This is a genomic window from Gillisia sp. JM1 (genome assembly GCF_000424645.1).
GTDB lineage: Bacteria > Bacteroidota > Bacteroidia > Flavobacteriales > Flavobacteriaceae > Gillisia.
The window spans coordinates 865,072-922,742 of record NZ_KE384219.1 but is presented as its reverse complement, the minus strand read 5'-3'; the positions used below and the strand labels follow the sequence as shown (position 1 = coordinate 922,742).

General features: G+C 35.9%; 62 protein-coding genes and 1 pseudogene (2 of these 63 only partly in view). 46 read left to right on the top strand and 17 right to left on the bottom strand.

The window, feature by feature from the left end:
* On the top strand, positions 1-658 hold the 3' portion of the coding sequence (locus tag H033_RS21105; RefSeq protein ID WP_051228093.1) for a hypothetical protein. Its footprint begins 191 nt before the window's first position; only the last 658 of its 849 coding nucleotides appear in the window; its start codon lies beyond the left edge, outside the window; the stop codon is at positions 656-658.
* Here H033_RS21105 and H033_RS0118635 read toward each other — a convergent pair.
* Entirely contained in the window at positions 655-1,929 is a 1,275-nt protein-coding gene (locus H033_RS0118635; protein WP_026839649.1) for a replication-associated recombination protein A, read from the bottom strand. The genes H033_RS21105 and H033_RS0118635 overlap by 4 nt on opposite strands.
* Before the next feature lie 150 nt (positions 1,930-2,079).
* Between H033_RS0118635 and H033_RS0118630 the strand changes: the two genes are divergently transcribed.
* Positions 2,080-2,826 carry a rhomboid family intramembrane serine protease gene (locus H033_RS0118630; RefSeq protein ID WP_026839648.1) on the top strand — a complete coding sequence of 249 codons (747 nt, stop codon included), beginning with the start codon at positions 2,080-2,082 and terminating at the stop codon, positions 2,824-2,826.
* 399 nt (positions 2,827-3,225) lie between these two features.
* On the opposite strand, the gene rlmB is transcribed toward H033_RS0118630, so the two are convergent.
* From rlmB to H033_RS0118575, 9 genes and pseudogenes are all read right to left on the bottom strand, one after another.
* Positions 3,226-3,963 carry a 23S rRNA (guanosine(2251)-2'-O)-methyltransferase RlmB gene (gene rlmB / locus H033_RS0118620; protein WP_026839647.1) on the bottom strand — a complete coding sequence of 246 codons (738 nt, stop codon included), beginning with the start codon at positions 3,961-3,963 and terminating at the stop codon, positions 3,226-3,228.
* Positions 3,964-4,326: 363 nt separating this feature from the next.
* Positions 4,327-5,697, bottom strand: coding sequence for a RagB/SusD family nutrient uptake outer membrane protein (locus tag H033_RS0118615; RefSeq protein ID WP_026839646.1), 1,371 nt, complete (start codon positions 5,695-5,697; stop codon positions 4,327-4,329).
* Between the two features lie 10 nt (positions 5,698-5,707).
* Positions 5,708-8,716: a SusC/RagA family TonB-linked outer membrane protein gene (locus H033_RS0118610; RefSeq protein WP_026839645.1), complete on the bottom strand. Its 3,009-nt coding sequence runs from the start codon at positions 8,714-8,716 to the stop codon at positions 5,708-5,710.
* 250 nt (positions 8,717-8,966) lie between these two features.
* Positions 8,967-10,343 (bottom strand): SusD/RagB family nutrient-binding outer membrane lipoprotein, encoded by a 1,377-nt coding sequence (locus H033_RS0118605; RefSeq protein ID WP_026839644.1) that lies wholly within the window; start codon positions 10,341-10,343, stop codon positions 8,967-8,969.
* 12 nt (positions 10,344-10,355) lie between these two features.
* The gene (locus H033_RS0118600; protein WP_026839643.1) at positions 10,356-13,535 is read right to left on the bottom strand and encodes a SusC/RagA family TonB-linked outer membrane protein; all 3,180 of its coding nucleotides are present in this window, start codon (positions 13,533-13,535) and stop codon (positions 10,356-10,358) included.
* Positions 13,536-13,792: 257 nt separating this feature from the next.
* On the bottom strand, positions 13,793-14,422 hold the full coding sequence (locus H033_RS20700) for a SusD/RagB family nutrient-binding outer membrane lipoprotein (protein WP_155827874.1): 630 nt from the start codon (positions 14,420-14,422) through the stop codon (positions 13,793-13,795).
* Between the two features lie 131 nt (positions 14,423-14,553).
* A pseudogene (locus H033_RS20695) lies at positions 14,554-15,283 on the bottom strand (TrmH family RNA methyltransferase).
* 89 nt (positions 15,284-15,372) lie between these two features.
* Positions 15,373-16,833: a SusD/RagB family nutrient-binding outer membrane lipoprotein gene (locus tag H033_RS20690; protein ID WP_051228086.1), complete on the bottom strand. Its 1,461-nt coding sequence runs from the start codon at positions 16,831-16,833 to the stop codon at positions 15,373-15,375.
* Between the two features lie 12 nt (positions 16,834-16,845).
* Positions 16,846-20,100, bottom strand: a complete 3,255-nt coding sequence (locus H033_RS0118575) for a SusC/RagA family TonB-linked outer membrane protein (RefSeq protein ID WP_026839642.1) — start codon at positions 20,098-20,100, stop codon at positions 16,846-16,848.
* A 620-nt stretch (positions 20,101-20,720) separates the two neighbouring features.
* On the opposite strand from H033_RS0118575, the gene rpsL reads away from it, so the two are divergent.
* The 38 genes from rpsL (at position 20,721) to ctlX (ending at position 44,844) form a co-directional block, all read left to right on the top strand.
* Complete coding sequence (gene rpsL, locus H033_RS0118570; RefSeq protein ID WP_010230128.1) at positions 20,721-21,095, top strand: 30S ribosomal protein S12; 375 nt, start codon at positions 20,721-20,723, stop codon at positions 21,093-21,095.
* Positions 21,096-21,118: 23 nt separating this feature from the next.
* The gene (gene rpsG, locus H033_RS0118565; protein ID WP_026839641.1) at positions 21,119-21,595 is read left to right on the top strand and encodes a 30S ribosomal protein S7; all 477 of its coding nucleotides are present in this window, start codon (positions 21,119-21,121) and stop codon (positions 21,593-21,595) included.
* 4 nt (positions 21,596-21,599) lie between these two features.
* On the top strand, positions 21,600-23,708 hold the full coding sequence (gene fusA, locus H033_RS0118560; RefSeq protein ID WP_026839640.1) for an elongation factor G: 2,109 nt from the start codon (positions 21,600-21,602) through the stop codon (positions 23,706-23,708).
* Positions 23,709-23,718: 10 nt separating this feature from the next.
* The gene (rpsJ, locus tag H033_RS0118555) at positions 23,719-24,024 is read left to right on the top strand and encodes a 30S ribosomal protein S10 (protein ID WP_010230113.1); all 306 of its coding nucleotides are present in this window, start codon (positions 23,719-23,721) and stop codon (positions 24,022-24,024) included.
* A gap of 208 nt (positions 24,025-24,232) precedes the next feature.
* Entirely contained in the window at positions 24,233-24,844 is a 612-nt protein-coding gene (rplC, locus tag H033_RS0118550) for a 50S ribosomal protein L3 (RefSeq protein WP_026839639.1), read from the top strand.
* Complete coding sequence (gene rplD / locus H033_RS0118545) at positions 24,844-25,473, top strand: 50S ribosomal protein L4 (RefSeq protein ID WP_026839638.1); 630 nt, start codon at positions 24,844-24,846, stop codon at positions 25,471-25,473. Before rplC ends, rplD begins: the two co-directional genes overlap by 1 nt.
* Positions 25,474-25,478: 5 nt before the next feature.
* Complete coding sequence (rplW, locus tag H033_RS0118540) at positions 25,479-25,769, top strand: 50S ribosomal protein L23 (RefSeq protein WP_010230108.1); 291 nt, start codon at positions 25,479-25,481, stop codon at positions 25,767-25,769.
* A gap of 9 nt (positions 25,770-25,778) precedes the next feature.
* The gene (gene rplB / locus H033_RS0118535; protein ID WP_026839637.1) at positions 25,779-26,606 is read left to right on the top strand and encodes a 50S ribosomal protein L2; all 828 of its coding nucleotides are present in this window, start codon (positions 25,779-25,781) and stop codon (positions 26,604-26,606) included.
* Between the two features lie 6 nt (positions 26,607-26,612).
* A complete protein-coding gene (gene rpsS, locus H033_RS0118530; RefSeq protein WP_026839636.1) occupies positions 26,613-26,891 on the top strand; it encodes a 30S ribosomal protein S19 in 279 nt (92 codons plus the stop codon).
* 8 nt (positions 26,892-26,899) lie between these two features.
* Positions 26,900-27,307, top strand: coding sequence for a 50S ribosomal protein L22 (gene rplV, locus H033_RS0118525; RefSeq protein WP_026839635.1), 408 nt, complete (start codon positions 26,900-26,902; stop codon positions 27,305-27,307).
* A gap of 4 nt (positions 27,308-27,311) precedes the next feature.
* Positions 27,312-28,037, top strand: a complete 726-nt coding sequence (gene rpsC / locus H033_RS0118520) for a 30S ribosomal protein S3 (RefSeq protein ID WP_026839634.1) — start codon at positions 27,312-27,314, stop codon at positions 28,035-28,037.
* Positions 28,038-28,055: 18 nt separating this feature from the next.
* Positions 28,056-28,475: a 50S ribosomal protein L16 gene (gene rplP / locus H033_RS0118515; RefSeq protein ID WP_026839633.1), complete on the top strand. Its 420-nt coding sequence runs from the start codon at positions 28,056-28,058 to the stop codon at positions 28,473-28,475.
* Positions 28,476-28,487: 12 nt separating this feature from the next.
* The gene (gene rpmC / locus H033_RS0118510) at positions 28,488-28,682 is read left to right on the top strand and encodes a 50S ribosomal protein L29 (protein ID WP_026839632.1); all 195 of its coding nucleotides are present in this window, start codon (positions 28,488-28,490) and stop codon (positions 28,680-28,682) included.
* 18 nt (positions 28,683-28,700) lie between these two features.
* Positions 28,701-28,958, top strand: coding sequence for a 30S ribosomal protein S17 (gene rpsQ / locus H033_RS0118505; protein ID WP_010230090.1), 258 nt, complete (start codon positions 28,701-28,703; stop codon positions 28,956-28,958).
* A gap of 1 nt (position 28,959) precedes the next feature.
* Positions 28,960-29,328: a 50S ribosomal protein L14 gene (gene rplN, locus H033_RS0118500; RefSeq protein WP_010230087.1), complete on the top strand. Its 369-nt coding sequence runs from the start codon at positions 28,960-28,962 to the stop codon at positions 29,326-29,328.
* Between the two features lie 12 nt (positions 29,329-29,340).
* A complete protein-coding gene (gene rplX / locus H033_RS0118495) occupies positions 29,341-29,652 on the top strand; it encodes a 50S ribosomal protein L24 (RefSeq protein ID WP_026839631.1) in 312 nt (103 codons plus the stop codon).
* 2 nt (positions 29,653-29,654) lie between these two features.
* On the top strand, positions 29,655-30,206 hold the full coding sequence (rplE, locus tag H033_RS0118490) for a 50S ribosomal protein L5 (RefSeq protein WP_026839630.1): 552 nt from the start codon (positions 29,655-29,657) through the stop codon (positions 30,204-30,206).
* A gap of 3 nt (positions 30,207-30,209) precedes the next feature.
* Positions 30,210-30,479, top strand: a complete 270-nt coding sequence (gene rpsN, locus H033_RS0118485) for a 30S ribosomal protein S14 (RefSeq protein ID WP_026839629.1) — start codon at positions 30,210-30,212, stop codon at positions 30,477-30,479.
* Between the two features lie 71 nt (positions 30,480-30,550).
* Complete coding sequence (gene rpsH / locus H033_RS0118480; RefSeq protein WP_026839628.1) at positions 30,551-30,949, top strand: 30S ribosomal protein S8; 399 nt, start codon at positions 30,551-30,553, stop codon at positions 30,947-30,949.
* 18 nt (positions 30,950-30,967) lie between these two features.
* A complete protein-coding gene (gene rplF, locus H033_RS0118475; protein ID WP_026839627.1) occupies positions 30,968-31,510 on the top strand; it encodes a 50S ribosomal protein L6 in 543 nt (180 codons plus the stop codon).
* Positions 31,511-31,522: 12 nt separating this feature from the next.
* Entirely contained in the window at positions 31,523-31,879 is a 357-nt protein-coding gene (gene rplR / locus H033_RS0118470) for a 50S ribosomal protein L18 (RefSeq protein WP_026839626.1), read from the top strand.
* A 6-nt stretch (positions 31,880-31,885) separates the two neighbouring features.
* On the top strand, positions 31,886-32,410 hold the full coding sequence (gene rpsE, locus H033_RS0118465) for a 30S ribosomal protein S5 (RefSeq protein ID WP_026839625.1): 525 nt from the start codon (positions 31,886-31,888) through the stop codon (positions 32,408-32,410).
* Positions 32,411-32,422: 12 nt separating this feature from the next.
* Complete coding sequence (gene rpmD / locus H033_RS0118460; RefSeq protein WP_026839624.1) at positions 32,423-32,605, top strand: 50S ribosomal protein L30; 183 nt, start codon at positions 32,423-32,425, stop codon at positions 32,603-32,605.
* A 9-nt stretch (positions 32,606-32,614) separates the two neighbouring features.
* Positions 32,615-33,067, top strand: coding sequence for a 50S ribosomal protein L15 (gene rplO, locus H033_RS0118455; RefSeq protein WP_026839623.1), 453 nt, complete (start codon positions 32,615-32,617; stop codon positions 33,065-33,067).
* 10 nt (positions 33,068-33,077) lie between these two features.
* Positions 33,078-34,415, top strand: coding sequence for a preprotein translocase subunit SecY (gene secY, locus H033_RS0118450; RefSeq protein ID WP_026839622.1), 1,338 nt, complete (start codon positions 33,078-33,080; stop codon positions 34,413-34,415).
* Between the two features lie 2 nt (positions 34,416-34,417).
* Positions 34,418-34,633 carry a translation initiation factor IF-1 gene (gene infA / locus H033_RS0118445; RefSeq protein WP_006988529.1) on the top strand — a complete coding sequence of 72 codons (216 nt, stop codon included), beginning with the start codon at positions 34,418-34,420 and terminating at the stop codon, positions 34,631-34,633.
* A gap of 5 nt (positions 34,634-34,638) precedes the next feature.
* A complete protein-coding gene (ykgO, locus tag H033_RS21485; RefSeq protein WP_009779203.1) occupies positions 34,639-34,755 on the top strand; it encodes a type B 50S ribosomal protein L36 in 117 nt (38 codons plus the stop codon).
* 3 nt (positions 34,756-34,758) lie between these two features.
* Positions 34,759-35,133 carry a 30S ribosomal protein S13 gene (gene rpsM / locus H033_RS0118440; RefSeq protein ID WP_026839621.1) on the top strand — a complete coding sequence of 125 codons (375 nt, stop codon included), beginning with the start codon at positions 34,759-34,761 and terminating at the stop codon, positions 35,131-35,133.
* Between the two features lie 8 nt (positions 35,134-35,141).
* Positions 35,142-35,534, top strand: coding sequence for a 30S ribosomal protein S11 (rpsK, locus tag H033_RS0118435; protein WP_026839620.1), 393 nt, complete (start codon positions 35,142-35,144; stop codon positions 35,532-35,534).
* Between the two features lie 91 nt (positions 35,535-35,625).
* Positions 35,626-36,231 (top strand): 30S ribosomal protein S4, encoded by a 606-nt coding sequence (gene rpsD, locus H033_RS0118430; RefSeq protein WP_026839619.1) that lies wholly within the window; start codon positions 35,626-35,628, stop codon positions 36,229-36,231.
* Positions 36,232-36,251: 20 nt separating this feature from the next.
* Entirely contained in the window at positions 36,252-37,244 is a 993-nt protein-coding gene (locus tag H033_RS0118425; protein ID WP_010230049.1) for a DNA-directed RNA polymerase subunit alpha, read from the top strand.
* 42 nt (positions 37,245-37,286) lie between these two features.
* Positions 37,287-37,787, top strand: coding sequence for a 50S ribosomal protein L17 (gene rplQ / locus H033_RS0118420; RefSeq protein WP_026839618.1), 501 nt, complete (start codon positions 37,287-37,289; stop codon positions 37,785-37,787).
* 159 nt (positions 37,788-37,946) lie between these two features.
* The gene (gene carA, locus H033_RS0118410; RefSeq protein WP_026839617.1) at positions 37,947-39,059 is read left to right on the top strand and encodes a glutamine-hydrolyzing carbamoyl-phosphate synthase small subunit; all 1,113 of its coding nucleotides are present in this window, start codon (positions 37,947-37,949) and stop codon (positions 39,057-39,059) included.
* 308 nt (positions 39,060-39,367) lie between these two features.
* Entirely contained in the window at positions 39,368-39,907 is a 540-nt protein-coding gene (locus tag H033_RS21100) for a hypothetical protein (protein WP_026839616.1), read from the top strand.
* A 247-nt stretch (positions 39,908-40,154) separates the two neighbouring features.
* A complete protein-coding gene (gene eno, locus H033_RS0118400; RefSeq protein WP_026839615.1) occupies positions 40,155-41,441 on the top strand; it encodes a phosphopyruvate hydratase in 1,287 nt (428 codons plus the stop codon).
* Between the two features lie 188 nt (positions 41,442-41,629).
* A complete protein-coding gene (locus tag H033_RS0118395; RefSeq protein WP_026839614.1) occupies positions 41,630-42,913 on the top strand; it encodes a citrate synthase in 1,284 nt (427 codons plus the stop codon).
* A 76-nt stretch (positions 42,914-42,989) separates the two neighbouring features.
* On the top strand, positions 42,990-43,904 hold the full coding sequence (locus H033_RS0118390) for a dimethylarginine dimethylaminohydrolase family protein (RefSeq protein WP_026839613.1): 915 nt from the start codon (positions 42,990-42,992) through the stop codon (positions 43,902-43,904).
* A gap of 7 nt (positions 43,905-43,911) precedes the next feature.
* Complete coding sequence (gene ctlX, locus H033_RS0118385) at positions 43,912-44,844, top strand: citrulline utilization hydrolase CtlX (protein ID WP_026839612.1); 933 nt, start codon at positions 43,912-43,914, stop codon at positions 44,842-44,844.
* A 272-nt stretch (positions 44,845-45,116) separates the two neighbouring features.
* Here the strand turns inward: ctlX and H033_RS0118380 are convergent, their stop codons facing one another.
* Positions 45,117-46,607 carry a BCCT family transporter gene (locus H033_RS0118380; protein WP_026839611.1) on the bottom strand — a complete coding sequence of 497 codons (1,491 nt, stop codon included), beginning with the start codon at positions 46,605-46,607 and terminating at the stop codon, positions 45,117-45,119.
* A gap of 20 nt (positions 46,608-46,627) precedes the next feature.
* Positions 46,628-48,052 carry an SDR family oxidoreductase gene (locus tag H033_RS0118375; RefSeq protein WP_026839610.1) on the bottom strand — a complete coding sequence of 475 codons (1,425 nt, stop codon included), beginning with the start codon at positions 48,050-48,052 and terminating at the stop codon, positions 46,628-46,630.
* A 72-nt stretch (positions 48,053-48,124) separates the two neighbouring features.
* Here H033_RS0118375 and H033_RS0118370 point away from each other — a divergent pair, with 72 nt between their 5' ends.
* Positions 48,125-48,328 (top strand): hypothetical protein, encoded by a 204-nt coding sequence (locus H033_RS0118370; RefSeq protein ID WP_026839609.1) that lies wholly within the window; start codon positions 48,125-48,127, stop codon positions 48,326-48,328.
* A gap of 4 nt (positions 48,329-48,332) precedes the next feature.
* Here H033_RS0118370 and H033_RS0118365 read toward each other — a convergent pair whose 3' ends face one another.
* Both H033_RS0118365 and H033_RS0118360 read right to left on the bottom strand, forming a co-directional pair.
* Positions 48,333-48,962, bottom strand: coding sequence for a MarC family protein (locus tag H033_RS0118365; protein WP_026839608.1), 630 nt, complete (start codon positions 48,960-48,962; stop codon positions 48,333-48,335).
* 106 nt (positions 48,963-49,068) lie between these two features.
* A complete protein-coding gene (locus H033_RS0118360; RefSeq protein WP_026839607.1) occupies positions 49,069-49,497 on the bottom strand; it encodes a hypothetical protein in 429 nt (142 codons plus the stop codon).
* Positions 49,498-49,610: 113 nt separating this feature from the next.
* Between H033_RS0118360 and argS the strand changes: the two genes are divergently transcribed.
* The gene (argS, locus tag H033_RS0118355) at positions 49,611-51,392 is read left to right on the top strand and encodes an arginine--tRNA ligase (protein ID WP_026839606.1); all 1,782 of its coding nucleotides are present in this window, start codon (positions 49,611-49,613) and stop codon (positions 51,390-51,392) included.
* Positions 51,393-51,473: 81 nt separating this feature from the next.
* Here the strand turns inward: argS and H033_RS0118350 are convergent, their stop codons facing one another.
* Positions 51,474-52,214, bottom strand: a complete 741-nt coding sequence (locus H033_RS0118350; protein ID WP_026839605.1) for a bacteriorhodopsin-like — start codon at positions 52,212-52,214, stop codon at positions 51,474-51,476.
* A 98-nt stretch (positions 52,215-52,312) separates the two neighbouring features.
* Between H033_RS0118350 and H033_RS0118345 the strand changes: the two genes are divergently transcribed.
* The 4 genes from H033_RS0118345 to H033_RS0118330 all read left to right on the top strand — a co-directional run bounded on the left by H033_RS0118345 (position 52,313) and on the right by H033_RS0118330 (position 56,144).
* Positions 52,313-53,200: a Brp/Blh family beta-carotene 15,15'-dioxygenase gene (locus H033_RS0118345; RefSeq protein ID WP_081661902.1), complete on the top strand. Its 888-nt coding sequence runs from the start codon at positions 52,313-52,315 to the stop codon at positions 53,198-53,200.
* Positions 53,201-53,473: 273 nt separating this feature from the next.
* Positions 53,474-54,802 (top strand): signal recognition particle protein, encoded by a 1,329-nt coding sequence (gene ffh / locus H033_RS0118340; RefSeq protein ID WP_026839603.1) that lies wholly within the window; start codon positions 53,474-53,476, stop codon positions 54,800-54,802.
* Between the two features lie 45 nt (positions 54,803-54,847).
* Entirely contained in the window at positions 54,848-55,222 is a 375-nt protein-coding gene (locus H033_RS0118335) for a four helix bundle protein (RefSeq protein ID WP_026839602.1), read from the top strand.
* A gap of 40 nt (positions 55,223-55,262) precedes the next feature.
* The gene (locus H033_RS0118330; RefSeq protein ID WP_026839601.1) at positions 55,263-56,144 is read left to right on the top strand and encodes a bifunctional 5,10-methylenetetrahydrofolate dehydrogenase/5,10-methenyltetrahydrofolate cyclohydrolase; all 882 of its coding nucleotides are present in this window, start codon (positions 55,263-55,265) and stop codon (positions 56,142-56,144) included.
* 155 nt (positions 56,145-56,299) lie between these two features.
* Here H033_RS0118330 and H033_RS0118325 read toward each other — a convergent pair whose 3' ends face one another.
* Positions 56,300-56,707, bottom strand: coding sequence for a YkvA family protein (locus tag H033_RS0118325; protein WP_026839600.1), 408 nt, complete (start codon positions 56,705-56,707; stop codon positions 56,300-56,302).
* A gap of 10 nt (positions 56,708-56,717) precedes the next feature.
* Positions 56,718-57,671, bottom strand: partial view of an AI-2E family transporter gene (locus H033_RS0118320; protein ID WP_026839599.1) — the 3' portion only. The gene runs 66 nt beyond the window's last position; the window shows 954 of its 1,020 coding nt (coding positions 67-1,020); its start codon lies off the right edge, out of view; its stop codon occupies positions 56,718-56,720.

The following is a 57,671-nucleotide window of genomic DNA, read 5'->3' as shown; positions in this document are numbered from 1 at the left end:
AAACGAAGAAGTGCCTTCGGATTTTTCTAGACAAGATTGCAATATATTGTATGTAGATGTAATTGAGAATAGTGGTTTGTTTAAAACTAGTCTTCAAATTTCTTTAAAAGACTGTAAGAATAAGCAAATTTTCCTTTCCGAAGAAGGTAGTAGTAGAGAAAAGGAGTATAAAAAGGCCTATCAAGAAGCGCTTCGAGATGCTTTTTCTTCATTTGAGACTGTTAATTATAGTTACAATAAAAATTCAGTAACAGAAGAATCTAGAGCTGCTAGGAAGCAGAGAAAAGAGAACGAGAAACCTGTACAAGAAAACACTAAGCCGAAGCCAGAAGTAATACTAACTGCTATTCCTCAAGTTTCTAAAGAAGCCTCAACATTAGAGAAATCTGCATCTGCTAATAAGAATGAAAAAGTATATGTTTCAGGAAATGTTGAATATTATATTCTGAATACCGATTTTGGATATCAATTATTTCAAAGTCAAATGGAAGAAGCATTTGCTAAAATGGTAAAAACTGGGAGTGAAAATCATTTTATTTATTACACGATCCAAGGCCAGGGCATTGCATATTTTGATAAGGATGGAAATTTGAATGTGGAGATTTTAAATGCTCTGGATAATTCCACTTCTATTAAAACTTATAATATTAAGAATTAGTAATCGTACTTATTTTTCCAACGTTTCTTTAAGAATTCTCGTTGAGCATCTTCCCTTTGATTTTTTCCAGGTTTGTAGAACATAGTGTTTTTAATCTCCTCTGGAAGAAATTCTTCTTCAGCAAAGTTATTTTCATAATTGTGAGCATATTTATAATTGTCTCCATAACCTAGATCTTTCATCAATTTGGTTGGAGCATTTCTTATGGGCAATGGAACCGATAAATTTCCTGTTTCTTTCACAATGCCTTGTGCAGCATTAATTGCAGCATAAGACGCATTGCTTTTTGGGGAAGTTGCCAGGTATATTGCACACTGGCTTAATATTATGCGAGATTCTGGAAACCCAATAGTTGTGACTGCTTGAAAAGTGTTATTTGCCATTATCAATGCTGTAGGGTTTGCATTTCCAATGTCTTCACTTGCAGCTATAAGTAATCGTCTTGCAATGAACTTCACGTCTTCTCCGCCTTCTATCATTCTGGCTAGCCAATAAACAGCTCCATTTGGATCGCTTCCTCGTATAGATTTTATAAATGCTGAAACAATGTCGTAATGCTGCTCTCCCGTCTTGTCATAGAGCACAGTGTTTTGCTGAACCTTCTCAAGAACTAGCTCGTTAGTGATCTCTATTGATTCCTCTACGGAATTCACCAATAGTTCAAAAATGTTCAATAATTTTCTTGCGTCACCTCCGCTTAATCTTAGTAAAGCTTCAGTTTCAGTAAGAGTTATATTCTTCTTTTTTATTTCAGAATCTTCTTTAATCGCCCGATGCAATAAAGCAATAAGATCGTCTTTTTCAAAAGCTTTTAAAACATAGACCTGGCATCTAGAAAGCAGGGCAGAGATCACCTCAAAACTTGGGTTTTCTGTAGTAGCACCAATTAAAGTAACCCATCCTTTCTCTACCGCTCCCAGTAAAGAATCTTGCTGAGATTTACTAAATCTGTGGATCTCATCTATAAATAAGATTGGATTTTTGGTAGTGAAAAGACCTTCTCCTTTTTTTGCGCGATCTATTACGTCCCGAATATCTTTTACACCGCTATTAATAGCGCTTAAGGTATAAAAGGGTCTATTGCTCTCTGTTGCTATTATGTTGGCCAAGGTGGTTTTACCAACGCCAGGAGGACCCCATAATATAAGAGAAGGAATCATTCCTTGTTTTAACTGTTGCGTAAGCGCTCCATTTTTTCCTATTAAATGTTGCTGACTCAAATAATCGCTAAGTTTTTTGGGTCTTAATCGTTCTGCAAGAGGTTCATTCATTTCACAAAGGTAGGAAATCAGGAATGACTGATTCTCATATTTAAGATACTGTTGACAAAATGGCAATACACATAATTGTGCATAGCTTTTGCTATTGAATAGAGTTCCAAAGCTTAGCTATTCATAATAAAATTATAAATTAGACCTATGTTGAAACAAAGAGAGCCATTTACTTTTTCGACAGGAGTCATAGCCTATCCAATCTTGTTTGTATTAATTTTATGGTTGGTGTTTTGGTTTGAGATCCGGTTTGGATTCGATTTTAATTATTTCGGTATTCAGCCAAGAACGGTAAAGGGTCTAAGGGGTATTCTTTTTTCACCCTTTATTCATTCAGATATTAAACACCTTTTTCATAATACCATTCCTCTTTTTATTTTAACAATGGCACTGTTCTTTTTCTACAGAACCATTAGCTGGAAAGTGTTATTGGTAGGACTGTTCTTAACCGGATTTTTCACATGGCTTATAGGTAGGCCAGCCAACCATATAGGAGCAAGTGGAGTTATCTATTTATTAGCCTCTTTTTTATTCTTTAAAGGAATATTTTCAAAATACTATAGATTAATCGCGCTTTCTTTAATTGTGGTTTTTCTTTATGGCGGAATGTTATGGTTTATAGTTCCTGTAGACCCAAAGATCTCATGGGAAGGGCATTTGTCCGGATTAGTTGTAGGACTGCTTCTAGCCTTCGTATTCAAGCAAAATATAGAAATAAAGCCGAAATATGAGTGGGAGAAAGAAGATTATGATCCTCAAAGTGATCTTTTTATGAGCCATTTTGATGAAAACGGAAATTTCATAGAAAGCTTGCCGGAGCCAGAAATTTCTGAGGAGGACATACCTGAAAATAAAACAGTTTATAGATATTTTTTTAAGAAATCTAAGGAGGAGTAAGCTTTACATACTTGCATCTTATTGACAAGCACATGACTTTTTTAACGCAACCCCAATATGGCAGTTTCTTTTTTTTATTCTTAGAGAGAAACAGATTGAAAAATCTGCAAGAAATTATGCTGATTTAGAGAATGATTTAGAAGTTGTTTTGTTAGATTTGTTATAATAGTGATTGCAGGCACGGATTACAAATCCGCGCTCTCGAGTTTAGAGAATGATCTAGAAGTTGTTTTGTTAGATTTGTTATGATAGTGATTGCAGGCACTGTTGTTAGCACGGATTGTAAATCCGCGCTATTGGATAGATTCGTTTTGATAGTAGTTGCAGGCACGGATTACAAATCCGCGCTCTCGAGTACGACCTATAATTATGTTTTTAAAGAAAATAAAGAAGATTAGTTTAAGAGCGTTGTCTAACTATTTCATACAAAAACGCACCACAAGCTACAGAAACATTTAAAGAACCGATTGTTCCAAACATTGGTAATCTAGCTTTATCGTTTACAATCTTTAAAACAGAAGGGTTAATTCCTCTTCCTTCACTACCCAGTACTAGAGCTGTAGGCTTGTTTAATTCGGTTTCGTAAATAGATTGATCGCTTTTCTCTGTTGCGGCCACTACATTCACTCCAGATCCTTGTAAATAGTAAATAGCATCTTTAATATGATTGACTTTACATATAGGAATATTAAAAACAGCTCCGGCTGAAGTCTTTACAGTATCAGCATTTACTGGTGCTCCTCCCTTATCTTGGATGATGATCGCGTGAACACCACAACATTCTGCAGTTCTAATAATCGCTCCAAAGTTTCTAGCATCGGTAATCTGATCTAAAAGCAAGAATAGGGGAGTGGCATTAGTATCTTCTAATACTCGTTGCACAACTTCCTCCATATCTGGAAATTCTATAGGAGATATTTTGGCTACAACCCCTTGGTGGTTTCCTTGGGTAAGTTTTTGAAGTTTTTCTACAGGAACATAAGAAATATTAAATCCTTTTTTACCAATTAAAGATAACAGCTCTTGGAATAGCGTATTATTAAGTCCTTTCTGAATATAGATCTTATCTATATTCTTTTCACTTTGAATCGCCTCCATCACCGTTCTAATCCCAAAAATTGTAGTAGTATCTTCCATAGCCGCAAAGGTAGTACAAAATGAAAACTTATAACCCAGGCTCATTAAAAAAAAGCCACCCCAAATTTCTCAGGGGTGGCTGTTATTTTTTTTTTGTATATCCGTTTAGAGTCCAGTGAGCAAATTATCCCATCTGAAATGGTCGCGTCACCCTGAACTTGTTTCAGGGTCTTATACCACATATTTGAGATGCTGAAACAAGTTCAGCATGACGGTAACAACCTGTAATTAATTAATAAAAAACTATTTACTGGAACAAAAGCGGACATACAGAAATTTTTTAACTGTGAAATTATTTTCACGGTCTTTTATAAATATTATTTCTATAATACCTACTGGCTTTTTTGAAGGTATCTTTTTACTTTAGTTAGTATATCCCGGATTTTGCTCCAAATTAGGATTTGCATCTATTTCTCTTTGTGGAATTGGCAATACCAAACTATTGGCATTAAAAGCCAAACCATCTATAGATTGTTTTAAGCGTTTTGCGTCGTGTAATGCAAATCCTTCAAATGCTAATTCTCTTTTTCGTTCCTCAAGAATTTCTTCTAAACTAACCGATGAAAGAGTAGGGGCATTGGCTCTAGTGCGAAGCGTGTTAATATCCTCTAAGGGTGTAGCACCTAAAGAGCTGCCCAATCTAGAATTTGCCTCTGCACGTATCAAATACATTTCTGCCAATCTTATGAATGAAATATTGGCAAATTGATTTTGCCATTTGGTGCTAAGTAAGGTACCATTTCCCTCGTAAAAGAAAATACCTCTGTCATCTTCATCATCATTAAAAACTGCGAAATAAAGTTCTTCTATTGTTACATCTCCGGTAAGAGATCTTCCACCAAAGGCTCTGGTGGCCCAATATGTATTCATGTCATTAACACCATCCTGCGTTGTAATTTGCCAAGCAAATATATCTTCCGTAGAATTCCCATCGTTATTAAAAGCACTGGTAAAATCTCCTGTAAAGGAATATGGGCTTTCTTCAATTACCGTATTAACAGATTCTAATGCTCCCTGATAATCGCCCTGTTGAAGGTAAACTCTTGCTAATAAGGCTTCAGCAGCAAATTTGTTAGCATAAAAAGTTCCATTGGGATTTGTGGCAGGTAATTTAGCAATTGCATCTTTTAAATCCTGAATTACAAAATCATAACCTTCTTCCACAGTGTTCCTGGTAGGAAATTCTATTTGTGAGGCGTCGCTCACTCCTGTGGTAACAAGAGGCACTCCTAACTGAGAATTTCCACCTTCTGCTTTATATGGTAAGGCGAAGAAGCGGAGTAAATCAAAATAAACTACAGCTCTTAAAAATTTTGCTTCTCCCTCAACTCGAGCAGCATCTTCTTCCTCTTCAAATTTATCTAGATTTTCTAAAATTAAATTTGTTTGGTTAGAAACTGCATAAGAGAAAATCCAGTAATCTTCCACAAAACCATTTCCTGTGGTAATTTCTTTTCTATTGAATTCGGCAGGACCCTGAAAAGTGCCTCGCCAAGCTAATTCTCCTGTATTTGCAATTAATTCTGAAGCTAAATTATAGTCCCCTGAAAAAATATTGTTTTCGCCTGCAAGATCATAGGCTCCTACCAATAGATTTTGAATATTATTTGCAGATCCCAATGCCGCTTCAGGAGTGAGATCTTGTTCCGGTTCCAAGTCTAGATTATCATTACAGCCAGTAAAAATAAAGGCCATTAGGATTATCATAAGGTTATATATTCTTATTGATTTCATAATGTTTATTTTAAAATTCAAAGTTTACTCCTACGGTCATAGTTTTTGCAGGCGGAGCAGAATAAAATGCATTCCCTACATTTATGTTGCTGTCTGCCTGAACATCATAGGTAGATTCCGGGTCATACTCATCATAATCTGTAAAAGTTAATAGGTTTACAGCCGTGAAATAGATTCGTAAACGGTCTATATTAATTTTATTCGTAAAACTAGCTGGTAGACTATATCCCAAGGAAATATTTCTAAGCCTAATAAAATCTGCTTCCTGTAAATATCGGGAAGAACTTTGAGTTCCATTAGCACCAAATAATCTTGCCTGTGGTACATCTGTGATATCTCCTGGTTGTTGCCATCTATCCAATTGATCTAAAGATTGGTTATCAAAAAAGTCGGCACTGGCAGATTGAAATCTTCCTCCAGCATTATAAATAGATGCTCCCCATTGTCCTTGAAAGGTAAAAGAGAAATCTACATTCTTATAATATAAATTATTTGTAAAACCTGCAATTATATCTGGAAAAGGACTCCCTAAAACAACTCTCGTAGCATCATTAAAATTGTTTGTTAAACCTTTGTCTCTGGAGCCATCATCGTTAAGCGTGTTTCGTACAAATAAAGCATCTCCATTTTCAGGATCTGCCCCGGCAAATTCTACCATAAATAAAGAACCTAGAACTTCTCCTTCACGAACAATGTTTTGTCCGGAAATAATATCTCCTCCAGGCAGGTTGGTAACTTCGTTGTCGTTATATGCAATATTAAAAGATGATGACCAGTTGAAATCTTCACTTACAATATTTTTTGTATCGATTACCAATTCTACACCTGTATTTTGAATTTCTCCCACATTTCTGGTGATATTAGTAAAACCTGAAGTGGAGGGGATAGGTTCATTTAATAGTAGATCATCTGTAGTTTTATTGTAATAATCTAAACTCCCCGAAATACGATTGTTTAAGAGTCCAAAATCTAGACCAATATCATATTGAATGGTGTTTTCCCATTTCAGGCTTGGATCTCCCAATTGACTAGGATTAAGTGCGGGTCTTCCGTTGTAAGAAGCACCTCCAAATAAACTTCTGGAAGCAAAATTACCAATATCTGCATTTCCTGTGACACCCCAGCTGGCTCTTATTTTAAGCAGAGAAAGAGTTTCATTATCCTTTAAGAAATCTTCTTCTGAAACAATCCATCCACCAGAAACTGCCGGGAAAAATCCGTATTGTTCATCTACACCAAATCTTGAACTACCGTCATACCGAACGCTTCCTTTTAAAAGGTATTTATCCAGAATAGTTAAACCAGTTCTTGCGAAATAGGATACAAAGGTAAATGCAGTTCTACTGGAACCTCCACCTACAATTTCTGCTGCACTGTTCACAGTTCTTAAATCATCTGATGGAAATCCCTGTCCTTGGACAAATTGAGCCTTTCTTCTGTCGTCTTCAAATGACATCCCTACTGTGGCCTCCAGGTTTGTGTTTCCTCCAAGTAATGTATAATAGTTAAAATAATTATTGATTACATATTTCTCATTTTGTACACTTTGCGCCTGAGCAAATCCTCCTACCGATTCGGATTCTGTTAAACGCCCTGAAAAAGTTTCAGCGGTTTGTACATTTAAATCGTATCCAAGTTCCGATCTAAAACTAAGACTTGGAATTATTTGATACTCAGCAAAAACATTTGCAATAGCTCTCCAAATACTGGTTTTGTTTTCAGCATTCACTTCTTGATTTAAAAAATTATAATATAAAGTATTAGGATTTGGTAATCCATTATCTAAATAAGGTCTTGTAAAAGGGATTTGTGCAATAGCTTGTACGGGTGTTGCAAATTGATTGTCATTCGCCAATCTGTTTATTTGTGTTTTGGCTATGCTGGAGGTAACCCCCACTTTTAGTTTTTCTGAAACTTGATGATCTACATTACTTCTAAAGTTATAACGCTCAAGATCATTTCCGCGAATAATACCTTCTGTTCTATTATAGCCTAAGGAAAGAAAAAATTTTGTTTTTTCAGATCCTCCTGAAGCATTTACGTTGAAATCGCTTACCGATCCGTCTACGAAAATAAGATCTTGCCAATCTGTATCAACAGCGCCTTCACGCCAATCGGCTTCATTTTCAGCAAAAAAATTGAAATCAGCAAAAGCATCTTCCTCTGTAAAACCGGCGTTTATGTAGGCTTCAGTAAAGAGTTCCACATATTGTTCTGTATTTAAAAAATCACGACGATTGGTTTCTTCGCTCCATCCGTAGGAAGTACTTAAAGAAATTTTTGTTTCTCCTGCTTTTCCTCTTTTTGTAGTTATAAGAACAACCCCGTTACTTCCTCTTGCACCATAGATTGCAGCAGAAGAGGCATCCTTTAATATCTCTATGGAAGCGATATCATTAGGGTTTAAACTTATAAGCGGGTTTATAGGAGAATCATTGATGTTTTCATCACTGTTAATCAATGGGATTCCATCAATAACATATAAGGGGTCTTGTGAAGAGGAAATGGTAGAAACTCCACGTACTCTGATTTTTATTCCTGATTCCGCCTTTCCGTTAACCTGAGTTATCTGCACTCCCGCCGCTTTCCCGACCAAGGCACTTTGTAAACTAGGAACTGGAACTTCGTTTATTTCATCTGAAGAGATGGAGGCGATGTTATCGGTTAAGGTTCGTCTAGTAGATGTACCATAACCTACCACAAGGACTTCATCAAGTTCTGAAGCATTTGTAGTTAAAATAAGATTGATAGTGTTTTGATTTGTGACTGATACTTCTGTCCGAGTATATCCTAGAAACGAAAATACAAGGATATCTCCCTGAGCGGCTTCAATTAGATATTTTCCATCGAAATCTGATTGGGCTCCTGTATTGGTTCCCTTAACAATAATGTTTACCCCTGGGAGTGGTAAACCACTTTCATCGGTTACCATACCAGTAACCGTTTTTTGTTGTGCAAAAGTAATTTGCACAATAAACACTAGCAATAGCGTTAAAATTCGCGTGAACTTTGATTTCATATTATTTTATTTGAATTAGCCATGTAAAAAATAGTAAAATATTGTTAAATACACTAGGATTAATTAACCTAAAATTAGGTATTTGCTGCTTCTTTTAATAGAAAACATGGATAATATGATGCGTTGCAGCGTCTTTTTTAAAGTATCATTAAGGATTGATTTCGAAATGAAAGAATTTTTAGAATTAAATAGTATTTAAGCAAAAAAAAGACTGCCTTTCCAGACAGTCTCTTTTTAATGTTTTAACTAATTAATTTAAAGGAAAAACCCAAATATCGTCATCTAATAAGTGACCCCCTTGGGCATCAATCGCTGCCTCGTATTCTTCTGGATTTGAAAGACGCTCAGATATTGGATAAAGCAATCTTCTAGGTACAATACCTGAAGGATCAAATGCATTTGCACCATTCTCGTTTGGAACTATATCCGGAAATCCTGTTCTTCTAAAATCATTCCATACCTGCATTGGATTTTGTCCGTACATGGCTTTGTATTTTTCAACAATAATAGTTTGAATACTAGTAGCAGGTAAGGTGCTGATATAATCCTCAATTTCTGTAGAAGCTATACCTAAATAAGACATGTTAGCTCTTATTGCTGCTTTTAATGCATCTGTTCCATCTCCTCCAGTTCTTGCTAAAGCTTCCGCTTCGATAAATTTAGTTTCTGAATAACTGATTATTGGGCTTGGGCTATCTAACTGTGCCCAAAATAGATTGGAATTATCTTTATCAAAGTAGTAGAAGTTTCCTTCATCCTCATACATGTATATGTCCATACGTGGATCACCCATCATTAAATCTGCAAAAAAGTCATCAATAATCATAGTACTTGGTCTTTGTAAACCAAATAACGCTAAAGGATGCCCACCATTTTGAGTATTTTCAAATTGAAAGTTCAATTGTTCATCATTGCTAGATACCGCCATGGCTAGTTCGTCCAAGGCTAACTGTGCAGCATTTGAATTCACACTGGTTTGCTGAATATAAAATCTCGCCTTTAAAGAATGTGCGGCAGCAATCCATTGTTCGTTAGATCCATCGATCAAATCACCTTGGATGCCTACAGGATCTTCTGCATTGAGATCATCTATTGCTTCAGATAAAAGTGTTTGAAGTACACCATATAGTTCTTCCTGATCATCATATTTTGGGGATAAGTTTTCTTTTCCCATAAAAGCTTCAGAATAAGGTACATCTCCCCAAGCATTAGTAGCAAGACCCAAATTGATTGCCATATATATTTTAGCTACTCCCCGGGTATTGAATGCTTCGGTATTGGTTGCTCTTTCAATTATATCATCAGCATCTCTCATTGACCCAGTGTACAATCCAAAATCCCATGGGTTGTCTGTATCATTTTCTCCGATAACATAAGATGTATAATTTAATTGCTGTGCGTCAAAGCCTTGCCATTGTTGCATGATGATACCTGCATATCTACCAAGAACGGCGGTTATATTTCTGTGTGTTTGTGTTTGCATAGAAGGCACTATTGCTACAAGTGGTACACTTTCTCCACCTGGCCTAGTAGGATCCTGGTTGACATCATCATAGTCACAGGAGATCATAACAGCAAAACTGAAAAATGCTGTTAGTAAAATCTTAAATATGTTTTTGCTTTTCATTTTAGTTTTTTTTTAAAAATTAAGTTTTACTGTTAAAGCATAACTCTTAGTATTAGGCTGGTTGAAATAATCCAAACCAATACCATTACTTGAACCTGTAAGATTCGTTTCAGGATCTATACCTGGATAGTCGGTAATTAAAAATAAGTTCCTTCCTGAAGCGGTAATTGAACCTGAAGTTAAAAAGGTGGCATCCAATAAAGAACCAGGTAAACTATAAGAAACTGATGCTTCTCTTAATCTAACCCAGGATGAATCAAAAATGTTATCTTCAGAAACTCCACCAAAAGCATAACGTGTCCAGTAAAAAGAATTTATACCAGTTTCAGGATTTGCTAAAGCAACTTCGGTAGTATTCTGTGCTCCTGAGTTTTCGTTAACGCCTTCAAAAACAAAATCGGTAATTTCTCTTTGATCCGCAGTTTTTTGAGAGGTGCCAAAGTAATCTATAATACCACATGTACCACACCATACATCACCACCTTGTCTAATATCTAAAAGTGCAGATACGGAAAAAGCTTTATAAGAGAATGTATTTCTTATACCCATCGTCCAGTCTGGGGTAGGATCTCCCACAACTCCATCTTCCGTATCCAAAACAGGAAATCCATTATCTCCAATAAGAACCTCTCCTTCATCATTTCTGGCAAATTTAGAACCGAAAATCACGCCATAAGGTTCACCTGCAATAACTCTGGAAGATGTTGAGGTAAATCCTGCTAAGGTTATAGATTCAACATTTTCTGTTAATTCCTCAACAATATTTTCGTAAGTAGTCCAGTTGACATCTATGTTCCAATTGAAATTTTCTGTCCTAATAGGATTTAGAAATCCTAAAACTTCCCAACCTTCGTTAGAAATGACCCCAGCATTTATTACACGCGAGGTGAATCCAGTTACTGCCGGTTGATCTACAGATATAATCTGATCTGTAGTTTCTTTTTCATAATAAGTAACGTCTACTCTAAATCTTGAATCCCAAAATCTAAGTTCTGCACCCACTTCAAATTCTTTGGTAACTTCTGGACGAATATCTGGATTTCCCAATTGTGCAGATCTTTCAAAAGCTACGGTTGAAAATATAGGGAACTGGTTTCCATCTATAAAACCATCACCTCCAGCATTGGCGGCATTATAATAAGTAGTTGTTGCAAATATCGGAGCATCATTACCAGTCTTACCGTAAGAACCACGTAATTTACCATAGCTGAAAAATCCTGTGTCATCTACAAATTCTGAAAATACAATTGCACCTCCAGCACTATAGGATAGAAAGTCATTATTGTCATCTGGTAAAGTTGATGACCAGTCATTTCTAATTGCACCATTGATAAAGAAGGTATCATTGAAGCCAAGTTTTGCATCAGCTAAAACTCCATCTAATTGTTTCCTTCCTACACCTTCAGCAACCGCTTGACTTGCCGTGTTAGAAACATGGAAAAATCCTGGAATAGTCATTCCATTCCCAAGAGATTCTCGGGTTAAACTTTGGGTTTTGAAACCATCATATCCTATTACACTGTTAAATGTAATGTTCTCTGAAATATTCTTTTCTAATAAAAATAGAAGCTGTGAATTTATGTCTTCACTAAAAAGACTGAGATCAAAAACCGAACCCTGAGGATTACCAGCTGAATTAATATCAACTCCTGCTTTTCTAACATCAGAAAATTGATCATAGGCCAGGGTTCCTCTTATGGTAGCCCAATCTAATGGTTTGTAATCGAATGATAATCTTCCTATAAAACGCTTAACATCATCTAAAGAAGGGTTTTTAGCTACGGTCCAGTATGGGTTGTCATAAACCCCGGCACGATAACTTCTCTGTCTACCATCTTCCAGTTGATATGTACTTGGAGTGGCAGCTGCTAGACGACCGGTTAAACCATTACCATTATCAAAGGTAGGTGTAGATCTCAATAGCCCTAACATAATACCCGAAACATTAGATCCCCTCTGAACTCTACGTCCACCAGAAGTTACATAAGTACCACTTGCAGAAATTTCAAAATCTTCTGTTAGTTTAGCGCTTATATCTGCTCTAAACGAGCGTCTATTAAATTCTTCAGTTGGGGAAATACCCGTTTGATGTAGTTTACCTCCAGAAAGGAAATATTTTATATTTTCTGAACCTCCACGTACTGAAACGTTTTGTTCGTCAAGGACACCTGTTACGAAAAAATCATAGTGATCAAATGCACGTGCTGCCATACCATTACCTTCTCCTTCTGCTACCAATTTACCAAAACGGCTATATGGGTAACTATCATCCCCGTCATACTCTAACGAAGAGATACGTGGTCCCCAGCTAAAACCTTCACGGGTCTCTGGGCCGCGGTAAGTAGTTACTCCACCAACTGGTCTACCCTGAGCGAACTCCTTTTGTAAATCGGGTAATTGGTTAACTTCACTAAATTGTAATGAAGAAGAAACTGAAATGCTTGGAGCGCCAGTTTGTCCTTTTTTGGTAGTGATTATTATTACCCCATTTGCAGCTCTTAAACCATATAGAGTTTGTGCTGCAGTACCTTTCAAAACGTCAATAGAGGCAATATCATTCTGATTGATATCAATTGCCCTGTTGGAATTATCTGCTCCACCGGTATCGTTTCCTGTTGATGAGTTATCAATTGGAACTCCGTCAACTATAAATAAAGGACTATTGGATCTTCCAATAGAAGTATTACCTCTAATTCGTATGTTGGAGGACGCACCTACAGATCCTGAAGCACTTACTACACTAACACCAGCAGCTTTAGAGGCCAAAGAGTTCACAAGGTTTGTTTCCCCTGTATTTTCAATATCCTCTGCACTAACATTTTCAACTGCATAACTAACTGAGCGTGGAGTGCTTTTTACCCCAAGTGCCGTTACAACTACTTCATCTAAAGTAGCGGCATCAGGACTTAAAGTTACATTGATTGTTCGTCGATCTCCTACTGGATATTCTGCTTTAACCAAACCTATAAAGGAAAATACCAATATATCTTCCTGAAATGCCTGGATAGAATAATTTCCATCAAAATCAGTTTGGGTACCTGTAGTCCCTGCTTTTACAAGAACATTAACGCCGGGAAGCGGTAATCCATCCGTATCTGTAACGGTTCCTGTAACCGTTTGTTGTTGCGCAAAGGTCATTTGCACAATTAACGCTAAGAATAGCGTTAAAAATCGAGTAAAATTTGATTTCATATTTTGGTTTATTTTAATTAGCCAAGCCAAATTTGATGAAAGAATGTTTATAAAACAAATTTTTTTAAAATATAATTTCTGAACCTTTTAAGAATTTGGGGAGATGCTTACCAATCTTGAGGTATAATTGGTCTATATTTAAATACAACTCAAGATGTTTCGCAAAACTTTGTGATTAGTGCAGTTGGCTGTGATATCAACGACTGGGGATGAATTGGAATATAAAATTGAGTGTGCGTAATTATAATGCTTAGTTTTTATTTTTCATTCCAAAAAATAGGAGTTTGCTGATCATCTCCACCAATAGCATTAGATGCAGCTTGATAGTTAGCAAAATTCAGGTTTTGCTCATTAACAGGATATGTATATCTCAAGGGTACAAAGTTTCCTGAATCTTCAGGTAAAACAAACCCTGGAGCATCATATTTTCTCCAAACAGACCATCCCTCGAAAGAATTGTTAAACATGGCTATCCAAATTTGAGTAGCAAATTGTTCGTTAGAACCATCATAGGCTACTGATGGTTGCGCTAAATATGCCGTTGCATCCGCTGCATTACCACCCCAGTATGCTATAGATGCGGTAATTGCTGCATTGTAATGTGCACTTTCAACTCCTGCTCCTGTATAGCCTAAATCTGCAGCTTTAGTCAGATTAAACTCTACTTCAACATAATCCAAAAGGATTCCTGGTAAAGTTGGGTCTAAGAAAACCTCTCCAACATGAGAATATGACCCATAGTTATTACTTCCTCCATATACTCCACCAATATAATCATCTACAGCTTCATTAAAAAAGTAAGTTGCTCTTCTTGGGTCATCTAGATCATTCATTATATCTACAATGGTAGCTGAGGGTAAATAATCTGCTCTTCCACTTTGTAACACATCAACCTATAATTGGTTGGTTCTTGATGGATTGTTTATAGAAAGTGAAAAGAAATAGGGATTTTTTCTAAATAATTTTGAATTGACCTATTTGTTAGCAAAGTAGCTATTGAAGAAATAAGAAGTTGAGATCATTGGCGTTGTCTAACTATTTTATATAAAAACGCTACACAAGCTAAAGATAAATTTAAGGATCCAATACTACCGAACATTGATAATTTGATTTTATCGTTAACGATCTTTAATACTGAAGGTTTAATCCCTCTTCCTTCACTTACCCACTAAGAAGGCTGCAGGCTTGTATAATTCTGTTGGTAAATACAGATTGATGGCTTTTTCTGTCGCGGCCACTACGTTCACACCAGATCCTTGTAAAAAGCATCTTTAATATGATTCACTTTACATATTGGGATATTAAAAACTGCTCCAACCGAAGTCTTTACAGTATGGCATTTACAAGCGCACCTCCTTTGTCTTGAATGATGATTCCATGGACTCCACAACATTCTGCAGTTCTAATGATCGCCCCAAGTTTTCTTGCATCGGTAATCTGATCTAAAAGCAAGAATAGGGGAGTGGCACTAATATCTTCTAGCACTCGTTGTACAACTTCTTACATATCTGGAAATTCTATACGAGATTTTTTAGCTACAACTCCTTGGTGGTTTCCTTTGGGAAGTTTCTGAAGTTTTTCGACAGGAGCTAAGAAATAATAAATCCTTTTTGACCAATCAATAATAACCGTTTTTGGAATAAAGCATTATTAAGTACTTTCTTAATGTAGATCTTATCTATACTCTTTTCACTTTGAATTACCTCCATTACCGTTCTAATCCCAAAAATTTTAGTAGTGCCTTCAATAAGGTGCAAAGATAGGTTTTTCTTAAATTTTGCATATAAAAAAAGCTGCCCAATTGGGCAGCTTTAAAATAATATAAAGAGTGTTTCAATTACTCTGTTGGTCCTCCTGGGTATGTTGACTGATCTGGGGTAGTTGTATCCCAAAAAACAGGAGTTTGCTGATCATCTCCACCAATAGCAGTAGATGCAGCTTGATAGTTAGCAAAATTCAGGTTTTGCTCATTAACAGGATATGTATATCTCAAGGGTACAAAGTTTCCTGAATCTTCAGGTAAAACAAACCCTGGAGCATCATATTTTCTCCAAACAGACCATCCCTCGAAAGAATTGTTAAACATGGCTATCCAAAATTGAGTAGCAAATTGTTCGTTAGAACCATCATAGGCTACTGACGGTTGCGCTAAATATGCCGTTGCATCCGCTGCATTACCACCCCAGTATGCTATAGATGCGGTAATTGCTGCATTGTAATGTGCACTTGCAACTCCTGCTCCTGTATAGCCTAAATCTGCAGCTTTAGTCAGATTAAACTCTACTTCAACATAATCCAAAAGGATTCCTGGTAAAGTTGGGTCTAAGAAAACCTCTCCAACATGAGAATATGACCCATAGTTATTACTTCCTCCATATACTCCACCAATATAGTCATCTACAGTTTCATTAAAAAAGTAAGTTGCTCTTCTTGGGTCATCTAGATCATTCATTATATCTACAATAGTAGCTGCAGGTAAATAATCTGCTCTTCCACTTTGTACTAAATCTACCCATAATGGGTTCGTTCTTGGTGGATTGCTTTGATATACAAGTTGAGCATTATCTTCATTAGATTCGAAAACACCGCCTGCAATAGCAGCTTCAGCAGTAGATTTAGATAATGTTGGGTTAACATCAGATAATCTCATTCCTAAACGCAGTTGCAAGGAGTTGGCAAATTTATTCCACTTATCCATGTCTCCGTTATAAAGAATGTCTGCACCAGTGAATCCTTGTCCAGCCTGAATATTTGTTCCAACAGCATTCAACCTTGAAATAAGGTCTGCATATATTGTAGCTGCATCATCATAAACTGGTGAAGGAAATTCTTCAGCATTTATAGCCTGAGTGTAAGGAACATCTCCAAAAGTATCTACCTGAACAGACCAAGCATACACTTCCAAAACTTCAATTTGCCCTAATCTGGCACTTCTTTCAGCTTCAGTTAATTCAGTGTCAGCTTCTACTACAGCTTTTGCATTCTGCAGGTCAAAAATTACGTCTCTGTAAAGTTCAGACGAATGATTTTGAGGAATGTTACGCTGATTTAATACATAGTTTGGTTCATCCAAATACGTAGTGGTTGTTAAATACTGAGCAAAGAACCTGAAAACGTTCGTGTTCACGTTTGCACTTGTCATTTGATCTGACAAGCTGTTCGTAGCGGCAGTAAATAAGAATTCAGCTTTAACCTGTGTAGGGTTTTTAGGATCCCGATTCAGGTTTTCATATCGCTCATCTGTCTGGCAGGACCATAAAGTTGCGAGCGCAATAATTGTTAAAAAATATTTTTTCATTTTATTTTTTTATTAAAAGTTAATTTTCACACTTGCTCCAATTTCTCTTATCGCAGGGTAAGCACCAGACTGGTAACCTTGAACGTTACCGGAACTCAAACCAGCTTCAGGATCAGAATAAGGAAGATTCTTATGAATAATCCAAAGGTTTCTACCTATCAAAGAAAGTGAGGCACTGTTTATAGGCAAGGCATCAATCATTTTTTCTCCGAAATTGTAAGTAAGGCTAGCCTCTCTTAATTTCACGAAAGACGCATCGTAAACGTGGCCTTTATTTGCATCTCTGGCATAACCATATGGGTTAGCATAATAATCTGTTCTTGCTCTAGTTTCATTTGGAGCAGTATTAGTTACTGCGTAGTCACCATTATCATCAAAAGTAACAGTTCCAGTTACACCATCTAAAATAACACCACCACCATTAGCGATAGTATTTCTTATAGGATTTCCTAATTCATTAGTACCAACACTACGATCATAAAGACCGGTAGCAAAACCATACCAAGTATCAAGCGAAAATATATCTCCACCTTTTTGAACATCAATTAGGAAGCTCAAACTTAGGTTTTTGTAATTCAAGGTATTTTGAACACCACCTGTCCAGTCTGGTTGAACATTTCCTATGATATTGTTACTTGTAGCCGTTCTTTCGTAGTAGCCAGAAGCATTAACCACACGGTTGCCTGCATCATCATAAATATAATCTGTACCTCTTATTGCTCCATAAGGTTGACCCGGGGAAGCATTAATAGATATTCCTCCCTGAAGAGAAGCTAACTGTAAATTGTCAATACCATCGGTTAACTCAAGAACTGTGCTTTCATTTTTAGCCCAGTTAACTGTCATATTCCAGTTGAAATCTTCACTTTTAATAGGGTTTAATCTCAACAATACTTCAAAACCTTTATTTTCAACAACACCGGCATTTAAAAATTTGGTAATAAAACCTGTTGCATTAGAAACTGGTACTGGAGTAATTTGGTCTTCAGTTTGAGTGTTGTAGTAAGAAACATCAAATCCTATTCTTCTGTTAAGGAAATCAGACTCTATACCAAACTCGTAAGATTTAGAACGTTCTGGTTTTAGGTTAGCGTTGTTTAATTGAAAATTGTTACTGGCATATCCTGCACTTCCAAAAGGAGCAGTTACAGAATAGGTGTTAAATACATTATAAGCATTTGTATCACTACCAACTTCTGCATAGTTTGCTCTTAACTTGGTGAAATTCAACCACTGTGCATCAATCATATTAGAAAGAATGATACTTGTAGAGACAGAAGGATAGTAGAAGGTATTGTTTGCTATTGGTAAAGTAGAAGATCTATCTCTTCTTATAGTTCCTTCCAGGTAATAAGTAGATAAATATCCTAAACCTGCTCTCATATAAACCCCATCTATCATAGAAGTTGCATCATATTCTACAGGTGGCTCTAATGGTCCAGCAGAGTTACTCAAAGCGTAAAACCCAGGAGCGTTCAATCCACCATTGGTAGATGCGCGAATGGAGTTTTGTGAGTTTCTTCTTAGGTTGGCTCCAATGTTACCGTCAAGGTTTAGATCTTCGGTAATATCCTTATTAAAGTTAAGGATCAGGTCGTAGTTATACTCGGCTACACGATTGTTAAAACGTGAATAGCTTGCAACACCAGCACTACCAACATTTATTCTTTCTTCCTGTAATTCATCATATGTATCAAAAGAGAATCTACCTACAACACTAAAAACATCGTTGATTTCATAATCAAGAGCTAAATTTCCAAAATACCTGTTACGAGTATCTGTTTCGTAATTTTCATATCTTGTCCAGTATGGGTTATCAGAATAAATAGGAGCTAAGTTATCAGGACCATTTGGGTTCCAAGTGATGTTTTCACGTGTTGAAAAGTAAGCATCCCTTTGTTCGTATAGATCAACATTGGTTTGAAACCATTGTCTGAATTGTTGCATTGGGTTTCCTGAATCGTACCCTGTTCCATATCTACCTTTACCGTCTGTTTTAGTAAAAGTAACATTTGCTGAAGCAGTTAATTTTTCAGATAAATCTTGAGTTCCACTTAAAGAAATAGTGTTTCTTTTGATCTCAGAGTTTGGAAGGTTTCCTTCTTGCAAGGTATTGTTTGCGGATAATCTGAAAGATCCTGTTTCAGACCCTCCATCTAAAGCAACTGAGTTGATAGCAGTATAACCTGTTCCCCAAAGATCGTTTGGAGTGTGTTCTCCTGCCAACCAGGGAGTAGCTTGTTGAAAACTATCTAGTTGTGGATATATTGAATTCCATTGGTAAATCGATCTGTTTGGATCAAATTTTGCTCCAAAAGATGCATCTTCTGTAAATGGAGTGGTTTCATCTAAAGTTCCATCACCATCTACATCAAATAAGTTGAAGTAACCATCATCAGATTGATAATAAGGACCATAACCTGCACCGTATTCATTTTGGTATTTTGGCAAAGTTTCTTTGTCTGCATTGGAGAGCATCAAGCTTGAACTTACAGAAACTCCAAGTCCTTTACCTTTACTTCCTCTTTTAGTGGTGATAATTACCACTCCGTTTGAAGCTCTTGAGCCATAAAGCGCAGTCGCTGCAGCACCTTTTAAAACGTTGATAGAAGCAATGTTGTTTGGATTAATGTCCGCTGCGGCATTACCGAAGTCATATCCACCTCTACCTCTCTTTTGGTCATCAGTATTCGTGGTAGCATTACTTATAGGAGTGCCATCTACTACAAATAATGCCTGGTTGTTTCCGGTTAAAGAAGCATTACCACGAATAATAACGTTTGAAGATCCTCCAATAGTCCCTGAAGATTTAATGTTCAAACCAGCTACCTTACCAGAAAGTGAATTCATAAAGTTAGTTGTTGGAACATCAGAAACTTCAGCTCCGTCTACCTCTTGAGTAGCATAACCTAAAGATTTTTTCTCTCTCTTAATACCTAATGCTGTTACCACAACTTCATCTAGCTGTGACGCATCTGCTTTCATTACAACACTAACAGTGTTAGAAGTTCCAACTGTTTTTTCAGTTCTTTCAAGACCTATAAACGAAAACACCAACACATCACCTTGCGAGGCCTGAATTGCATAGTTTCCATCGAAATCTGATTGAACACCTGTTGAAGTGCCCTTAATAATTATGTTTACCCCGGGTAGAGGTAACCCATCTTCGTCGGTAACATTACCTGTTACGGACTGTTGTTGCGCAAAAGTGATTTGCACAACGAACGCTAATAATAGCGTTAAAATACTACTAAATTTTGCTTTCATTGTTTAATTAATTTGAATTAGCCAACCGCGAAAGTGGTAAGAATATGTTAATTAACCAAAAAAATATTCCCAAATTATAGGTCGATATATCTTGGAATTCATATTCAGATGATTTAATAGTCTATCTATTAGTGGTTGGTGACTGAGCTTAGGATCTTGTTAATTTTATTGAGGTGTAAAAATAGATCTGTTTTGTTCTAATTAGTAAAGTAGATTTTTAAAAATTATTTTTTCTTTCCTATTATACTTTTTTTATTATAAATTTAATAGCCAAAGGACAGCTTTGGCGTTTGATAAGTTCCGGTGCCTTATAAAATGTCAAAAATCACTAATTGTTATAAATCTTTTTTGCGAATATTTTGAGTCAATAGTTGGAATAAATTCCTTTGAGCTTCTTGCAAAGTATTTTGTATTCCTCCCTTTTTTATATTAAATACTGCATTGAAGGATAGCTAGTTTCTTTTATTATTATTATCTATTTCGTGTTAATAATAATTTAATTGAGTTCTACTTGAAAATTAATGAGTTAAGATTTGAATAATTAGTTTTTATTCATACCTTTGCAGACCCTAAAAAGTAGGGAAGGTAATTTTATAACAATAATAAGTGTAAAAGAAATTATGCCAACAATTTCACAATTAGTACGAAAAGGAAGAGCCAAAATAACCAAGAAGAGTAAATCGGCTGCTTTAGATTCGTGCCCTCAAAGACGAGGTGTTTGTACGCGTGTTTACACAACTACTCCTAAGAAACCTAACTCCGCAATGCGTAAAGTTGCAAGGGTAAGGTTAACTAATGGAAAAGAAGTGAACGCATACATCCCTGGTGAAGGACACAATCTACAAGAGCACTCGATAGTATTGGTTAGAGGCGGAAGGGTAAAAGATTTGCCAGGAGTTAGATATCACATTGTTCGTGGTGCCTTAGATACCGCAGGTGTTGAAGGTAGAACGCAAAGAAGATCTAAGTACGGTGCAAAACGCCCTAAGAAGTAATTAAAAACTTTTAATGTAAAGACATGAGAAAAAGACAGGCAAAGAAGAGGCCTCTTTTACCAGATCCAAAATTTAATGATCAGTTAGTAACTCGTTTTGTTAACATGATGATGTGGGATGGTAAAAAATCAGTTTCTTTCAAAGTATTCTATGATGCAATAGCAATCGTAGAGGAGAAAAAACAAGACGAAGAGAAAACAGGCCTTGAGGTTTGGAAAGAAGCTCTTTCTAATGTAATGCCACACGTGGAGGTAAGAAGTAGACGTGTTGGAGGTGCAACTTTTCAGATCCCTATGCAAATTAGACCAGATCGTAAAGTTTCAACTGCAATGAAATGGTTGATCTCTTATTCTAGAAAGCGTAATGAGAAATCTATGGCTCAGAGATTAGCTGCAGAGGTAATTGCTGCTTCTAAAGAAGAAGGTGCTGCTGTTAAGAAAAGAACAGATACCCATAAGATGGCTGAAGCTAATAAAGCATTCTCTCACTTTAGATTCTAAAAAAATGGCACAAAGAGATTTAAAATTCACAAGAAACATAGGTATTGCTGCGCATATTGATGCCGGTAAAACCACTTGTACTGAACGTATATTATATTATACGGGGATAAGTCACAAAATTGGGGAAGTGCACGATGGTGCTGCCACAATGGACTGGATGGAGCAAGAGCAAGAAAGAGGTATTACAATTACTTCTGCTGCGACCCATTGTAAGTGGATGTACAGAGATCAAGAATTTACAGTAAATATTATAGATACTCCTGGTCACGTAGATTTTACCGTAGAGGTAGAGCGTTCTTTACGTGTATTGGATGGTATGGTTGCTTTATTCAGTGCGGTTGATGGTGTTGAGCCACAATCTGAGACTGTATGGAGACAAGCTGATAAATATAAGGTTCCTCGTATTGGTTTTGTAAACAAAATGGACCGTCAGGGATCTGACTTCTTTAATGTTTGCGATCAGGTAAGGTCAATGTTGGGTGGAAACCCAGTGCCTTTGCAGATTCCAATTGGTGAAGAAGATGATTTTAGAGGTGTAGTTGATTTGATTTCCAAAAAAGCAATTATTTGGAATCAAGATGATTATGGAATGACCTATGAGATTATAGATATTCCAGAGGAATTGATGGAGGATGTTAATAAGTATAGAACTTTATTAGTAGAGGCAGTTGCTGATTACGATGAAGCTTTAATGGAGAAATTCTTTGAGGATGAAAATTCTATTACTGAAGATGAGATTATCGCTGCTTTAAGAGCTGCAACTATAGATATGTCTATCATCCCAATGATGTGTGGTTCTGCTTTTAAAAATAAAGGTGTTCAGGCAATGTTGGATGGAGTAATGCGCTACTTGCCTTCTCCTGTAGATGTAGAAGCTATCATAGGTGTTAATCCCGATACTGAAGAACCAGAGAGTCGTAAACCAAATGTGGATTCGCCTTTCTCTGCTTTAGCATTTAAAATTGCTACAGATCCTTTTGTAGGACGTTTAGCTTTCTTTAGAGTATACTCCGGAGCATTGGATGCAGGTTCTTACGTATTGAATAACCGTTCTGGTAAGAAAGAACGTATTTCACGTATTTACCAGATGCACTCTAATAAACAAGAGCCTATAGATAGGATTGAAGCTGGAGATATTGGAGCGGCCGTTGGTTTTAAAGATATTAAAACGGGAGATACGCTTACAGATGAGAAGAATCCTATTACATTGGAATCTATGGATTTCCCTGCACCGGTAATTGGTATCGCTGTAGAGCCGAAGACAAAGGCTGATGTGGATAAGATGGGAATGGCTTTAGCTAAATTAGCTGAAGAAGATCCAACTTTCCAGGTTAAAACAGATGAAGTTTCAGGACAAACTATTATCTCAGGAATGGGAGAATTACACTTGGAGATTCTAGTAGATAGATTAAAAAGAGAATTCAAGGTCGAGGTTAACGAAGGTCAGCCTCAAGTTGAGTATAAAGAGACTATCACGAAAAGTGCAGATCATAGAGAAATTTATAAGAAGCAATCTGGTGGTCGTGGTAAATTTGGTGATATCGTATTTGAGATGTCTCCGGCAGATGAGGATTTTAAAGGTCCAGGTCTACAATTTATCGACTCTGTAAAAGGTGGGCGTATTCCTAAAGAATTTATTCCATCTGTGGAAAAAGGATTTAGAGAAGCTATGAAGGCTGGTCCTTTAGCGGGTTTCAAAATGGATTCTTTAAAAGTTATATTGAAAGATGGGTCTTTTCACCCTGTAGATTCCGATCAACTTTCTTTCGAATTGGCTGCAAGAATGGGTTATAAAGTGGCTGCTAAAAAAGCAGGTGCTGTTATTCTTGAACCAATAATGAAAGTAGAAGTTGTAACTCCGGAAGAAAACATGGGAGATATCGTAGGTGATCTTAACAGAAGAAGAGGTCAAGTAAACGATATGTCAGATAGATCTGGTGCAAAAGTTATTAAAGCTGAAGTGCCTCTTTCTGAAATGTTTGGTTACGTTACAACATTAAGAACATTGTCTTCAGGTAGAGCAACCTCTACTATGGAATTTGCTCATTATGCTGAAACTCCAGCAAATATTTCTGAAGCAGTTATAAAAGCAGCTAAAGGTACAAACGATTAATAATAGGGATATGAGTCAAAAAATCAGAATAAAACTTAAATCTTACGATCATAACTTAGTGGATAAGTCTGCAGAGAAAATCGTAAAAACCGTAAAAACTACGGGTGCTGTAGTAACGGGACCAATCCCATTACCAACACACAAAAAAATCTTTACAGTATTACGTTCTCCACACGTTAACAAAAAAGCGCGTGAGCAGTTTCAGTTAAGCTCTTATAAAAGATTGTTGGACATATATAGTTCATCATCTAAGACTATTGATGCTTTAATGAAATTGGAATTACCAAGCGGAGTAGAAGTAGAGATTAAAGTGTGATAATTCTTGGCTTTTGTGAGCTTAAGTGAAACAAAAGGCTAGAAATATCCATCCCGAATTTATTCGGGATATTATGAAAGTTAATACTTTCAATTACATGTCCTGAGCAGTTGTCGAGGGAAAAACGGAAAAATACATTCAGGATTGGAAGTATTTTCAGTCCTGAATATTTTTAAATAAATAATTTTAATTTAATCAATAATTAATTATGTCTGGGTTAATAGGAAAAAAAATAGGCATGACTAGCATTTTTGACGAGAACGGGAAGAATATTCCTTGTACCGTTATACAAGCTGGTCCTTGCGTAATTACCCAAGTCAGAACCAAAGAAGTTGACGGGTATGAAGCTCTTCAATTAGGTTTCGATGACAAAAAGACCGCTAACAAAGCTGCCACTGGGCATGCTAAAAAAGCCGGTGTAGCAGCAATGCGTAAAGTCGTTGAATTTAAAGGTTTTGATGGGGATCACAAATTAGGTGATAGTATCACTGTAGAACATTTTACTGAAGGTGAGTTCGTGGATATTTCAGGAACAAGCAAAGGTAAAGGTTTTCAAGGTGTAGTAAAGAGACACGGATTTGCCGGAGTAGGACAAGCTACTCACGGTCAACATAACCGTTTAAGAGCCCCTGGATCGATTGGTGCTGCGTCATATCCTGCAAGAGTATTTAAGGGAATGCGTATGGCTGGCCGTATGGGTGGTGACACAGTTAAATTAGAAAACTTAAGAGTTTTAAAAGTAGTTGCAGATAAAAATCTACTTGTGGTAAAAGGATGTGTTCCTGGTCATAATAACTCATATGTAATCATTCAGAAGTAATGGAAATAGCAGTTGTAGATATTAAAGGAAAAGAAACAGGAAGAAAGGTGAACCTTTCAGATTCTGTTTTCGGAATAGAGCCTAACAATCATGCTGTATATCTTGATGTAAAACAATACTTGGCTAATCAACGTCAAGGAACGCACAAAGCTAAAGAGCGTGCGGAAATTACAGGAAGTACACGTAAGATTAAAAAACAAAAAGGTACTGGTACAGCTCGTGCTGGTAGTATAAAATCTGGTATTTTTAGAGGTGGAGGACGTATGTTTGGACCACGCCCTAGAAACTATGGTTTTAAATTGAACAAGAACTTAAAGAGATTAGCAAGAAAATCTGCTCTTTCTATTAAGGCAAATGATAAAGCAATTATCATAGTGGAAGATTTTCAATTTGACACTCCAAAAACTAAAAACTTCATAGATGTTTTAAAAGGTTTGGGTGTAGATAAGAAAAAATCTCTTATAGTGTTGGGTGACTCGAATAAAAATGTATATTTGTCGTCACGCAATTTAAAAGGCACCGAAGTTGTAAGTAGTTCAGAATTAAGTACTTACAAAATATTAAACGCAAATAACCTTGTGTTTGTAGAAGGGTCTTTAGAAGGAATTGAGTTGAATTTAAGTAAATAAACGATATGAGTATCTTAATAAAACCTATTATTACAGAAAAAGCGACAGCAGATAGCGAGTTGAATAACCGTTATTCGTTCGTTGTTAATAATAAGGCGAACAAGATTGAAATTAAAGGCGCAATAGAGTCTGCTTATGGAGTTTCAGTTACTAAAGTTCGCACAATTAATGTCCGTCCAGATCGTAAATCTCGTTTTACAAAAACGGGAGTGATCACTGGTAAAACAAGTGCTTATAAGAAAGCATTAGTACAGGTGGCGGAAGGTGAAACTATTGATTTATACAGTAATCTTTAAGATTAAAGAATGTCAGTTAGAAAATTAAAACCAATCACCCCTGGTCAGCGTTTTAGAGTAGTTAATGGTTTTGACGCCATTACTACTGATAAGCCGGAGAAGAGTTTAATAGCTCCGATTAAAAAGTCAGGTGGTAGAAACAGTCAGGGAAAAATGACCATGCGCTATAAAGGTGGTGGTCACAAAAGACGTTACAGAATTATCGATTTTAAACGTGACAAGCATGGAGTTCCTGCTACAGTTGCGTCTATAGAATATGATCCTAACAGAACGGCTTTTATCGCTCTTTTGAATTATCAAGATGGTGAGAAAAGATATGTAATTGCTCAAAATGGTCTTCAGGTAGATCAGAACATTGTTTCTGACGCTGATAGTGCTGCTCCAAATATTGGAAATGCAATGCCGCTTTCTGCAGTGCCGTTAGGAACTGTTATTTCTTGTATAGAATTACGTCCTGGGCAAGGAGCTGTAATGGCTCGTAGTGCAGGTGCTTTTGCTCAGTTAGTGGCAAAAGAGGGTAAGTATGCAACTATCAAACTTCCTTCAGGAGAAATTAGAAGGGTGTTAGTTACTTGTATGGCTACTATCGGAGCTATCTCGAATAGTGATCATCAGTTAATTGTATCTGGTAAAGCAGGTAGAAGCAGATGGTTGGGTAGAAGACCAAGAACAAGACCAGTAGTGATGAATCCTGTGGATCACCCAATGGGTGGTGGTGAAGGAAAATCTTCTGGAGGTCACCCACGTTCTAGAAAAGGTATACCTGCTAAAGGTTATAGAACCCGATCTAAGACAAAAGCGAGTAATAAGTATATTGTAGAACGTAGAAAGAAATAATAAGATATGGCACGTTCATTAAAAAAAGGACCTTACGTTCACTATAAGTTAGAAAAGAAAGTTGCTACCAATGTAGAAGCTGGAAAAAAGACGGTAATCAAGACTTGGTCTAGAGCCTCTATGATAACTCCAGATTTCGTTGGGCAAACTATCGCTGTACATAACGGGAAACAATTTGTCCCTGTATATGTAACAGAGAATATGGTAGGACACAAATTAGGAGAATTTTCACCAACTAGATCTTTTAGAGGTCACGTAGGTGCGAAAAATAAAGGTAAAAGATAACTGAAGCTATGGGAGTTCGTAAAAGAGAAAAAGCAGATCAGACAAAAGAGGCTAAAAAGCTAGTAGCTTTTGCAAAACTGAATAACTGCCCTACTTCGCCAAGAAAAATGCGATTAGTTGCAGATTTAGTTCGCGGTGAAAAAGTAGAAAGAGCGCTTCATGTGTTGAGATTTAGCTCTAAGGAAGCATCACGTAGATTGGAGAAATTACTTCTTTCTGCTATTGCTAACTGGCAAGCCAAAAATGAAGATGCTAACATTGAGGAAGCAGATTTATTTGTAAAAGAGATACGCGTAGACGGTGGGAGTATGTTGAAGAGACTTCGTCCTGCACCACAAGGTCGCGCACACAGAATTAGAAAACGTTCCAACCACGTTACAATTGTGATTGGTGACAATAAAAATACACAAAGCTAAGAGTATGGGACAGAAAACAAATCCAATCGGGAATCGCCTTGGTATCATTAGAGGATGGGAATCCAACTGGTACGGAGGAAATGACTACGGCGATAAATTAGCCGAAGACGATAAGATTAGAAAGTATATCCATGCTCGTTTATCAAAAGCGAGTGTATCCAGAGTAATTATCGAGCGTACTCTTAAACTTGTAACCGTTACTATCACTACTGCAAGACCTGGTATCATTATCGGGAAAGGTGGACAAGAGGTAGACAAGTTGAAAGAAGAGCTTAAGAAAATTACTGACAAAGACGTTCAAATTAACATCTTTGAAATCAAGAGACCAGAATTAGATGCTCACTTAGTAGGTTCTAGTGTTGCTAGACAAATTGAGAATCGTATTTCTTACCGTCGTGCTATCAAAATGGCTATTGCAGCCGCTATGAGAATGAATGCTGAAGGTATTAAAATTCAAATTTCAGGTCGTTTGAACGGAGCAGAGATGGCTCGTTCAGAACATTACAAAGATGGAAGAATTCCTTTGTCGACTTTTAGAGCCGATATTGATTATGCTTTAGTTGAGGCACATACTACTTATGGTAGGCTTGGTGTTAAAGTATGGATCATGAAAGGTGAGGTTTACGGAAAAAGAGAACTTTCCCCACTTGTTGGTATGACTACCAAGAAGCCAGGAGGAAAATCCGGACCAGCACGAGGAGGTAACAACAAGCCACGTCGTAGAAAGTAATTTTTTAAAGAAACAAAAATGTTACAGCCTAAAAGAACAAAATATCGTAAGATGCAAAAGGGCCGTATGAAAGGAAACTCTCAAAGAGGGCATAGACTTTCAAACGGAACATTCGGGATCAAATCATTGGACTCAAGTTTCCTTACTGCACGTCAAATAGAAGCAGCTCGTATTGCCGCTACTCGTTTTATGAAAAGAGAAGGTTCGTTATGGATTAAAATATTTCCAGACAAGCCTATTACAAAGAAACCTCTTGAAGTACGTATGGGTAAAGGTAAGGGTGCTGTAGAATATTGGGCAGCAGTTGTAAAACCGGGAAGAATCTTATTTGAAATAGGAGGAGTTCCTTATGATGTTGCAAAAGAAGCATTGCGTCTTGCAGCACAGAAATTGCCTGTGAAAACTAAGTTTATTGTAGCTAGAGATTATCAAGCTTAATTAAGAGAAGTTATGAAACAATCAGAAGTAAGAGAATCATCTGTAGTAGATTTACAAGAAGAACTTAGTAAGTCCAGAAAAGCATATTCAGATTTAAAAATGGCTCACGCAGTTTCGCCATTGGAGAACCCAATACAACTAAGAGTTGTAAGAAAATCTATAGCGAGAATTGCTACAGAGTTAACTAAAAGAGAACAACAACAATAAGTGTTATTCTGCTGAAAGATGGAAAAAAGAAATTTAAGAAAAGAGCGTATAGGTGTAGTTACCAGTAACAAAATGCAGAAATCCATTGTGGTTGCTGAAGTTAAAAAGGTAAAACATCCCATGTATGGTAAATTCGTTTTAAAAACGAAAAAATACGTGGCTCACGACGAAACAAATGACTGCAACATTGGAGATACAGTAAAAATAATGGAGACTCGTCCATTGAGTAAATCTAAATGTTGGAGATTAATAGAAATTATAGAAAGAGCTAAGTAAAATGGTACAACAAGAGTCTAGATTAAGAGTAGCAGATAATACCGGGGCAAAAGAAGTTTTGACCATAAGAGTATTAGGAGGTACAAAAAGAAGATACGCTTCTGTTGGAGACAAAATAGTTGTCAGCGTTAAAGAAGCTACACCTAATGGAAACATTAAGAAGGGTGCAGTTTCAACGGCAGTAGTTGTTCGTACCAAGAAAGAAGTGCGTAGACCAGATGGATCATATATCCGTTTTGATGATAACGCATGTGTTCTTCTAAACCCAACTGGCGAAATGCGCGGTACTCGTGTATTTGGTCCAGTAGCACGTGAACTTCGTGATAAACAATTCATGAAGATTGTATCATTAGCACCAGAGGTGCTTTAATACATTGAAATAATGACAAAGCTGAAAATAAAATCTGGAGATACAGTTAGACTTATTGCCGGAGACCATAAAGGTCAAGAAGGAAAAGTTCAGAAAATTCTTCGAGATAAAAATAAAGCAATTGTGGAAGGTGTAAATATGGTCTCAAAACATGAGAAGCCAAGTGCATCTAACCCACAAGGAGGGATAGTTAAGAAGGAAGCACCTATCCATTTATCCAACTTATCTTTAATCGATAAAAAGGGAGATTCTACCCGTATTGGTTATAGAATGGAAGATGGTAAGAAGGTTAGATTTTCCAAAAAATCAAATGAAGTAATTTAGTTATGGCATACGTACCAAGACTTAAACAAGAGTATAAAGACAGAGTAGTGTCTTCTCTTACAGAAGAATTCAGTTACTCTAACATCATGCAGGTTCCAAAACTACAAAAGATAGTTTTAAGCCGTGGAGTTGGAGCAGCTGTTGCAGATAAGAAACTTATTGACCATGCAATTGATGAATTATCAATGATCACTGGTCAAAAAGCGGTATCAACCATTTCTAAAAAGGATGTTGCTTCTTTTAAATTGCGTAAAGGAATGCCAATTGGGGCAAAAGTTACCTTACGTGGCGAAAGAATGTATGAATTCCTAGATCGTTTTATCACATCTGCTCTTCCAAGAGTTCGTGATTTTAGCGGTATTAAAGCTACAGGATTTGATGGAAGAGGTAATTACAATTTAGGTATTACTGAACAAATCATTTTCCCGGAGATCGATATTGATAAAGTGAATAAAATTTCAGGAATGGATATCACTTTTGTAACTTCCGCGCCAACAGACAAGGAAGCAAAATCATTGCTAACGGAACTAGGTTTACCTTTTAAAAAGAATTAAGATATGGCTAAAGAATCAATGAAAGCCCGTGAGGTGAAGAGACAAGCAATTGTGAAGAAATATGCTGAAAAACGCAAAGCTTTGAAAGAAGCTGGCGATTTTGAAGGATTACAAAAACTTCCAAAAAATGCCTCTCCAGTTCGTTTACACAACCGTTGTAAATTAACAGGAAGACCTAAAGGATACATGAGACAATTTGGTCTTTCTCGAGTTATGTTTAGAGAAATGGCTAACCAAGGATTAATTCCAGGAGTAAGAAAAGCTAGTTGGTAATATTATAAATTGATGAAAGGTTCATCCCGATAGCTATCGTGGACTGAAAACCGTTATCGTAAATTGAAAAAATGACTACAGATCCAGTTGCAGATTATTTAACAAGAATTAGAAATGCGGTAGCAGCAAACCACAGAGTGGTTGAGATACCAGCATCTAATCTTAAAAAGGAGATCACTAAAATATTATTCGATCAAGGATATATTCTTAGTTACAAGTTTGAAGATACTACCGCTCAAGGTTCTATCAAGATAGCTCTTAAGTACGACAAGCTTACTAAAGATCCGGTAATTAAGAACATTCAACGAATAAGTAAACCCGGTTTACGTAAATACGCTGGAGCAAATGAATTGCCACGTATCTTAAACGGTCTTGGTATTGCTATCGTTTCTACTTCTCACGGAGTAATGACAGGTAGACAAGCCCAAGCTGAAAAAGTTGGTGGTGAAGTTTTATGCTACGTTTACTAATACTTAAAGACTTAAGAAATGTCAAGAATAGGTAAAAACCCAATCACTATCCCAGAAGGCGTTACAGTTAGCCTGAATGAAGGGTTTGTGACGGTAAAAGGAAAATTGGGAGAATTAACTCAAGAAATTAAAGACATCGATGTGAAAATTGAAGATGATTTGATTACTTTTGAGCGCTCTTCAGATAAGAAGGACCAAAAAGCAAAGCACGGACTTTACCGAGCTTTGGTAAATAATATGATTGAAGGAGTATCTAAAGGGTATACTAAACAATTGGAATTGGTAGGAGTAGGTTATCGTGCTTCCAGCCAAGGACAAAAATTAGAACTAGCTCTTGGATTCTCTCATAATATTGTTTTTGAACTAGCACCAGAGGTGAAGGTAGAGACTGTTTCAGATAAAGGTAAAAACCCAATCGTGAAATTGTCTTCTCATGATAAACAATTGGTTGGTCAAATAGCAGCTAAAATCCGTTCTTTCCGTGCTCCAGAGCCGTATAAAGGAAAAGGAATTAAGTTTGTAGGAGAACAATTAAGAAGAAAAGCTGGTAAATCAGCTTAATAAAGTGTAGATATGGCATTTTCAAAACAAGCAAGAAGAACAAAGATTAAGAAGAGTATCCGTAAAAATATTACGGGAACCGAAAGTCGCCCAAGACTGGCTATATTTAGAAGTAATAAAGAAATTTATGCTCAAATAGTAGACGATGTTAAAGGCAAAACTTTGGTTGCTGCTTCTTCTAGAGATAAAGACGTAACTGCATCTGACAGTAATAAATTAGATAAAGCAGCCTTAGTTGGTAAAGCTATAGCAGAAAAAGCGTTAAAGGCCGGAATAGATTCGATCTCTTTTGATAGAGGTGGTTATTTATATCACGGAAGAGTTAAATCATTGGCAGATGGTGCTCGTGAAGGAGGACTAAAATTCTAATAAGATATGTATCAAGATTATAAAAATGTAGAACTTGTAAAACCAGCAGGTCTTGAATTAAAAGATCGTTTGGTTGGTGTGCAACGTGTTACAAAAGTTACAAAAGGTGGTAGAGCATTTGGTTTTTCTGCTATTGTAGTTGTAGGTGATGAGAATGGAGTAGTGGGTCAAGGTTTAGGAAAATCTAAAGACGTTGCTAGTGCAATCGCAAAATCTATAGAGGATGCCAAAAAGAATTTGGTAAGAATTCCTATTTATAAAGGATCTATTCCTCATGAGCAAAAAGGTAAATATGGTGGAGCAAGGGTTTTATTGATCCCTGCTGCAACAGGTACCGGAGTAATAGCTGGTGGTGCAATTCGTGCCGTATTGGAGGCTGTTGGTGTACATGATGTACTTTCAAAAAACCAAGGATCTTCAAACCCGCATAATGTTGTTAAAGCAACTTTTGATGCCCTATTGCAATTGCGTAGTGCTCAAACTGTAGCAAAACAACGTGGTATTACATTAGACAAAGTTTTTAAAGGATAATACAAGGACAAGATGGCAAAGATATATGTAAAGCAGGTTAAAAGTGCGATTAAACGTACTGCAAACCAGAAACGTACTTTAGAAGCACTTGGTTTAAGAAGACTTAACCAAGTTGTAGAGCACGAGAACACACCAAACATCCTTGGTATGGTAAATAAAGTTCAACACTTAGTTTCTGTAGCGGAAACAAAATAATAAACTCACATGGATTTAAGTAACTTAAGACCTGCAAAAGGTTCAGTTCAAAATAACAGTAAACGTGTAGGTAGAGGAGAAGGATCTGGTAAAGGAGGAACAGCCACCCGTGGACATAAGGGGGCTAAATCTCGTTCTGGTTACTCTAGAAAGATAGGTTTTGAAGGAGGGCAAATGCCACTTCAACGAAGAGTGCCTAAATTTGGTTTTACCAACATTAACCGTAAAGATTATCAAGGGATCAACCTTGATACACTTCAGGGACTTGTAGATAACGGACGTATTAAAGACACCGTTGATATGCAAGTTTTAGTAGAAAACGGACTGGCTCGTAAAAACGAATTAGTAAAGATATTAGGTAGAGGGGAATTAAAAGCAACATTGAAAATATCTGTTCATAAATTTACTGCCTCAGCCAAGGAAGCTATCGAAGCTGCCGGAGGAGAAGTAGTTAATTTATAATAGATATACTATGAAATTTATCAATACTATAAAAAATATTTGGAAAATTGAGGAGCTAAAAAATAGAATTTTAGTGACCCTTGGTTTGTTATTGGTATACCGTTTTGGTGCGCAGGTTGTACTTCCTGGGATAGATGCTTCACAGTTATCTAACCTAGCTAGTCAAACTGAAAGTGGACTTTTGGGTCTGCTTAATGCGTTTACAGGTGGTGCTTTTTCTAACGCTTCCGTTTTTGCATTAGGGATTATGCCTTACATTTCTGCTTCCATTGTGGTGCAGTTAATGGGTATTGCGGTTCCTTATTTACAGAAACTTCAGAAAGAAGGAGAAAGTGGAAGAAGAAGGATTAACCAAATAACAAGATGGTTAACTATAGCTATTACCTTGGTTCAAGGTCCTGGTTATATCTATAACTTGTTTGCTACCTTACCTCAAAGTGCCTTTTTGTTGGGTAATACTGTTACTTTCGTTGCATCCTCAGTAATAATTCTTACTACAGGAACTATATTTGCAATGTGGTTGGGTGAAAAAATTACCGATAAAGGAATAGGGAATGGTATTTCCTTATTAATTATGGTTGGTATTATAGCAACATTGCCTCAGGCTTTTATTCAGGAATTCGCTTCCAGAGTGTTTGAGTCTAATGGTGGATTAGTTATGATCCTTATAGAATTGGTAATCTGGTTCGCTATTATAATGGCCTGTATCATGTTAGTGATGGCGGTCCGGCAAATAGCGGTACAGTATGCGCGAAGAACGGCATCTGGAGGATATGAGAAGAATGTATTTGGATCAAGACAGTACATTCCACTTAAATTAAATGCTTCTGGAGTAATGCCTATTATCTTTGCTCAAGCAATAATGTTTATACCGGCTGCGGTTGCGGGACTTTCTGATGGAGAGACTTCGCAAGGAGTAGCAGCTGCGTTTAGCGATATATTTGGTTTTTGGTACAACTTAGTATTTGCCTTGTTAATCATAGTATTCACATACTTTTATACGGCAATTACAGTACCTACTAATAAAATGGCAGATGATCTTAAGAGAAGCGGTGGATTTATTCCTGGAATTCGTCCAGGTGGAGACACAGCAGAGTACTTAGATAGAATCATGTCTCAGATAACCCTTCCGGGTTCAATTTTCCTCGCTCTTATAGCAGTGTTCCCTGCTATAGTGTATCAACTGTTGGGTGTACAACAGGGATGGGCATTGTTCTTTGGAGGTACCTCTCTATTAATTATGGTGGGGGTTGCGATTGATACTATGCAACAAGTTAATTCGTACTTGTTAAATAGACATTATGATGGTTTGATGAAAACCGGAAAAAATAGAAAAGCAGTAGCATAACTATGGCAAAGCAATCAGCAATAGAACAAGACGGAACAATTATAGAAGCATTATCAAATGCTATGTTTCGTGTGGAACTTGAGAACGGACACGTAGTGACCGCTCATATTTCGGGAAAAATGCGTATGCATTATATTAAATTACTTCCCGGTGATAAAGTGAAATTAGAAATGAGTCCTTACGATTTATCTAAGGCTCGAATAACTTACAGATACTAATTAAGATGAAAGTAAGAGCATCAGTTAAAAAAAGAAGTGCCGACTGCAAAATAGTGCGCAGAAAAGGTAGACTTTACGTGATTAACAAAAAGAATCCAAAATTTAAACAAAGACAAGGTTAAGTTATGGCTAGAATTGCAGGTGTTGATATACCAAAACAAAAACGCGGAGTTATAGCATTGACCTATATCTTCGGAATTGGCAAAAGTAGGGCTGAAAGAATCCTGAAGGAAGCTGATGTAGATGAGAGTATAAAAGTTTCAGATTGGGACGATGACCAGATTGGTAGAATTCGTGAAGCTGTTGGAACTTTTAAAATTGAAGGTGAATTACGTTCAGAAGTACAAATGAGTATTAAGCGTCTTATGGATATAGGATGTTACCGTGGTGTGCGTCATAGATCTGGTCTTCCATTAAGAGGACAAAGAACTAAGAACAATTCAAGAACCAGAAAAGGTAGAAGAAAAACAGTTGCTAATAAGAAGAAAGCAACTAAATAAAAAGTAAGATGGCAAAAACTCAAAAAACTGCTCAAAAGAAACGTAAAGTAATCGTTGAGTCTAATGGAGAAGCGCATATTACTGCTTCTTTTAATAACATCATTATTTCTTTAACAAATAAAAAAGGAGATCTAATCTCTTGGTCATCTGCCGGTAAAATGGGTTTTAGAGGATCTAAGAAAAACACTCCATACGCTGCTCAATTAGCTGCTGAAGATGCATCGAAAGTTGCACATGAAGCTGGTTTAAGAAAAGTGAAAGTATATGTTAAGGGACCAGGAAATGGTAGAGAATCTGCAATGCGTTCTTTACACAATTCAGGAATTGAAGTAACCGAAATTATTGACGTTACTCCTTTGCCACACAATGGATGTAGACCTCCTAAAAGACGTAGAGTTTAATTAATTATTAAGTATAAACGAGAAGGCAATGAGATTATCGAAGGACAGTGACCTTAATTCATAATCGCTTTCTTAAAAAAAACAATTTTCAATGGCAAGATATACTGGTCCAAAGACTAAAATAGCTCGTAAATTTGGCGAGGCTATATTCGGAGATGACAAGTCTTTCGAAAAAAGAAATTACCCTCCGGGACAACATGGTAACAACCGTAGAAGAGGTAAAAAATCTGAATATGCAATCCAGTTAATGGAGAAGCAAAAGGCAAAATACACGTATGGTGTATTAGAACGTCAGTTCAGAAACATGTTTGAAAAAGCAACCAGATCAACAGGAATTACTGGTGAGGTTCTTTTGCAATTATGTGAATCTAGATTAGATAATGTAGTTTACAGAATGGGAGTTTCTCCTTCGAGAAGTGGTGCGAGACAATTAGTTTCTCACAGACATATTACTGTAAACGGTGATGTTTTAAACATCCCATCTTACCAAGTGAAGCCAGGAGATGTAATTGCGGTAAGAGAGAAATCTAAATCTTTAGAAGCGATAACTAATTCGTTAGCAAATTCAAGTGCCACTTACGAGTGGATGACCTGGAACAATGAGACTAAGCAAGGAACTTTTGTTTCTGTTCCTGCAAGAGTACAGATTCCAGAAAATATAAATGAACAATTCATAGTCGAATTATATTCGAAATAATAATTCACAGAAGTCGTAATATGGCAATACTAAATTTTCAGAAGCCCGATAAAGTTATAATGATTGATTCCACTGAATTCGAAGGGAAGTTTGAGTTTCGCCCTTTGGAACCAGGATATGGATTAACTGTTGGTAACGCTTTAAGGAGAGTACTGTTATCATCTTTAGAAGGATTCGCAATCACTTCAGTTCGCATTGAAGGAGTTGATCACGAATTCTCTACTATCCCTGGGGTAGTAGAAGATGTTACAGAAATTATATTAAACCTAAAACAAGTAAGGTTTAAAAGGCAAATTGATGAAATAGACAATGAAGCCGTTACAATTTCTGTTTCTGGTCAAGAACAACTTACAGCTGGCCATTTCCAAAAATTTATTTCAGGTTTTCAAATTCTAAATCCAGATTTAGTGATTTGTAACCTTGATAAAAAAGTGAGTTTCAATATGGAACTTTCGGTGGAAAAAGGTCGTGGGTATGTTCCTGCAGAAGAAAACAAAAAAGCAAATGCACCTTTAGGTACTATCTTTACAGATTCGGTTTACACACCAATCAAAAATGTAAAATATAGCATCGAGAACTTTCGTGTAGAGCAAAAAACCGATTATGAAAAATTGGTTTTTGAAATTATATCAGATGGTTCTATACATCCTAAGGATGCATTAACAGAAGCTGCAAAAACCTTGATCCACCATTTCATGTTGTTCTCTGATGAGCGTATAACGCTAGAGGCAGATGAGATAGCACAAACTGAAACTTATGATGAAGAATCCCTTCACATGAGACAGTTGCTAAAAACCAAATTGGTAGATATGGATCTTTCTGTTAGAGCACTTAACTGCTTAAAGGCTGCTGAAGTTGATACCTTGGGTGATTTAGTATCCTACAACAAAAATGACTTGATGAAGTTCCGTAATTTCGGGAAGAAATCTTTAACCGAGCTTGAAGAGCTTGTGAATAATAAAGGTTTAAACTTTGGAATGGATCTTTCAAAATATAAATTGGATAAAGACTAGTACGATCCTTCACAGGAAATCTTAGTCTAAAAGAGAATAGTAATGAGACACGGAAAAAAAATAAATCATTTAGGAAGAAAAACGGCACACCGTAAGTCTATGTTGGCTAACATGGCGTGTTCCCTAATTGAGCATAAACGTATAAATACTACTGTAGCTAAAGCAAAAGCTTTAAAGCAGTTCGTAGAGCCTTTGATCACAAAATCTAAGGAAGATACAACTCACAATAGAAGATTGGTTTTCGCTAAACTTCGTCAGAAAGATTTCGTAGCAGAATTGTTCCGAGATGTTGCTCCTAAGATAGGTGACCGTCCGGGTGGTTATACAAGAATTATCAAATTAGGTAATAGACTTGGTGATAACGCGGATATGGCGATGATAGAATTAGTTGATTACAACGAGATCTACAATCTTACGAAGCCAGAGAAGAAAAAATCTACTCGTAGAGGTAAAAAGAAAGCTACAGAAGAAACTACAGCAACAGCTGAAACTAAAACTTCTGAAAAGAAAGCTGACAAAAAAGACGATGAAAAAGAAGACTAACAATGATTCTTTTTTAATCAAAATTATAAAAAGGGATAAGCCATTAAGGTTTATCCCTTTTTTTTTAAACATAAAAGTGGGAATTATATTTTTGGTTGCTACCATTTAATTAATTTTGCCACTCGAAGTTAAAAACTAATTAGTACCTGGAATATTATTATGAAATACCAAACAAGAAAAAAAGCGATCATTCTCTTGGCAGACGGTACCATCTTTCATGGGAAATCTGTTGGAGATAAAGATGGAAGTGCAGTAGGAGAAGTATGTTTTAATACGGGAATGACTGGGTATCAGGAGATATTTACAGATCCCTCGTATTTCGGACAGTTAATGGTTACTACCAATGCTCATATAGGTAATTATGGAGTAAAGGAGGAAGAAAATGAATCTGATAAGGCTAAAATCTCAGGACTCATCTGTAAGAATTTCAGCTATAATTATTCACGTCCCTCGGCAGATGGTTCCTTGTCTAGTTTTTTAGATGGAAGTGACCTTTTTGCTATTTCAGATGTAGACACCAGAGCTTTGGTTGCTTACATCCGTGAAAACGGAGCTATGAATGCAATTATTTCTACAGATGTAGATAATTTAGAAGGACTTAAAGAGCAATTGAAAGCGGTGCCAGATATGAATGGTTTGGAGTTGGCTTCAAAGGTATCTACTAAAGAACCTTATTTTTTTGGAAATGAAAATGCTACCTACAAAATTGCAGCATTGGATATTGGTATCAAAAAGAATATCCTTCGCAATCTTTCTGAAAGAGATGCTTATGTAAAGGTATTTCCATTTGATGCTACTTTTGAAGAAATGAGTTCTTGGAATCCTGATGGATATTTTCTTTCTAATGGCCCTGGTGACCCACAACCACTTAGTGCTGCAATTAATTTGACCAAATCAATTTTAGAGAAGGACCATCCATTATTTGGAATTTGTTTGGGACATCAAGTAATAGCCATAGCAAATGGTATTTCTACTTATAAGATGCATCATGGGCATAGGGGTATTAACCATCCGGTTCTGAATTTGAAGACCGGGAAAGGGGAGATCACTTCACAAAATCATGGTTTTTCTGTGGATAGAGCAGAGACTGAAGCTCATCCAAATGTAAAGATCACACATGTGTGTATAAATGATAATACAGTCGGAGGAATGGAGATCACAAATAAGAATTGTTTTTCAGTTCAATATCACCCCGAAGCTAGTCCCGGACCACACGATGCTAACTATTTATTCGATGAATTTATAGATAGGATAAAAGCTTCTAAAAAGTAATTTTCTGTATGTCCGCTTTTGTTCCAGTAAATAGTTTTTTATTAATTAATTACAGGTTGTTACCGTCATGCTGAACTTGTTTCAGCATCTCAAATATGTGGTATAGGACCCTGAAACTCCCGATGGTTCGGGACTGGGTGACGCGACCATTTCAGATAGGATAATTTGGTCACTGGACTCTAAACGGATATACAATTAATTTTCTTTAAAGTTCATAAAAAGGCCAAAATCATATTTTTGGCCTTTTTTTTGATATTAAAATTAAGAATTCTTCAAAATAATCATGAATTCATTAAATCCCCCTATTTATGAATAAAATTTTACTCTCAACATTTACATTCTTATTTTTAAGCTTCAACATTCAAGCTCAAGAAACAACTGACCAATTTTCCTTAAATTTTTTAATTCCTTCCGCAGAATATGAAGTGAGCACTTCTGCCAACTCTACGATTGATTTGATGCTTGGAGCGGGATTTGGTTATCATGACGCTTCCTATCTAGATAAACCTGAATATGGGGTTTATCCACAATTTCAGGTACAATATCGCCATTATTATAATTTAAAAAAGCGAGCTCAAAAAGACAAAAAAATCTCAGAGAATAGTGGTAATTATATTGCAGCTTCGGCAACTATTTCAAGTGGAGAACCTATCATTGGTGATATGCAACTCAACAAGGATTATAGTGGTTTTTTGGGACCTGTTTGGGGGTTTCAACGTGTTTATAATAGTAACTTCAAATTGAATTTAAATCTTGGCGTTGGAATGGGATTTAATGATCGTGAAGATCCTTATTTTGCTACCCATATAGGTCTACAACTTGGATTCAAAATAGGAAAAGAAAAATAAAGTATATTTCAGACTGCATTCTATAATTGATGAGAAGAGCATAGAATTTTGATTTTAAACGTCTTTGGATAGCTACTCAAGATTTTATTCTTTATTTCTTAATTTAGTAAAATTTAAATTTCACGTTTGGAGTTATTCCCGAAAACGATATAGTAAAAAATCCTACTAAATCTGATATAATTCCACTGAAAATGAGTCTTGTATTTGTATATTGTGATCTGATTTCTATAAAAATAAAATTTTAATTATGAGTATAATAATAAACATTCACGCCCGTCAAATTTTTGATTCGCGTGGAAACCCAACTGTAGAAGTAGATGTATTAACTGAAAATGGTATGCTTGGTAGAGCCGCTGTTCCATCTGGAGCATCAACAGGCGAGCATGAAGCAGTAGAGCTTCGTGATGGAGGAAAAGCATATATGGGAAAAGGTGTTTCTAAAGCAGTGGATAATGTGAATAAAATTATTGCTGAAGAACTTCTGGGATTTTCAATTTTCGATCAGAATCTTATAGATAAGGTGATGATAGAAATTGATGGGACTCCAAATAAATCAAATTTAGGAGCTAATGCAATTTTAGGTGTTTCATTGGCGGTGGCAAAAGCAGCAGCTCAAGAACTTGGTTTGCCTTTATATAGATATATTGGAGGGGTAAGTGCAAATACGCTTCCTGTTCCTATGATGAATATCATTAACGGTGGTTCCCATAGTGATGCACCAATTGCATTTCAGGAATTCATGGTAATGCCTGTGAAAGCAAAAAGTTTTACTCATGCCATGCAAATGGGATCAGAGATCTTTCATCATCTAAAAAAGGTGTTGCATGACAGAGGCTTAAGTACGGCAGTAGGGGACGAAGGTGGTTTCGCGCCAACTTTAGATGGAACTGAAGATGCTTTAGAAACTATTTTGCTTGCAATTAAAAATGCTGGTTATAAAGGAGGAGAAGATGTTATGATCGCTTTAGATTGTGCTGCAGCCGAATTTTACGTGAATGGTAAATACGACTACACGAAATTTGAAGGGGAGCAAGGTAAAATTAGAACAAGTGAAGAACAAGCGTCTTATTTAACTGAGCTTTCAGAGAAATATCCAATTATATCTATCGAAGATGGAATGGATGAAAACGACTGGGAAGGATGGAAGTCTTTAACAGAGAAATGTGGAGATAAAGTTCAATTAGTAGGAGATGATCTTTTTGTGACCAACGTAGAGCGTTTATCAAGAGGGATCAAAGAAGGAATTGCAAATTCTATTTTAATTAAAGTAAACCAAATTGGAACTTTAACCGAAACTATCGCAACGGTAAATATGGCTAAAAATGCTGGGTATACTTGCGTGATGTCACATAGATCTGGAGAAACTGAAGATAATACTATTGCAGATCTTGCAGTAGCATTAAATACAGGTCAGATTAAAACAGGATCGGCTTCAAGAAGTGATAGAATGGCAAAATACAATCAATTATTAAGGATTGAAGAAGAGCTGGAAAGTGTAGCTTATTATCCTCAAATGAATGCATTTAAGATCTAAATGATTTATATATTATTTAATAAAAACCCTTTCTATTATGGAAAGGGTTTTTTTATGGCTCTTTTTTCTTAAAAAGCTGCCAAAATTATCTTTTAAGTGAGAAATTCCCGTTATAATAGACGTTCTTTTATGCGCATATTTTGTATTTTAGCATTCCGAAAAATTAATCAGAAAAAGTTTTAAAATATATGTCGAAAGTCGCTACGTTAGAGATAGATGGAAAGAAATACGAATTCCCAATTACTATAGGAACAGAAAATGAGGTTGCAATAGATATCAAGACCTTAAGGGGAAAAGCTGGTGTGATCACTTTAGATCCAGGATTTAAGAATACAGGAAGTTGTGAAAGTGCAATTACTTTTCTAGATGGAGAAAAAGGAATCTTAAGATACAGAGGATATTCTATAGAAGAATTAGCTGAAAAAGCTGACTTTCTAGAAGTGGTGTTTTTATTGATTTTCGGGGAATTACCAAGTAAAGATGAATTAGGTAAATTCAAAGATGACATTAAGGCTCAAAGTGAAGTGAACCTTGATATGAAAAAGGTGATTAAAGGTTTTCCTTCTACAGCACACCCAATGGGAATGCTTTCTTCTTTAACTAGTGCTCTTATTGCTTTCAATCCAAAGTCTGTAAATGTAGATTCTGAAGAAGATATGTATAAGGCGATGGTTAAGATCTTGGCTAAATTTCCAACACTTGCTGCTTGGACTTTGAGAAGAAGAAACGATCAACCACTAGAGAACAGAGATAATAATTTAGGATATGTAGAGAGCTTATTGAAAATGATGTTTCAAAAGCCAGGTGAAGAATATAAACTAAATGATAAATTAGTAGCAGCCTTAGATAGGTTGTTGATCTTGCATGCAGATCACGAGCAAAATTGTTCTACTTCAACAGTAAGAATAGTAGGTTCTTCTCAGGCAGGATTATTTGCATCAATTTCCGCAGGAGTTTCTGCATTATGGGGACCACTTCATGGTGGAGCTAACCAAGCAGTTATCGAAATGTTAGAAGAGATAAAAGCCGATGGTGGTGATACTTCAAAATTCATAGCGAAAGCAAAAGATAAAGAAGATCCATTTAGATTAATGGGCTTTGGACACAGAGTTTATAAGAATTTTGACCCTAGAGCTAAAATCATTAAAAAAGCAGCAGATGAAGTGCTTGCAGAATTAGGAGTTGAAGATCCAATTCTTGATATCGCTAAAAGTCTTGAAAAAGCAGCTTTAGAAGATGAATATTTCGTAGAGCGTAAATTATATCCTAACGTAGATTTCTATTCAGGAATTATTTACCGCGCAATGGGAATTCCAACAGAAATGTTTACAGTAATGTTTGCTGTAGGGAGATTGCCAGGATGGATCGCTCAATGGAGAGAAATGAGATTAGGAAAGGAACCAATTGGAAGACCACGTCAAGTTTATATTGGTGAAGGTTTAAGAGGTTTCAAGGATATTGATAATAGATAATATTTTGAAATTCATAATTTTTAAAAGCTTCATTTAACAGTGGAGCTTTTTTTATATTTGCACAAAATAACCCAAAATGCTAAAACTGAATATTAAAAGTGAGACTTCCCCTTTAAAAGCGGTGGTATTAGGTACGGCTTTAAGCAATGGAGGTACACCCGAATATAAAGACGCTTACGATCCAAAGTCGGCAGAACATATCAAGGCTGGTACGTATCCAATAGAAGAAGATATGGTTAAGGAGATGGAAGCTGTAGCTGCTGTATTCGAAAAATATAACGTAAAAGTATTTAGGCCCAAAATCATTGAGAATTACAACCAGATCTTTACAAGAGATATTGCGTTTGTTATAGATGATAAGTTTGTGAAAGCAAATATTTTACCAGATAGAGATGAAGAGATTGAAGCCATTAATCATGTGCTAAGTCAAATAGATCCAGATAAGATCTTGACCATGCCAGAATCAGCACATATGGAAGGTGGAGATGTAATGCCTTATAAGGATTACCTATTGGTAGGCACTTACAAGGGTGAAGATTATAAAGACTTTATTACTGCAAGAACAAATATGAAAGGAGTAAAGGCTCTTCAGGAACTTTTTCCAAATAGAAAAGTGGTTTCTTTTAGTTTAAGAAAGTCCAATACAGAGGCAAGAGATAATGCATTGCATTTAGATTGTTGTTTTCAGCCCGTTGGGAAGGATAAAGCGATTATATATAAAGATGGTTTCTTAATTGAAGAAGAATATGATTGGTTGGTAAATCTCTTCGGAAAAGAAAATATTTTTGAAATCACTCGTGATGAGATGTTTAATATGAACTCGAATGTCTTTTCAATTTCTGAAGATGTGGTGATCTCTGAAAAGAATTTCACCAGATTAAATACATGGTTGAGAGAACAGGGAATTACAGTAGAAGAAGTTCCTTATGCTGAAATTTCTAAGCAGGAAGGATTACTAAGATGTACTACCTTACCATTAATAAGAGAATAAAAATTCCATGGAACAAATAACAAATACCGTTTTAATGGTTCGCCCGGTGAACTTTAGAATGAATGAAGAAACTGCAGTTAATAATTATTTTCAAGAAGAACTTCAGTTAAAGAATGAGGAGATCAACGCAAAAGCTCAAAATGAATTTGATGCTTTTGTAAATAAGTTGAAGGCTGTAGGAGTAAATGTTGTTGTTGTAGACGATAAAAAAGAATTAGATACTCCAGATTCTATTTTTCCTAATAATTGGGTTTCCTTTCACCAGGATGGGAAAGCTGCTGTATATCCAATGTTTGCTGAAAACAGACGGAGAGAACGCAGGATGGAATTTTTTGAAGTTTTAGAATCTCAAGGTTTTAAAATTTCGGATGTTGTGGATTATACTGAAGCTGAAGATGAAAAGGTATATTTAGAAGGAACAGGAGTTTTAATATTGGATAGAATAAATAGAAAAGCATACTGCGCACTTTCTGTAAGAGCAGATGAAGAATTGCTTATTGAATTTTGTGAGGAATTCGAATATTCTCCAATTATATTCCATGCCTTTCAAGATGTAGACGGTAAAAGACTTCCAATCTATCATACTAATGTAATGATGTGTGTTGCTGAAGAATTTGCAGTAATTTGTGCAGATTGTATAGACGATACCAAGCAGCGTAAAAGTGTTTTGAAACATCTAAAGCAAGATGGAAAAGAAGTGATTACTATTACTGAAGAGCAAATGCATCAGTTTGCAGGGAACATGTTACAGGTAAAAGGAGAAGGATATAAAAAGTATTTGGTTATGAGCACTACTGCTCATAAAAGCTTAACAGCTTCTCAAATTAGAGCTATAGAAAAGCATTGTGAGATATTAAGTGCAGATCTTAATACTATAGAAACTTGTGGAGGCGGAAGTGCCCGCTGCATGATGGCTGAAGTGTTCTTGCCTAAGGCCTAAATATTATATTAATTATCGAAATAGAAAAATCCCTGAAATTTTTAAAAATTTCAGGGATTTTTGTTAACTGCTTGCTTTGTTTCCAATTGCCTAGTTTCCCTCTGAAAAGTTTCGTCACCTTGGCTAGAGATATCGAGATGTTTTAGGGTCTAATTCCTTTAAAAAATTGATACTGAAATCATTCCGATAGCTGTCGAAACAGTATGAGGCTAATAATGCTAAGTCAAAAGAGGAACACAAATTATTGGACCAAGTTTAGGAAATCGTGGTTTTTACGATTTTTTGAAAAGGGTACGTGTTAATAAGATCATTACAATTAGTGTAAAGAATGCAAATGGGAGAGAGCCAATAATAAGAAATTTCTGCATCGCTGTCAGCACATTACTGTCTGGCTTAATATTCCCTAAAACTATGATTGCTTCAGAAAAGATTAGGATTATAATAGCCCAGATCAATCGGTATCTTCTTTTTGGATTTTCGCTTCCCCTAGAAGTAAACATGCTAAGTACATAAATGGCAGAATCTACTGAAGTTACTAGAAAGCTAATAAGTAATATAACCGTTAAAACATTCGTGAAAATAGCCAATGGGTAATTGGAGAAGAACACAAAGAGAGACGTAAATACATTTCCAAATTCATTTTGATAGGTTCCCCATTGCTCTATTAGGTTGAAGGCCGATGTTCCAAAAACACTGAACCAAAGGAAAGTGCCTATAGAAGGAATTAGTAATACCCCTAAAATAATTTCTCTTATGGTTCGACCTTTAGAAATTCTCGCAATGAAAATTCCTGTAAATGGAGCCCAAGCCAGCCAGAACGCCCAATAGTAATAAGTCCAGTCTGTTAAGAATTCTTTTCCCGGATCGTAATCCCCAAGAGCCAAACTTAAAGGGACAAAATCTACAATATAATGGTAGGTCGCTAACAGAAAGTTCTCGAGTATTAATACTATATCCCCTTGAAGAAATACAAAAAGAAGCAAAATAATAGTGAGATAAATGTTCCAATTAGATAACCTTTTGATCCCTTTGTCTATTCCAACCCAAGCTGATAAAAATGCTACTGAACAGATTAATAATACAAGAAATAAAGTGAGCACCAAATTGCCGGCATCTTGATGTAATAAGTGACCTATTCCTCCTTCAATTTGAGTTGTTCCTAAACCAATAGCAGCAACCAAACCTGCCACAGTGGTTAGAATGGTTAAAAGGTCTATCCCAGAGGGAAGAAATTTAATTCGTTTAAAATGATGTAAACTAGTGCCTAACCTTATATTTCTATTTTTCACAAAGAGGGAATGACCTACAAGAATAGCAAACATGGCATAAAAAGCCCACGCAGTAAATCCCCATTGATAAAAAGTGTACTCTAAAGCAATTATTTCATTGGATTGCCCAGTTTTTATAGGTGGGTTAAGGAACATGTAAACTGGCTCTTGCACGCCTCTTAATAAAATTCCAGCTCCCATTCCGGCACTATAGAGCATCGCGATCCAAGACCATCTATTAAATTCAGGTGGGGCATCCCCCAAACGTTGTTTGCCAACTTTAGTAAATGCTAAAATGAGTAAGAAAACTACACATAACAACCCGAGCCAAAGATAAAAGCTACCAAACCATTCTCTTACCCATAAACTTCCATTTTCTATGAGAAAATAAAATGTTTCTGTAAACAAGAAAATATAGATAGCTATAAAAAGTAATAGAAAAGCAGAGACACTTAGAAGCAGGTTATTTCGGAGGTGTGATAAAAGTGATTTCAATAATTGTTTTTAAATATTGATTAGCCTTTAGCAATTTTATTTAGCATTCCTTCAAAGATAAAGTAATGAAAGGGCAACATAGTATACCAGTATAACCTTCCCCATATTCCTCGTGGTCTAAATGTGGCAGTTTGATGCAGTATATTATCTTCATCAATTTCAAATTCTAACCAGGCTTCTCCAGGCACTTTCATTTCAGCAAATAATAACAATCTTCTTTTCTCCTTATCGGCTAACAAAACCCGCCAAAAATCTAATGAATCTCCAGAAGCTATTTCAGAAGCGTTAGTTCTCCCGCGCCTTAATCCAACTCCACCAAAAAGTTTATCGAAATATCCCCGAAATTTCCATAGCCAATTTCCGTAATACCAACCTGTGGTACCGCCGATAGACCAAATACGCTGTAATACCTCTTCTGGGTTTTCAACTTTTATAGATTGGGCATCCTTTAAACACCCAAACGTAGGGACTTGTATGTATTTATTGAGATCTTTTCTAAATCTTCCACTACTCAAAGAATCTTTCCAGCTAGAGATCACCTGATTTTGTTCTATTTTATAAAAAGCAAGTTTGATAGCCTCTTTGTAGGAAATAGGCGCTATATCTAAAAGTTCTTGAAGTCGTTTGTCATTGGTTATTACTTCTACCTTCATACTATCCACAAGATTTTGTGCAAGTTTGTAAGACGTTGAAGTAACAAAATAAAGCCAATAAGAGGATATCTTTGGTGATAGGAAGGGGACGTCAATTATAAAAAGATTTAGACCTCGTATCTCCGCGTACTGCTGCATCATTTGTTTATAGGAAATAATATCTGGTCCACCAATATCAAAAGATTCATTATATGCCTTTTCCATTCCTATTACCCCGGTTAAGAATTGAAGCACATCTCTAATAGCTATCGGCTGGCATTTCGTTTTCACCCAACTAGGAGTAACCATTAAGGGTAGCTTTTCACAGAGATCTCTAATTATTTCAAAAGACGAACTCCCTGAACCAACTATAATTGCTGCTCTTAATACGGTTGTATTAAAGTTTCCCGTATAAAGGATTTCTTCAACTTTTTTTCTAGATTTTAAGTGTTTGGATAGTTCTTCGGTATTTATAATCCCACTGAGATAAATAACTTGATTGACGCTGGTGCCGGCCATTATCTCATTAAAAATTGTTGCTGCCTTTGCTTCTTGGCTATCGAAGTCTGTGGTAGAACCAGACATAGAATGAATAAGATAGTAGGCAATATCAATATTTTTGATTGCCTCTGGAATTTTGGCAGGTTGCAGAAAATCTATTTCAACCACTTCAATTTTATCTAAAAGGTCCTTATTTTGGGAAAACCTTTTTTTATCCCTAACGGCGCAAACCACTTCGTGGCCAAGCTCTAAAAGCTGGGGTAATAATCTAAGTCCTATATAACCATTGGCGCCCGTAAGTAAGATCCTCATTTCAATATTTGAATTAGGTTATAATTTAGGAATTAATTGTTTACTTTCACTCTAAACAAACAATAATATAAAATGAATAACACCCTTAAAATTGTTCTATTAATTGTTGGAGTTGTATTAGTAGGTTATGGCTTATACACTCTCGTAACTCCAGAAGTTGCTTTTGAAGCCGGACCACTTAAAGTTGAGGCACAAGGAGATCATACCCAATCTTATGCAATGATTGGTTTAGGGATTTTGTCACTTATTGGCGGAATTGCCTTTAATAAAAGATAAAAGCTTAGTTAAGGATCTGTCTTAATACGTTAATCGCCGAGGAACTTATGTATTCTATACCTATGGCAATCACTATAAAACCAATGATCCTTGATATTGCATTAATCCCTGAAGCACCAAGGATCTTGACGATATAATGTGCGCCTTTTAAAACAGCAAAAGTGGCGAGACATGCGGCAAATATTGCTGCTACGGTGATAATTCTTTCTTCTAAAAATTGATATTCCTGATGCATCCCTATTAATAAAGAAATAGAACCTGGCCCTGCAAGCATAGGGATAGCTAATGGAGTTAATGAGACCCCTTCCCTTTGATAGGCATCATCTTTAACTCGTTTATCCATTCCCTTGTGTTTAGAAAACGAACCAGTTAAAAGAGCAAAACCAGAACTTACAATTATAAGTCCGCCCGCAATTCTCAATGAATCTATACTTATCCCAAAGAACTGTAGGATATATTTTCCTGTAAAAAAAGAAATTATAAGGATTACCAGAATATTTATAGAGGTAAGAAGTGATGTTTTAGAACGCTCGGCAGAAGAGTCTTCTTGTGTTAATCCAACAAAAATCGGCACAGTTCCCAGAGGGTTCATTACAGAGAATAATGCAGCAAAGACATAAATAAATAATTCCATTTGTTTTTACAGCAAAATTGCTCCGAAGTTGAAACTTTTGCGTTACGACTAAATGATGCTTGCATTAAATTTAGATGTTAAGATATTTAAAATTGTAACTCCAATGTTACCTGATATCTTCAATCTGCGGAAGTGCATTATCTGCCTTATAATCTAATATTTTTAGCATGAATTTATGGATTGCCGGATTGTCTGCTTTTATCTTTATAAAATAATGATCTTTATAAACCGAGTATTCCTCAGATTTCCCTTTGTAAAGATTTAGTTTGTAATAAGGAATTATTAAAGCATAAGTTTCTAGTAAAGATCTAAACATTACTATAATTCCTTTTGGTCTTAGTTCTATATTACAAATATTAGTATTGATGTCTAATATCAATAAGTTGTGGATCTCTATACTGGTGGCAGTGATCTTTAATTTCGGAGAGCCGGAGCCATTTAGTTTTATCCGCTCTAGAAGTGTAAATGGCGTACCAACTTCTTTGTTTATCTTTTCTTTAGTCTCTGACCTATTGTAGCTAATATTCAACAGCATTTTTCGCTTTTTTATAAAGATAGTGATTTGCACTTAAAGCTCTAGAGCTTGCGGCTATTTTCTATTATCTTTGCCGCTTGTATTTTAGCCATAAAGATTAAAATTTACGAAGAATGAATATTCAGAATAAAATTGAGCAAAAAGTAAAGGAAGCAATTTCACATCTGCATCAAGTAGATTTGGCACAAGTAGAGTTTCAGCCTACTCGTAAAGATTTTGAGGGAGATGTTACCGTAGTAACTTTCCCAATGCTCCGCCAAATTAAGACTAATCCTGTTCAGCTGGGAAATGAAATTGGTGAATATTTAGTTGAAAATGTGGAGGAAATAGTAAGCTTTAATGTGGTTCAAGGCTTTTTGAATATTGTGCTGAGCAATAAATTTTATTTAAACTCTTTTGAAGCTATCGCTAATAATTCAGATTTTGGGAAAGTTGAGGTTAATGAAGATTCTGATACTATTATGGTGGAATATTCTTCACCAAATACAAATAAGCCACTGCATTTAGGTCATGTTAGAAATAATTTATTAGGATTCTCTGTTGCTGAAATCTTGAAAGCAAGCGGTAGGAGAGTCTATAAAACCCAGATCATAAACGATCGTGGGATCCATATTTGCAAATCCATGTTAGCTTGGGAACGATGGGGCAATGCAGAAACTCCAGAATCTACAGGATTAAAGGGTGATAAACTGGTAGGGAACTACTATGTGAAATTCGACCAAGAACATAAAAAAGAAATAGCTTCACTTATTTCTGAAGGTAAGACTGAGGAAGAGGCAAAAGCACAAGCTCCGGTTTTAGTTGCAGCACAGGAAATGCTTATTAAATGGGAAGCCGGCGATGAAGCGGTGAAAGCTCTTTGGGAAAAGATGAACCAGTGGGTTTATGATGGTTTTGAGAAGACTTATGAAACATTAGGAGTAGATTTCGATAAGAATTATTACGAAAGCAACACTTATTTATTAGGTAAAGATGTGGTTGCTGAAGGTCTTGAAAAAGGAGTTTTCTTCAGAAAAGATGATGGCAGTGTGTGGATAGATCTTACTGAAGATGGTCTGGATGAAAAGATCGTTTTAAGAAGTGATGGAACTGCGGTGTACATGACCCAAGATATTGGAACTGCAATACAGCGTGTAAAGGATTTTGATATTGATGGAATGGTATATACTGTTGGGAACGAACAGGATTATCATTTTAAAGTCTTGTTTTTAATCTTAAGTAAATTAGGCTACGAATGGGCAAATAACTTATATCATTTAAGTTATGGAATGGTCGACCTTCCTACGGGAAAAATGAAAAGTAGAGAGGGAACGGTAGTAGATGCAGATGATCTTATAGCTCAAATGACTCTAACCGCTAAATCCATTTCTGAAGAACTAGGGAAGCTAGGGGAATATTCTTCAGAAGAAAAAGAAGAGCTTTATAAAATGATCGGGTTAGGGGCTCTAAAATATTATATTTTAAAGGTAGATCCTAGAAAACGAATCTTATTTAATCCTGAAGAATCTGTGGATTTCCAAGGGAATACAGGACCATTTATTCAATATACCTACGCAAGAATTCAGTCTATATTGAGAAAGGCAAATCTGGAGACAAATGAGATGGGACTTCCACAAGCTTATGAATTACATGAAAAGGAAAAGGAGTTAATAAAGCAATTACAATCATATCCAGACACTATACAGTTGGCTGCAGAGAATCATAGCCCTGCTTTAATTGCAAATTACACCTACGATTTGGTAAAGGAATTCAACTCATTTTATCAGAATGTTACTATTTTAGGAACGCCAGATGAAGCAGAAAAGAAGTTTAGAGTACAGTTATCCAAATCTGTTGGTCATATTATTAAATCGGCAATTGGATTATTGGGAATTCAGGTTCCAGAAAGAATGTAAAAAAAAGATCCGTTCGAAAGAACGGATCTTAATAAATTATTATGCTGAAAAAGCATCTAACTTAGTAATTCAACCATAAAATTAGGCGTTATTCACCTGAGTTTTTTCACTAGACGTTACTGCTAGATTATATATAACCAAACCGAAACCTATCTTATTAACGGCATCACCTAGGTTATAAATCACATCAAGGTTTAGGCCACCAAAGATACCTTCATACCATCCTGGAGTTCCTGCCATATATCCAACAGGATAAATTGCCCATCCAACAAGTACAAACCAGCACAGTGTCTTATGTGCTGATAGAACCGCACCACCTGCGCTTTCTGCAAGCTTTTTAGCTTTACCAAGCCATATTTCATAAACAATCGCGAAATAGGCAAGCCCTGAAATAAGACCCCATAGCCATGCATTACCTCTGTCTATAGTTTCTCCGATATATCCAGTAACTAGCATAACTACGGAAAAAAAGATTAACTTCCACATCAGGGATTTCTTGGCGCCTGCAACCTTCAGAATAAGGAAAAATTCAACGCACATTAAAGGAACCGTAAGCGTCCAATCTACATAGCGGAAAAATGTTGGCGATTCTGCAAATTGAGCCCAGTAGTCTCTCATGTAAAAATAATGTACTGCAGCAATAAGCGTTATTAGTCCTGAAACTAAAATTGAAGTTGACCATTTTTTGTCAACCGATCGCATTGATAGGAAGAAAAACACAGAAGCGGCCATCATAGCGATAGCCCCAACAAAGAATGTAAATCCTACATAATCCGAAGGATCCAATTTGGAAACCAAAGGTAAAATGAATAAAGTTTTCATAGAGTATATTGTTTTGTTTAACTAAATTTAACTAAATTTAAACAAAAACCGAGTATTTTTATTGAAATAATAATTTTATTTATAAATTTTGCGATATTATGATGTCAGGGCTGCATAGAGTACTTTTATTAATAACCTTATTCAGTTTTTGGTTTATTGGCTTTATTGACCATGCTGAGGCAAACTATCTTGGTATTTCATTGGTGCTAACAATAGGACTTATACATGGCGCGAATGATCTTAGGATAATTGGAAAGTTAAATGGCAGCAATAGATTTAGTAAAAAAAAGCAGCTTAGTTTATACTTATTTATGGCACTCTTTACCTTTTTTATATTTTATTTGTTCCCGGTAACTGCTCTAATAATTTTTTTATTATTCAGTTGTTACCATTTTGGAGAACAACATTGGTTAGAAGGTCAAGTTAGGAATTCCGTAATCTTAGGTTTTTTTGCCTTTATTTATGGACTTTTAATCATTTCGATGATATTAAAGTTCAATAGTTTAGAAACTATTTTGGTCCTAAAGGATATTACGCATATAGAAATAAGTTCTTCAATACTTAATATCGTATTCTATATTTCAGCATTTATATTTTTAATTTTAACTTATTTATTGAGATCTGTTCTGTTACCCAATTTTAACGAGTTCTTTAAGGAGTTTTTCCTGATTTTAATACTTGGCGTCATTTTTAAGATATCAACCTTGATATGGAGCTTTGCTTTTTATTTTATTGTGTGGCATGCAATTCCTTCTTTGTATTCTCAAATAAAGGTACTATATGGTAAAGAAAAAGGAAATGGGGTTTTGGCGTATTTGAAACATTCAATTTTCTATTGGTTAATATCCCTTGTGTGGCTTACAATTGCTATTTTCTTTTTCAAAGAAAACACCACCTGGATCATTAGTATATTTTTTCCATTTATTGCTGCTTTGACCATCCCGCACGTTTTGGTAATGTCTAAAATGTTTGAAGAATACGCTTAGAAGGGCAAGATTTATTAGGGTTGGAATAGTACAAATCATTGCACTTAAATTAATTATGTTTCTATTTCGGGTACAAATCCATGTCTTAAGTTTAATCAAAACAAGAATTAACTACAAAATACCGCAACTCGACTAAATGTATAAACCCTCTCTGTATACAGCTGAAAGTAAATAATGTTATAGGTTGCAAGAATCTTTCCTAATTACCGCATTAATTGCTAAATTTGCACATTCCATTAGGTGTCTATTTGAATAACGATTGAAGGAAAATATATGTTTGATAATTTAAGTGATAAGTTAGATAATGCCTTACATGTTTTAAAAGGACATGGGCAAATTACAGAAGTAAATGTTGCCGAGACTTTAAAGGAAGTACGTAGAGCCTTGGTGGAAGCCGATGTAAATTATAAGATAGCAAAAGAATTTACAAGTACGGTAAAAGAAAAAGCTTTAGGACAAGATGTATTAACTGCATTGAAGCCTGGACAACTTATGGTGAAACTGGTTAAGGATGAACTTACCCAATTAATGGGAGGTGAAGCAGAAGAGATAGATCTTTCAGGAAATCCTTCTGTAATCTTGATGTCTGGTTTACAGGGTAGTGGTAAGACTACTTTTTCTGGAAAACTGGCTAATTTCTTAAAAACAAAAAAGAATAAGAATCCACTTTTAGTGGCCTGTGATATTTATCGTCCTGCAGCGATCAATCAATTGCAAATTGTTGGAGAGCAAATAGGAGTTGAGGTTTTTAGTGATGTAGGGAATCAAGATCCTGTTGCTATTTCTAAGGCTGCAATTGCACATGCCAAGCAAAATGGGTTTAATGTTGTTATTATAGATACTGCCGGTCGTCTTGCTATAGATGAAGCGATGATGACGGAAATTCAAAATATTCATACTGCTGTTAAACCAGAAGAGACCTTATTTGTGGTAGATTCTATGACAGGTCAGGATGCGGTAAATACAGCAAAAGCCTTTAACGATCGTTTGAATTTTGATGGGGTAATCCTTACCAAGTTAGATGGTGATACACGTGGAGGTGCCGCAATTTCGATCAAATCTGTTGTAAATAAGCCTATTAAGTTTATTGGTACTGGTGAGAAAATGGATGCAATAGATGTATTCTATCCTTCTCGTATGGCCGATAGGATTTTAGGAATGGGTGATGTTGTTTCCTTAGTGGAAAGAGCTCAGGAGCAATATGATGAAGAAGAAGCTAGAAAACTTCAGAAAAAGATAGCTAAGGATCAATTTGGATTCGATGATTTTTTAAAGCAACTGCACCAGATCAAGAAAATGGGTTCTATGAAGGACTTGTTGGGAATGATTCCGGGAGCAGGAAAAATGTTAAAGGATATCGATATTGATGATGATGCTTTTAAATATGTAGAAGCGATTATCTATTCTATGACCCCTGCGGAAAGAAGTACGCCAACTCTTATCAATTCGGTTAGAAAGAAAAGAATTGCTGGTGGATCTGGGACTTCTGTTCAGCAGGTAAACCAATTATTGAAGCAATTCAACCAAATGGGTAAAATGATGAAGATGATGCAAGGAGGCGGAGGCCAAAAAATGATGCAAATGATGAAGGGAATGAAATAGTCTAGTTTGCAGTCTTAAGTATGCAGCAGGCATTAATAAATAAGTATGAGTTTCAAAACCTTGATAGCTTATCAGAAATCTTTTAATCTGGCAATGGAGGTTTTTACTATTTCAAAAAAGTTTCCCAGTGATGAGAAATTTGCTTTAACCTCACAAATCGTAAGATCCTCTAGAAGAGTTTGTTCAGCTATTGCTGAGGCTTATAGAAAGAGGGATTATGTAAAGCATTTTAAAAGTAAATTAACGGATGCAGATAGTGAAAATTCTGAAACACAATTATGGTTCGATTTTGCTCTAGCTTGCAACTATATATCTAATGATGATCATTCTAAATTACATGCTAAAAGTGAAGAGGTAGGAAAACTTCTAAATTATATGATTAATAATCCCGAAAAATTTGGGTGTTCCAAAACTATTTAAAGTTTGCCTAATGCAAACTGATAACTGCAATCTGCAAAATATGACAATTCTCGACGGTAAAAAAGTAAGCAACGAAATAAAGGATGAAATTGCTGCAGAAGTTCAGCAAATGAAGAATCGGGGAGAGAAAGTGCCACATCTTGCGGCAATAATTGTAGGGAATGACGGTGCAAGTTTAACCTATGTGAATAGCAAGGTAAAGGCTTGCGAGCGAGTAGGTTTTGAATCTACTTTAGTGAAATTATCCAGTACAATTAGTGAAACAGAACTTTTAAAGAAGATCAAAGAACTAAATGAAAATCCAGATATAGATGGTTTTATTGTCCAATTACCACTTCCTGAACAAATAGATACTCAAAAAGTATTACTCAGTGTAAATCCAGATAAAGATGTAGATGGTTTTCATCCAACAAATTTTGGAAAAATGGCATTGGATATGAGTAGTTTTATTCCTGCTACCCCATTTGGAATTATTGAGTTACTTGAGCGCTATAATGTAGAGACTAAAGGAAAGCATACCGTAGTGATTGGGCGTAGCCATATTGTAGGTAGACCAATGAGCATCTTAATGGGAAGGAAAGGATTCCCTGGTAACTCTACAGTTACGGTAACGCATAGCTATACAAAGAACATTACCCAGATAACTTCACAAGCAGATATTATTATCACGGCTTTAGGTAATCCAGAATTCTTGAAGGCAGAAATGGTGAAAGATGATGTGGTTATAATAGATGTTGGTATTACAAGAGTACCTGACGAAACTAAACCAAGAGGTTATAGAATTACAGGAGATGTAGATTTTGAAAATGTAAGCAAAAAAGCCTCTTTTATAACTCCAGTTCCCGGAGGTGTAGGGCCAATGACCATTGCCATGTTGCTTAAAAATACTTTATTGGCAAGAGAAAACCATAGATTGAGTTAGAGAGGCATAGCCACCCGAAAACAAATATGGAAGTGTGTTGATAAAATATCAGATTTATCAGCTAATTAAAAGAGCAGATTATCACTAAATTATTTTAGTTTATACAAAAAAAGAGCAATCCTTGGATTGCTCTTTTTTTGTATAAAATGGTTTTTTTATTCTTCAGATTCCAACTTCCAATCCAAATAATTATGAAGATCGCTTTCAATAAATCTTAAACCAAAACTCAATACGGCCAGATCATCTATGTATCCTAATCCAGGAATAAAATCTGGAATAATATCCAACGGATTTAATACATATAAAAATGCGAATGCAATAGATGCAATGGTAAACCATGGTACATTGGTATAGATTCCTTTTCTGTAATCTTTAAGCATTCCAAACATCACTTTAGCCAATTCTGTATATTTCTCTAACATATTAGAGCTTGTGATTTTTTTGGAAATATCTTCCTGTTTGTCCATCACCACGTCTACATCATCTCCGTCGATCTTTGTGATCTCATCATTCATGTATTCTTCGTCTATTTCTTCAACTTTTTTGCTAAATATATTTTTCATAATTAGATTTTTATAAATTGTCGTTAATATTGCTGTATTCAGTTTTGTATATTTTTAATATAAGTAAAAATAAGGAGATAAGTAAGGGGCCAAAAATTAGGCCGATAAATCCAAAGAGAGGAACTCCTACCACCACTCCAAATAAAGTAATCAAAGGATGAACACTAGATAATTTTTCTAGAATATATAATCTTACCAAATTATCTGTAGATCCCACTACAACTACACCATAAATAAGAATCGCAATTGCTTGCCATTCCATTCCTTGGGAGAATAACAAGATGGTAACTGGAAGAATCCCAATTGCTGTCCCTATAAATGGAATCATTGAACCTACTGCTGTTATCACAAACCAGAAAAATGGATCTGGAACTCCAAATATCAAAAAGCCTATTAATGCAATTATTCCTTGAATAATTGCCACCAAAGGTATTCCTAAAGCATTAGATCTTACAGAAAGGTCGCTTTCCTTTCCTATCAGATGTATATTGTCTGAAGCCAATGGAATATATGATCCAAGAATATCATTCAGTTTTTCTCTACTAATTAGCATGTAGTATAGCATAAAATACATGATCCCTATCGCTATAAATGCATTGAAAGTGCCTCCAGCAAAACTTTGAAGATTTGTGGAAACCCAGCTTGTTATGGAATCACTATCTATATTACTGCTTATTTTGTAGCCAATAGACTCTTCAATTTTATTTATTTGCTCTTTGAAGGCAATTACCACCTTTTCTGAATTTGCAACAGCTTTGCCAATCTTAGAAGTTAGCATGATAACTATTAATGTAATGGGTATTAAGATTCCAATAAACGAGCCTACCATTAGTAAAGCTGCAGCATAAGCTTTTTTCCAGCCACGTTCAACCAGCTTTTTCATCCACTTATGCATAAGCACATAAAGAGTAACTGCGCCCAAAATACCAGATAAATAAGGAACTATCTCCATAAAAATCAAGAT

Bases quoted from the DNA above. Each gene is read 5' to 3' on its own strand.
- H033_RS0118635 (WP_026839649.1), bottom strand. From the start codon at position 1,929: ATGAATGAACCTCTTGCAGAACGATTAAGACCCAAAAAACTTAGCGAT.
- rlmB (WP_026839647.1), bottom strand. From the start codon at position 3,963: ATGGAAGATACTACTACAATTTTTGGGATTAGAACGGTGATGGAGGCG.
- H033_RS0118615 (WP_026839646.1), bottom strand. From the start codon at position 5,697: ATGAAATCAATAAGAATATATAACCTTATGATAATCCTAATGGCCTTT.
- H033_RS0118610 (WP_026839645.1), bottom strand. From the start codon at position 8,716: ATGAAATCAAAGTTCACGCGAATTTTAACGCTATTGCTAGTGTTTATT.
- H033_RS0118605 (WP_026839644.1), bottom strand. From the start codon at position 10,343: ATGAAAAGCAAAAACATATTTAAGATTTTACTAACAGCATTTTTCAGT.
- H033_RS0118600 (WP_026839643.1), bottom strand. From the start codon at position 13,535: ATGAAATCAAATTTTACTCGATTTTTAACGCTATTCTTAGCGTTAATT.
- H033_RS20690 (WP_051228086.1), bottom strand. From the start codon at position 16,833: ATGAAAAAATATTTTTTAACAATTATTGCGCTCGCAACTTTATGGTCC.
- H033_RS0118575 (WP_026839642.1), bottom strand. From the start codon at position 20,100: ATGAAAGCAAAATTTAGTAGTATTTTAACGCTATTATTAGCGTTCGTT.
- rpsL (WP_010230128.1), top strand. From the start codon at position 20,721: ATGCCAACAATTTCACAATTAGTACGAAAAGGAAGAGCCAAAATAACC.
- rpsG (WP_026839641.1), top strand. From the start codon at position 21,119: ATGAGAAAAAGACAGGCAAAGAAGAGGCCTCTTTTACCAGATCCAAAA.
- fusA (WP_026839640.1), top strand. From the start codon at position 21,600: ATGGCACAAAGAGATTTAAAATTCACAAGAAACATAGGTATTGCTGCG.
- rpsJ (WP_010230113.1), top strand. From the start codon at position 23,719: ATGAGTCAAAAAATCAGAATAAAACTTAAATCTTACGATCATAACTTA.
- rplC (WP_026839639.1), top strand. From the start codon at position 24,233: ATGTCTGGGTTAATAGGAAAAAAAATAGGCATGACTAGCATTTTTGAC.
- rplD (WP_026839638.1), top strand. From the start codon at position 24,844: ATGGAAATAGCAGTTGTAGATATTAAAGGAAAAGAAACAGGAAGAAAG.
- rplW (WP_010230108.1), top strand. From the start codon at position 25,479: ATGAGTATCTTAATAAAACCTATTATTACAGAAAAAGCGACAGCAGAT.
- rplB (WP_026839637.1), top strand. From the start codon at position 25,779: ATGTCAGTTAGAAAATTAAAACCAATCACCCCTGGTCAGCGTTTTAGA.
- rpsS (WP_026839636.1), top strand. From the start codon at position 26,613: ATGGCACGTTCATTAAAAAAAGGACCTTACGTTCACTATAAGTTAGAA.
- rplV (WP_026839635.1), top strand. From the start codon at position 26,900: ATGGGAGTTCGTAAAAGAGAAAAAGCAGATCAGACAAAAGAGGCTAAA.
- rpsC (WP_026839634.1), top strand. From the start codon at position 27,312: ATGGGACAGAAAACAAATCCAATCGGGAATCGCCTTGGTATCATTAGA.
- rplP (WP_026839633.1), top strand. From the start codon at position 28,056: ATGTTACAGCCTAAAAGAACAAAATATCGTAAGATGCAAAAGGGCCGT.
- rpmC (WP_026839632.1), top strand. From the start codon at position 28,488: ATGAAACAATCAGAAGTAAGAGAATCATCTGTAGTAGATTTACAAGAA.
- rpsQ (WP_010230090.1), top strand. From the start codon at position 28,701: ATGGAAAAAAGAAATTTAAGAAAAGAGCGTATAGGTGTAGTTACCAGT.
- rplN (WP_010230087.1), top strand. From the start codon at position 28,960: ATGGTACAACAAGAGTCTAGATTAAGAGTAGCAGATAATACCGGGGCA.
- rplX (WP_026839631.1), top strand. From the start codon at position 29,341: ATGACAAAGCTGAAAATAAAATCTGGAGATACAGTTAGACTTATTGCC.
- rplE (WP_026839630.1), top strand. From the start codon at position 29,655: ATGGCATACGTACCAAGACTTAAACAAGAGTATAAAGACAGAGTAGTG.
- rpsN (WP_026839629.1), top strand. From the start codon at position 30,210: ATGGCTAAAGAATCAATGAAAGCCCGTGAGGTGAAGAGACAAGCAATT.
- rpsH (WP_026839628.1), top strand. From the start codon at position 30,551: ATGACTACAGATCCAGTTGCAGATTATTTAACAAGAATTAGAAATGCG.
- rplF (WP_026839627.1), top strand. From the start codon at position 30,968: ATGTCAAGAATAGGTAAAAACCCAATCACTATCCCAGAAGGCGTTACA.
- rplR (WP_026839626.1), top strand. From the start codon at position 31,523: ATGGCATTTTCAAAACAAGCAAGAAGAACAAAGATTAAGAAGAGTATC.
- rpsE (WP_026839625.1), top strand. From the start codon at position 31,886: ATGTATCAAGATTATAAAAATGTAGAACTTGTAAAACCAGCAGGTCTT.
- rpmD (WP_026839624.1), top strand. From the start codon at position 32,423: ATGGCAAAGATATATGTAAAGCAGGTTAAAAGTGCGATTAAACGTACT.
- rplO (WP_026839623.1), top strand. From the start codon at position 32,615: ATGGATTTAAGTAACTTAAGACCTGCAAAAGGTTCAGTTCAAAATAAC.
- secY (WP_026839622.1), top strand. From the start codon at position 33,078: ATGAAATTTATCAATACTATAAAAAATATTTGGAAAATTGAGGAGCTA.
- infA (WP_006988529.1), top strand. From the start codon at position 34,418: ATGGCAAAGCAATCAGCAATAGAACAAGACGGAACAATTATAGAAGCA.
- ykgO (WP_009779203.1), top strand. From the start codon at position 34,639: ATGAAAGTAAGAGCATCAGTTAAAAAAAGAAGTGCCGACTGCAAAATA.
- rpsM (WP_026839621.1), top strand. From the start codon at position 34,759: ATGGCTAGAATTGCAGGTGTTGATATACCAAAACAAAAACGCGGAGTT.
- rpsK (WP_026839620.1), top strand. From the start codon at position 35,142: ATGGCAAAAACTCAAAAAACTGCTCAAAAGAAACGTAAAGTAATCGTT.
- rpsD (WP_026839619.1), top strand. From the start codon at position 35,626: ATGGCAAGATATACTGGTCCAAAGACTAAAATAGCTCGTAAATTTGGC.
- H033_RS0118425 (WP_010230049.1), top strand. From the start codon at position 36,252: ATGGCAATACTAAATTTTCAGAAGCCCGATAAAGTTATAATGATTGAT.
- rplQ (WP_026839618.1), top strand. From the start codon at position 37,287: ATGAGACACGGAAAAAAAATAAATCATTTAGGAAGAAAAACGGCACAC.
- carA (WP_026839617.1), top strand. From the start codon at position 37,947: ATGAAATACCAAACAAGAAAAAAAGCGATCATTCTCTTGGCAGACGGT.
- H033_RS21100 (WP_026839616.1), top strand. From the start codon at position 39,368: ATGAATAAAATTTTACTCTCAACATTTACATTCTTATTTTTAAGCTTC.
- eno (WP_026839615.1), top strand. From the start codon at position 40,155: ATGAGTATAATAATAAACATTCACGCCCGTCAAATTTTTGATTCGCGT.
- H033_RS0118395 (WP_026839614.1), top strand. From the start codon at position 41,630: ATGTCGAAAGTCGCTACGTTAGAGATAGATGGAAAGAAATACGAATTC.
- H033_RS0118390 (WP_026839613.1), top strand. From the start codon at position 42,990: ATGCTAAAACTGAATATTAAAAGTGAGACTTCCCCTTTAAAAGCGGTG.
- ctlX (WP_026839612.1), top strand. From the start codon at position 43,912: ATGGAACAAATAACAAATACCGTTTTAATGGTTCGCCCGGTGAACTTT.
- H033_RS0118375 (WP_026839610.1), bottom strand. From the start codon at position 48,052: ATGAGGATCTTACTTACGGGCGCCAATGGTTATATAGGACTTAGATTA.
- H033_RS0118370 (WP_026839609.1), top strand. From the start codon at position 48,125: ATGAATAACACCCTTAAAATTGTTCTATTAATTGTTGGAGTTGTATTA.
- H033_RS0118365 (WP_026839608.1), bottom strand. From the start codon at position 48,962: ATGGAATTATTTATTTATGTCTTTGCTGCATTATTCTCTGTAATGAAC.
- H033_RS0118360 (WP_026839607.1), bottom strand. From the start codon at position 49,497: ATGCTGTTGAATATTAGCTACAATAGGTCAGAGACTAAAGAAAAGATA.
- argS (WP_026839606.1), top strand. From the start codon at position 49,611: ATGAATATTCAGAATAAAATTGAGCAAAAAGTAAAGGAAGCAATTTCA.
- H033_RS0118350 (WP_026839605.1), bottom strand. From the start codon at position 52,214: ATGAAAACTTTATTCATTTTACCTTTGGTTTCCAAATTGGATCCTTCG.
- H033_RS0118345 (WP_081661902.1), top strand. From the start codon at position 52,313: ATGATGTCAGGGCTGCATAGAGTACTTTTATTAATAACCTTATTCAGT.
- ffh (WP_026839603.1), top strand. From the start codon at position 53,474: ATGTTTGATAATTTAAGTGATAAGTTAGATAATGCCTTACATGTTTTA.
- H033_RS0118335 (WP_026839602.1), top strand. From the start codon at position 54,848: ATGAGTTTCAAAACCTTGATAGCTTATCAGAAATCTTTTAATCTGGCA.
- H033_RS0118330 (WP_026839601.1), top strand. From the start codon at position 55,263: ATGACAATTCTCGACGGTAAAAAAGTAAGCAACGAAATAAAGGATGAA.
- H033_RS0118325 (WP_026839600.1), bottom strand. From the start codon at position 56,707: ATGAAAAATATATTTAGCAAAAAAGTTGAAGAAATAGACGAAGAATAC.